The sequence below is a fragment of the Bradyrhizobium sp. SZCCHNR2028 genome (genome assembly GCF_032380995.1).
Classification (GTDB): domain Bacteria; phylum Pseudomonadota; class Alphaproteobacteria; order Rhizobiales; family Xanthobacteraceae; genus Bradyrhizobium.
On record NZ_JAUHJF010000014.1, the window covers coordinates 113868 to 171538 of the forward strand.

Here is a 57671-nt window from a genome sequence, read left to right on the forward strand (position 1 = left end):
CCATGACCGATCCGGTGCCGCCGATGATGATCATGGCCAGGAAGAGGATCGAGCGCTCGATGCCGAAACCCTCCTGCGAGATCACGAGCTGGTAATGCGCGTAGAGCGCGCCCGCGATGCCGGCGAAGAAGGCGGCGAGGCCGAACGAGAGCGTGCGATATTTGGTCAGGTTGATGCCCATGATCTCGGCCGAGAGATAATGGTCGCGGATCGCGATCAGCGCGCGGCCGTCGCGGGTGCGCATCAGGTTGGTGACCAGGAGGTAGCAGACCACGACATAGGCCAGCACGACATAGAAATATTGCCGGTCGCCGCGCAGCGTGTAGCCTAGAATCGAGAACGGACTGGCCGAGGCCGGCACCGAGCCGCCGGAGAACCATTCGGCGCGGGAGAAGAAGTCGAGCAGGATATATTGCGCAGCGAGGGTGGCGATGACGAGATAGAGCCCCTTCAGCCGCGCTGCCGGAAGGCCGAAGATCAGACCAACGAGGGCCGTGATCACGCCCGCGAGCGGGATCGCGAAGAACACCGGGATGGCATAGGTGTTGTTGATGTAGGCCGAGGTGAAGGCGCCGAGCAGGAAGAAGCCGGCCTGGCCGATCGAGATCTGGCCGGTGAAGCCGACCAGGATGTTGAGGCCAAGCGCCGCGATCGCGAAGATGCCGATCTGGATCGAGACCGACAGCCAGTATTCGGAGAACGCCTGCGGCGCGAAGCACAACAGGATCACGCCCGCAATCGCGAAATTGCGGCTGGTTCTGGTCGGGAAGATCGTGGTGTCGGCCGCGTAGGAGGTGCGGAAGTCACCGGCGGGGATGGTGGAACGTGCGACCATGGCGGGCTCTATCTCGCCTGAGGCTTGAATTGCGTCATGGGCTCGCCCTTCCTTTTTGTTTGAGCATGATCGTTCCCGAAAACCGGCCTCCACTTTTCGGCGATCATGCTCATATCCGCTCGATGTCTTTGGTGCCGAACAGGCCATAGGGCTTGATCATCAGGATGATGATCAGGACGTAGAACGGCGCGATCTCGTAGAGATTGCCCCAGTGCAGATACTGGCTGTCGACATATTGCGCGATGTTCTCCAAGAGGCCGATGATGATGCCGCCGAGCACGGCGCCGCCGACGGAGTCGAGGCCGCCGAGTATCGCCGCCGGAAACACCTTGATGCCGTAGGCCGACAGGCCGGAGGAGACGCCGTTGACCACGGCGACGACGACGCCGGCCACGGCGGAGACAGTCGCCGAGATCGCCCAGGCCATCGCGAACACGTTCTTCACGGAGATGCCGAGCGACTGCGCGACCTGCTGGTTGAAGGCGGTGGCCCGCATCGCAAGGCCGTATTTGGAAGCCTTGAAGAACCACGCCATGCCAAGCATCATCAGGACCGACACCACGAGGCTCATGACGTAGACCGTTTGGATTTGCAGTCCGAACAGGTCGACGGACGTGCTGGCGAACACCGGCGGGAACGGCTGCGGGTTGACGCCGAACATCCATTTCAGCGCCGCCTGGAACACGGTCGACAGACCGATCGTGACCATGATGACGGAGATGATGGGCTCGCCGATCATCGGCCGGAGGATCACGACCTGGATCGCGATGCCGAACGCGAACATGAAGACCAGCGTGAGCGGCATGCCCACCCAGAAAGGCACTTGATATTTCGTCAGCAATGCCCAGCACACCCAGGCGCCGATCAGGAGCAGCTCGCCTTGCGCGAAATTGACGACCTGCGTCGCCTTGTAGATCAGCACGAAAGACATCGCGACCACGCCGTAGAGCGTGCCGACCACGAGGCCGTTGACGAGGAGTTGGAGGAGGAAGGCGGTGTTCATGATCGGTCTCACTCGTCATCGCCGGGCTTGACCCGGCGATCCATCGCATCAGAGATTTTCGCAATAGGATGGATGCGCGGGTCGAGCCCGCGCATGACGATCTCATGTGACGGAAGACTCATCACTCCGCGGCCTCCGCCATGGGTCCATGGTCGCCGAGGTCGACGACCTTCAGCGTGGTGCGGATGCGCTGGGTGGTGCCGTCCTGGAAGCGGATGATGGTGTCCACCGGGATGTCCGGCTTGCCGCCATAGATCCCGTCGATGATGCCGGCGTATTTCTCGTTGATGACGCTGCGGCGGACTTTGCGGGTGCGGGTCAGCTCGCCGTCGTCGGCGTCGAGCTCCTTGTAGAGCAGGAGGAAGCGGGCGATGCGCTGCGCCGGGGGCAAGGTCGCGTTGACCGTTTCCACTTCCCGCTGCAGCAGCGCATAGACCTCGTTGCGCGAGGCGAGATCGGAGTAGGTGGTGAACGCGATGCGGTTCTTCTCCGCCCATTTCGAGATGATCGAGTAGCGGATGCAGATCATCGCCGCCAGATGCTCGCGGCCGGCACCGAGCACGACGGCTTCCGCAATGTAGGGCGAGAATTTCAGCTTGTTCTCGATATATTGCGGCGAGAAGCGTTCGCCGCGTGCGGTCTCGGCGAGATCCTTGATGCGGTCGATGACGACGAGTTGCTTCTCTCGGTTGAAATAGCCGGCGTCGCCCGAGTGCATCCAACCGTCCTTGACGTCGGCGGTCGAGGCCTCCGGGTTCTTGTAGTAGCCCAAGAACATGTTCGGGTGGCGCACCAGGATCTCGCCGATGCCCTGGCTGTCGGGCTGGTCGATCTTGATCTCGATGTCCTGGGACATCGGCACGCCGGTCGTGTCGGGATCGACCTTGTCGTCGGGGTGCAGCGTGTAGGCCCCCAGCAGCTCGGTCTGGCCGTAGAGCGTGCGCAGGGGCACGCCCATGGCGCGGAAGAACTTGAACGTGTCGGGCCCGAGCGCGGCGCCGCCGGTGGCGGCCGAACGTAGCCGGGTGAAGCCGAGCCGGTCGCGCAGCGCACGGAACAGCAGCAGATCGGCAAAGCTCGAATGCTGACCCTTCTCCAGCGCGGCGAGGCCGGTCGACATGCCCAGATGATAGAGCCGCTGCTTCAGCGGCGAGGCGTCCATGACGGCGGCACGAACGTCGGCCGCGATCTGCTCCCACACCCTTGGTGCGAACAGCACGAAGGTCGGCGCGATCTCGCGGAAGTCGTTCATCATCGTATCCGGCTCTTCGACGAAGTTGACCTTCATCCGGCAGAGCAGACCTTTGCCGAGCACATAGACCTGTTCCATGATCCAGGGCAGCGGCAGCACCGAGACGTATTCATCGTTGGGGCCTTTGGGATCGAAGCTGAGATAGGTGGCGCAGTGTTTCAGCACGCGCGCCGCCGAGAGCATCGCGAGCTTGGGATGCGATGTCGTGCCCGAGGTGGTGCAGAGGATCGCGACGTCATCGCCGTTTGTCGCATCGACCATGTGGTCGTAGAGGCCGGGCTCGCGCGCCGCTCTGTTGCGGCCGAGCTCGGCGAGCTTGTCGGCCGGCAGCAGCCGGGGATCGTCATATTTGCGCATGCCGCGCGGATCGGAATAGACGATGTGCTTGAGCACCGGCACGCGGTCGGCGAGGTTCAAGAGCTTGTCGACCTGCTCCTCGTCCTCGGCGAAGACCAGCCGCGCCTCGCCATAGTTCAAGAGATAGGCCGCCTCGTCATCGAGCACATCGCGATAGAGGCCCAGGCTCAAGGCCCGGATCGCGTGGGTCGCGATTTCGGCCGCGACCCAGTCCGGCCGGTTGTCGCCGATGATTCCGACCACATCGTCCTTGCCGAGCCCGAGCTCGACCATGCCGAGCGCGAAGTCGCGCACCCGCGCCTGGTAGTCGACCCAGGTGAAGGTCCTCCACAGCCCGAGATTCTTCTCGCGCAGCGCAATCTCCTTGCCGTGCTCGCTTGCATTGAGGCGCAGCAGCTTCGGATAGGTGTCGGCCTGCCGGACGCGCCCTGCATAGTCCATCATGCCGCGTCCTCCGCGATGGACGGCGCCTCGTCGGGATCGACCAGCAGCTCGTCCTCCTCGCCGAGATAGGCGCGCTTGACGTGGGGATCGGCGAGCACGGCGGCTGGGTCGCCTTCGGCGATCTTGCGGCCGAAATCGAGCACCATGACGCGATGGGAGATGTCCATGACCACGCCCATGTCGTGCTCGATCATCACGACCGTCATGCCGAATTCCTCGTTGAGGTCGACGATGTAGCGCGCCATGTCCTCCTTCTCCTCGAAGTTCATGCCGGCCATCGGCTCGTCGAGAAGGATGAGATGCGGCTCGAGCGCCATCGCGCGCGCCAGCTCGACGCGCTTGCGCAAACCGTAGGAGAGGGTGCCGGCCGGCGCCTTGCGCACCGACTGCAGGTCGAGGAAGTCGATGATCTGCTCGACCTTCTCCCGATGCTTCAGCTCCTCCCGCCGTGCGCCGGTGAGCCAATAGAGCGAGCCGGTGAGGAAGTTGTTCTTCAAAAGGTGATGCCGCCCGACCATGATGTTGTCGAGCACGCTCATGTGGTGGAACAGCGCGAGGTTCTGGAAGGTGCGGCCGATGCCGATGTTGGCGCGCGCGCTCGGCGGCAGGCCGGTGATGTCGCGGCCGCGATGGAACAGGCGGCCCTCGGTCGGCTTGTAGCGGCCGGAGATGCAGTTGACGATCGAGGTCTTGCCGGCGCCGTTGGGGCCGATGATCGAGAACAGCTCGCCTTCGCGCACGCCGAAGCTGACGTCGGTCAGGGCTCTCACCCCACCGAAACGCAGCGAGACTCCGCGCGCTTCCAACGTATAGTCCAAGTCGTCCTCCCGAACTGTCTTCGGCGCTTGGCGCGCTCTTCAGGCATTGTGTCGTGCGACGTTGAGTTCGTCGCATCGGTTGCAATCCTATCCCGGGCATCGGTTCCGCGCCATCCGACGAATGACGGGCCACCCGAGCGGGTGCATTTTGCCGCATCTCAGGCGCGCGTCATCCCGTCCCAGGATGCGCGAGTCGAAGGCGGTGGTCCTCGATAGGGGAAAGCGCTATCAGGAACTGTCTTGCGCCTGACATTTCCCAGGCAAATTTCACCGCAGGATTGTTGCGATGCAATATGGTCGCCGCGAGCTTCCACGAGACGAGATGACGGCTTGATCTCTTCCGATACCCTTCTGCGCATCGCGCCATGGTCCCGCCATTTGAAGCCCGAGGAAATCGACACCGCCTCGTCCGGCATCGTCGAGCGTTCCTATGCGGCCAACGAGCACATCTTCGTTCGCGGCGACCCGTTCGAATACTGGACCGGCATCGTCACCGGTCTGGCACGCATGAGCACGGTGTCACGCGGCGGCAAGGCCACCACCTTCGCCGGCATGTCGGCGGGCGCCTGGTTCGGCGAGGGCAGCGTGCTGAAGAACGAGCCGCGCCGCTATGATGTCGTGGCGCTGCGCGATACGCGCGTCGCGCTGATGGAGCGGCCGACCTTCATGTGGCTGTTCGAGAACAGCGTCGGCTTCAACCGCTTCCTCGTCACCCAGCTCAACGAGCGGCTCGGCCAGTTCATCGGCCTGGTCGAGGTCGGCCGCACGCTGGATGCGACGGCGCGGCTCGCCCGCAGCATCGCTTCGCTGTTCAATCCGATCCTCTACCCGAATACGACCCGTCACCTGGAGATCACCCAGGAGGAGATCGGAGCGCTCTCGGGCCTGTCGCGGCAGAATGCCAATCAATGCCTGAAGACGCTGGAGCGCGAAGGCCTGCTGCGCGTGGAATATGGCGGAGTGACGGTCATCGATCTCGACAGCCTGCGCTGTTACGGGGATTAGATTCCGCTTTTCGCAGGCCCCTTCAGGGTCTATCCGGCGCTGGTTCGTCGTTGAGCTTGACCCGCGGCCTCGGCTGTGGACTGCTCACCGGGAACTCCGGCCTTGAAGGGCCGAGACGGTGTTGGAGTGAGTATGGCGGGGCAGGATTGCAGCGGTCGCGTGGCGCTGATTACGGGCGTCACCGGCCAGGATGGCGCTTATTTGGCCGAATATCTGCTCGGCCTCGGCTACACCGTGCACGGCATCAAGCGGCGGTCGTCATCCTTCAATACCGCGCGGGTCGATCATCTTTACCAGGATCCGCACGAAGGCAACGTGCCGTTCCTGCTGCATTACGGCGACATGACCGATTCCACCAACCTGATCCGGCTGGTGCAGCAGATCCGCCCCGACGAGATCTACAATCTCGCCGCCCAGAGCCATGTCGGCGTCAGCTTCGAGAGCCCGGAATACACGGCCAATGCCGATGCGCTCGGGGTTCTGCGCTTGTTGGAAGCCATTCGCATTCTCGGCATGGAGAAGCAGACGCGCTTCTACCAGGCCTCGACCTCGGAGCTGTACGGTCTGGTGCAGGAGATCCCGCAGCGAGAGACCACGCCGTTCTATCCGCGCTCGCCCTACGGCTGCGCCAAGCTCTATGGCTACTGGATCACCGTGAACTATCGCGAGGCCTATGGGATGTTCGCCTGCAACGGCATCCTGTTCAACCATGAGAGCCCGATCCGTGGCGAGACCTTCGTGACCCGCAAGATCACCCGCGGCGTCGCCCGCATCGAGATCGGCCTGGAGGAGACGATCTATCTCGGCAATCTCGAGGCCAAGCGCGACTGGGGCCATGCGCGCGACTATGTCGAGGGCATGCATCGCATCCTGCAGGCCGATACGCCCGACGATTTCGTGCTGGCGACCGGTGAGGCCCATTCGGTGCGCGAGCTGGTCGAGCTCGCCTTCGCCGAGGTCGATCGCCGCATCGAATGGCGCGGCGAGGGGGTCGAGGAGACCGGGATCGACGCCAAGTCCGGCAAGGTGGTGGTGCGGATCGACCCGACCTATTTCCGCCCGACCGAGGTCGACCTCTTGATCGGCGATTGCAGCAAGGCGCGCGACAAGCTCGGCTGGAAACCGAGGACGAGCTTCGCCGAGCTGGTCAAGGAAATGGTCGCCAGCGATCTGTGCGCCGCGCGGCGGGAGGCGAGCATTGGCAACGCCGTTTGATCTCGGCGGCAAGCGTGTCTTCGTCGCGGGCCATCGCGGCATGGTCGGCAGCGCGCTGGTGCGGCGGCTGGCGAGCGAAGGCGTCGAGCTGCTGACGGTGCCGCGCAGCGAGGTCGATCTGCGCGATCAGGCGGCCGTGTTCGCATGGTTCGCGCGCGCCAGGCCGCAGGTCGTGTTCCTCGCTGCGGCGAAGGTCGGCGGCATCGTCGCCAACAACACGCTGCGCGCCGAGTTCATCTACGACAACATCGCGATTGCTGCCAATGTCATCCACGCCGCGCATGTGAACGGCGCCGAGAAGCTGATGTTTCTCGGCTCGTCCTGCATCTATCCCAAGCTCGCCCCCCAGCCGTTGCGCGAGGACGCGATGCTGACCGGGCCGTTGGAGCCGACCAACGAGCCCTATGCGATTGCCAAGATCGCCGGCATCAAGATGGTCGAGGCCTATCGCAGCCAGTACGGCGCCGACTTCATCAACGTGATGCCGACCAATCTCTATGGTCCCGGCGACAACTACCATCCTGAATACAGCCACGTCGTCGCGGCGCTGATCCGCCGCTTCCACGAGGCCAGGCTTGCGGGTGCCGGCGAGGTCGTGGTCTGGGGCACCGGCACGCCGCGCCGCGAATTCCTTTATGTCGACGACATGGCGGATGCCTGCGTGCATCTGATGAAGACCTATTCGGATTCGGAGCTGGTCAACATCGGCACCGGCGAGGACATCACGATCGCCGATTTCGCGCGCGTCGTTGCAGCGGCCGTCGGCTACACAGGAGCCATCGGCTTCGATACCTCAAGGCCCGACGGCACGCCGCGCAAGCTGCTCGACGTGTCACGGCTCGCGAAGCTGGGCTGGCGCGCCACGACTTCGCTTCAGGACGGCCTCGCGCGTGCGTATCAGTCGTTCCTCAAGGAGACGGGGCATGGCGCAGAGTAACGTCCGTCCTTGCGAGCCGCGGCAGCGTCGAAGCCGTCCAGGACCGAACGTGAGACGCTGACTTGCTCCGCGACCCCCTGTCATTCGGCCGCGCGTCCCTCGGCGGCTCCTTGCACAGCCCCTATCTTGCTGCGCACCGCCTTGATCTCGCGCACCGGCGACGAGCCGAACATCCGGCCGTATTCGCGCGTGAACTGCGGCACACTCTCATAGCCGACGGCAAAGGCCGCGCTGCCTGCGGTCATGCCCTCCGCCAGCATAAGCCGTCGCGCCTCGATCAGCCGAAGCTGCTTCTGGAACTGGAGCGGCGACAGTGAGGTGAGGCTGCGGAAGTGCTGGTGGAATGACGACGGGCTCATGCCCGCGACGGCCGCCAATTGCTCGACCCGCAAGGGCCGTGCAAACTCGGTGCGCAGCACGGCCACTGCGCGTGCGATACGCTGCGCGTGGCCATCCGGCCAGCCGAGACGACGGATCGCCGTTCCATGCCGGCCGGTCAACAGCCAGTAGTGCATCTCGCGCAACAACTGTCCCCGCAGCACCGGTATCGATTCCGGACGATCGAGCAAGCGCATCAGACGTAGTGCAGCGTCGGCCACCTCGCGATCGGTCGGGTCGACTCGGACCGGCGTTTGGTCGTCTCCGCCGGCGTCATCCATCTGTGCCGAGAGATCGGTGAGAATCGCCGGATCGAGCTCGAGCACGAGCGAGAGATAGGGCGCCGCGATGCTTGCGCGCGTGATCTGGCTGACGGTCGGCACGTCGGCCGTGATCAACAGCGAATCCCCAGCGGAAAAGCCGAAGCCCTGGCCGCCCATCGTGACATGCTTGCTCCCCTGCACGACGAGGCAGACCAGCGGCCGCGAGATCGCGTAGAGGAGGCCGCTGGGCGCGGTCGCCCGTACGGTCATCAGGCCCGGGATTGGTGTTTGGCCAATACCGGCACCGTCGGCATGGGCTTCGGCGTGGCGGCCCACGGCGTGAAGGAGCGTGCTCATCATGGTCCGAGCCTAACCGGTCGACGCCGGCGATGCACCGCATTTTGGAGGATTAGGCAAGAAGCGGCGAGCTTCCGGCAACAAAGGCGCGCGCGCCTGGTCGATATCGGGGTGGTCAAGACCGCAGGAGTTCAGACCATGACCAAGATTGCTCTCGTGACCGGTTCGAGCCGAGGCCTCGGCCGCAACGCCGCGCTCAACATCGCCCGCCGCGGTGGCGACGTCGTCCTCACCTACCAGTCCAGAGTGGACGACGCTCACGCGGTCATGGCGGAGATCGCTGCGCTGGGCCGCAAGGCTGTCGCCTTGCAACTGGACACCGGTGACGTCGCAGGTTTCATGTCGTTTGCCGAGCGGCTGCGGACCGCGTTGCGCGAGACCTGGGGCCGAGAGACGTTTGACCATCTCGTCAACAATGCCGGCCATGGCGACTATGCCTTGATCGGCCAGACCACTGAGGCGCAATTCGATCGCCTGGTCGACGTCCATTTCAAGGGCGTCTATTTCCTGACGCAGACATTGCTGCCATTGCTCGCCGATGGCGGCCGCATCGTCAACCTGTCCTCCGGCCTGACCCGTACGTCGTTTCCCGGTTACGCCGCCTATGCGGCGGTCAAAGGCGCGGTCGAGGTGCTGACCCGTTACATGGCGAAGGAATTGGGGGGCCGCAGGATCGCGGTCAACACGGTGGCGCCCGGCGCGATCGAGACCGATTTCGGCGGCGGGGTAGTTCGCGACAATCCCGAGATCAACAAGGTGTTTGCGGACATCACCGCGCTCGGCCGCGCCGGCCTGCCCGACGACATCGGGCCGATGATCGCGAGCCTGCTGTCGGAGGACAATCGCTGGGTCAACGCGCAGCGGATCGAAGTCTCGGGTGGACAAGGCATCTGAGACGAGCAAATCCGGGAGATCTCCCATGTCAGTTTCAGCAGGACCCGCCGGCACCATCGATCGGCTCTACGTGCTGGATGCCGGGCTCGCGGTCGCGCCTGATCGATCGGTTTATACGCCGGGACAGTGGGAGGGCGAACAGGTCACGTTGAGCTGCAATGCCTACCTGATCCATCGTGGCGGCGCCTGGATCATGTGGGATACCGGCATCGAGGATACGATCGCAGAGGAGGCCGGCGGCCGGATCATCGCCCACGGCATCAGGGGCGTCGTTGCGCGCCCGATCGTCAGCCAACTCGCCGATATCGGACTTGTGCCCGAGGATGTGGCGACGGTCATTCTGTCTCATGCGCATTTCGACCATGTCGGCAATGCGCGGCTGTTCGCGCATGCCACGTGGCACATCCAGCGGGACGAGCATCGGGCGATGTTCGGTCCCGACTATCGACAGCATGGCTATGTGCCTTTGCTTTATGAATGCCTGAGGCAGGCAAAGGTCGAACTGATGGACGGAGACCATGACATGTTCGGTGATGGTTCGATCCGTGTGATCGCGACCTCAGGACATACGCCAGGGCACAGTTCGCTGCTGGTCCGGCTCGCGAACACCGGGCCGATCCTGCTGTCAGGCGACGTTGCGCATGACCGCTACAACATGGAGCATCGCCGCGTGCCGACCATGAACGCCGATGCGGAGCAGTCGCAACGATCGATGGCGCGCGTCGATGCCGTCGTTCGGGCCGAGGGGGCGCAGCTCTGGATCAACCACGATATCGTGCAGAATGCGACGATCGCACACGCGCCGTCCTACTTCGATTGAGTTCCGGGCCGTTCAGCTCGTCGCCGTCCGCGGCGGCTTTCCACTGAGCGCCACCGCCATGGCCGAGATCAGCGGTTTCATGAAATAGGCCTCGCCCGCGGGCGTGATCGTCGGCGCAACGCCATGGGCATGCAGCTCCTCGGTGACCACAGGCCCCACGGAGGCGATCGGCGTGCGCGCCAGTCCCTGGCGCAGGCGGTCTTCGACGCCATGTGCCTTGGCGACGTCGAACAGCCGCCGCGGCTGACCCGAACTCGTCAGCGCGATCGCATCGACATGGCCGGCGATCATCTCGTCGATCGCGATGAGGATATTCGCATCCGCGGCCTTGGCGTCGTAGACGTAGGGCAGCACCGGATCGACCTCGGCGCCCGCGGCCGCGATGGCGCCGATCAGCGCCGCATGATCCTTGTCGGGATAGAGCTGGAGGCCGAGCCGGTGGCCTTTGAGGTCGAAGCGCGCCAACAATTCGGCGACGCCTTCCGACGTCGGCTTCTCGGTCGTGACCTGCGGCTCGAGCCCGAGCTCGCGCAAGGCGCGGCCCGGCTTGGGGCCGCGGGTGAACTTGCGGGCCTTGCGAAGCGCCGCGATGAATTCGGTCTCGAGCCCGATTCTCCGCACCACCGTCATCAACCGCCGCAGGCCTTCTCCGGTCATCAGCACGAGATCATCCAACGGCCGTTCGATGCAGCGGCGGATCCAGGCCTCGATCGGCGCGGGGTCCGGCGCATCCTGGATCGTGAACATCGGACATTGCAGCACGTCGGCGCCTTGCTCGGCGAGCAGCCGCGAGAACTGCGCCTCCTCGCGGGTTTCCAGGATCAGGATGCGGTTGCCGGTCAGCCTGTCAGCCATGGCGATGCTCGAAGTTTGAGAGTTGATGTTTTGTTCATCCTGCCCCCGCGCCGAGCGTTGGCGCAAGGGCGTGGAGGGTGATAGAGCAGGGCCCGAACGGGCGCCAAGCCTGCCGCATCATTCATCCTCACATCATCCGCCCGGTACGTCATCGCCATGTCCGACCACCAGTATGTCCTGACCCTGTCCTGCCCGGATCGTCCCGGGATCGTCTCGGCCGTCTCGACCTTCCTCGCCCACAATGGCCAGAACATCCTCGATGCCCAGCAGTTCGGCGACTTCGAGACGGGTCACTTCTTCATGCGGGTGGTGTTCACGGCCGCCGATCTCGCCGTCAACCTGCCGGCGCTGCAGACCGGCTTCGCCGCGATCGCCGAGCGCTTTGCGATGGACTGGCAGATGCGCGACCGCGCCGGGCAGCGCCGGGTGATGCTGCTGGTGTCGAAGTTCGACCATTGTCTGGTCGACATCCTCTATCGCTGGCGCACCCGCGACCTCGCGATGATTCCGACCGCCATCGTCTCCAACCATCCGCGGGAGACCTATGCCGGGCTCGATTTCGGCGACATCCCGTTCCACCACATGCCGGTGACCAAGGACACCAAGCGCGACCAGGAGCAGGCGATCCTGAAGCTGGTCGATGAGACGAAGACCGATCTCGTCGTGCTGGCGCGCTACATGCAGATCCTGTCGGACGAGATGTCGGCGAGCCTGTCGGGCCGCTGCATCAACATCCATCATTCGTTCCTGCCGGGCTTCAAGGGCGCAAAACCCTATCACCAGGCCTATGAGCGCGGCGTCAAGCTGATCGGCGCCACAGCTCACTACGTGACCCGGGATCTCGATGAGGGTCCGATCATCGACCAGGATGTCGAGCGCATCAGCCATCGCGACACGCCGGAGGACCTCGTGCGCAAGGGCCGCGACATCGAGCGGCGCGTGCTGGCGCGGGCGATCCGCTATCACCTCGAGGATCGCGTCATCCTCAACGGGCGCAAGACCGTCGTCTTCATGGATTGATGTCGCAACCGCCCGTCAGCGGCCGGGGACGGTCGCCTGCGCGTTGGCGTTCGACTGCGTCTCCTTGTCGCGTTCGGCGGCCGGCATCTGCCGCTGCCGCTCGCGCTCCTGCATGAAACGGTCGTATTCCGGGGTTCCTGGACGGGGCGGCGCACCGGCCGGCAGGCCGCCGGCCCATTGCGGCATCAGATCGCCCATCCCCGCGCCGACCTTCTCATTGATCGACGAGCAGCCGGCGAGGATCGGCCCGGCCACGGCCAGAAGCATCGTTGCGGCCGGAAAGAGCCTGGTCCGAGGGTGGCGTCTGGCCAGCATTGATGGGGGACCTTTCGTGCTGCGGGCGACCCGCGGCCCGGACCCTAACGATTTGCCATCAATTGGTAAAATTTGGCCGTTCGATGATGTCGGTATTAATATACCAATCACGGATTGGTGGTCCGTTGCGGAAACCTACCGTTCACGAAGCCTCCCATGATCGCCATTGACAACGGGGTCCCGAGTCCGCAGCGATGCGCCCGCGATATCGTGAACGAGATCGCACGGTTAAGACAACAATGGCCGGGGGCTGCGGTCCTGATCCGACCAGGGAGGTAGTTTCAATGTTCGTGCGAAGCAAGACACTGACGCTCGCCAGTGCGGCTCTTGCCGCGGCTGCGCTCGCGTCCGGTGCGGCGCGGGCCGAAGACGCATTCAAGATCGGCTTGATCGTGCCGATGACCGGCGGCCAGGCGTCGACCGGCAAGCAGATCGACAATGCCATCAAGCTCTATATGCAGCAGAACGGCGACACCGTCGCCGGCAAGAAGATCCAGGTCATCCTCAAGGACGACGCCGCGCTGCCCGACAACACCAAGCGTCTGGCGCAGGAGCTGATCGTCAACGACAAGGTCAACGTGATCGCCGGCTTCGGCGTGACGCCGGCGGCCTTCGCCGCCGCGCCGCTTGCCACCCAGGGCAAGATTCCGGAAATCGTCATGGCCGCCGGCACCTCCATCATCACCGAGAAGTCGCCGTACATCGTCCGCACCAGCTTCACCCTGCCGCAGTCCTCCACCATCATCGGCGACTGGGCGGTCAAGAACGGCATCAAGAAGGTCGCCACCCTGACCTCGGACTACGCGCCGGGCAACGACGCGCTGGCCTCGTTCAAGGAGCATTTCACCGCCGGCGGCGGCGAGATCGTCGAGGAAATCAAGGTTCCGCTGGCGAACCCCGACTTCGCTCCCTTCCTGCAGCGCATGAAGGACGCCAAGCCGGACGCCATGTTCGTGTTCGTGCCGGCCGGCCAGGGCGGCAACTTCATGAAGCAATATGCCGAGCGCGGCCTCGACAAGAGCGGCATCAAGGTGATCGGACCGGGTGACGTCACCGACGACGACCTGCTCAACGACATGGGCGACGCCGTGCTCGGCGCCGTCACCGCGCACATCTATTCGGCGGCGCATCCGTCGGCGAAGAACAAGGAGTTCGTCGCGGCCTACAAGAAGGCGTTCAACAGCCGTCCAGGCTTCATGGCGGTCGGTGGCTACGACGGCATCCATCTGATCTACGAGGCGCTGAAGAAGACCGGTGGCAAGACCGACGGCGATTCCCTGATTGCTGCGATGAAGGGCATGGCCTGGGAGAGCCCGCGCGGTCCCATCTCGATCGATCCGGAGACGCGCGACATCGTTCAGAACGTCTACATCCGCAAGGTCGAGAAGGTCGACGGCGAGCTCTACAACGTCGAGTTCCAGACCTTCGACGCCGTCAAGGATCCGGGCAAGGCCAAGAAGTGACGCGATAGGCGTCATCTCAAGCGCGCACGGACCGTGCGCTCCCTCCCCCGCCTGCGGGGGAGGGCTGGGGTGGGGGCACCCCACGGCACGCGCGTCGTGTGGAGAGATTTCCCCCACCCGGATCACATCGTTCCGATGCGATCCGACCTCCCCCGCAAGCGGGAGAGGCGCAGACCGAGCAAGCGTTGTATGCATGCCCTTCGGATGAAGGGATGACCGGGGACTGAAACTCGACTCCATGACCGCCATCCTCACCAACCTGTTCGACGGCGTCGCTTATGGCATGCTGCTGTTCGTGCTGGCCTGCGGGCTCGCCGTGACGCTCGGCCTGATGAACTTCGTCAACCTCGCCCACGGCGCCTTCGCCATGGCCGGCGGCTATGTCTGCGCCGTGCTCGTCAACCGAATGGGATGGCCGTTCTTCGCAGCGCTGCCGCTGGCCTTCGTCGCGAGCGCCATGATCGGCGCGCTGCTGGAGCGGACACTCTATCAGCATCTCTATGCGCGCAGCCATCTCGACCAGGTGCTGTTCTCGATCGGACTCGTCTTCATGACGGTGGCCGCTGTCGACTACATCATGGGCTCCTCGCGAATCTTCATCAAGCTGCCGGACGTGCTGCAGGGCCAGTTCGACGTCTTCGGCGTCGGCATCGGCCGCTACCGGCTGATGATCATCGTGATATGCGGCCTGCTCACAGTGGGGCTGCAGCTGGTGCTCTCCAAGACGCGGTTCGGCAGCCGGCTGCGCGCCGCGGTCGATGATCCGCGCGCGGCGAGCGGCCTCGGCATCAACGTGCCGCAGGTGTTCGCCTTCACCTTTGCGTTCGGCTGCGGACTGGCCGGCCTCGGCGGCGCGCTCAGCGCCGAGATCCTCGGCCTCGATCCGTATTTCCCGCTCAAGTTCATGATCTACTTCCTGATTGTGGTCACCGTGGGCGGCTCGTCCTCGATCACCGGGCCGTTCCTGGCCTCGCTGCTGCTCGGCATCGGCGACGTTGCCGGCAAATATTACGTGCCGAAGCTTGGCCCTTTCGTCATCTACACCATCATGATCGTGATCCTGATCTGGCGCCCGAACGGTCTGTTCGGTCGCACGGCGACGCGGTGAGGATCGCATGACGACGAATGCACAAACCGAGGTCGGATTTCACGCCAGGCAGCACGGCCGCTGGCACTGGAGCGAGTTCGCCTTCTGGATCGTCGCGCTGGCGGTTGGCCTCGCGTTTCCATCGCGCTACCTGATCATGACCGAGATCCTGCGGCTGGCGCTGTTCGCTCTGTCGCTCGACCTGATCCTCGGTTACGCCGGCATCGTCTCGCTCGGGCACGCGGCCTTCTTCGGCGTCGGGGCCTATTGCGCGGGCCTGCTCTCGGTGCACGGCATCATCAATGAGCCGGTGCTGGCGCTGATCGTGGCGGGACTTGCCGCCACTGTGCTTGGCTTCGCCACCAGCTTCCTGGTCATCCGCGGTGTCGACCTGACGCGACTGATGGTGACGCTCGGCATCGCGCTCTTGATGGAGGCGCTGGCGGAGCGCTTTTCCAACATCACCGGCGGCACCGACGGTCTCCAGGGCATCGACATCCAGCCGATCTTCGGCGTGTTCGCCTTCGACATGTTCGGCAAGACCGGGTTCTTCTATGCGCTTGCGGTGCTGTTCGTGCTGTTTCTGCTGGCGCGGACGATCGTGCACTCGCCGTTCGGCCTGTCGCTGCGCGCGATCAAGAACAATCCGCTGCGGGCCGCCGCCGTCGGCATTCCCGTCAACAAGCGCCTGATCGCGATCTACACGGTCGCGGCGTTCTATGCTGGCATTGCCGGGGCGCTGTTCACCCAGACCACGGCACTGGCCTCGCTCGACGTGTTCTCGTTCGAGCGCTCCGCAGACCTGGTGCTGATGCTGGTCATCGGCGGCTCCGGCTATCTCTATGGCGGGCTGATCGGCGCCGCCGTGTTCCGGATGCTGCAGGAGCTGTTCCAGTGGATCACGCCGCAATATTGGATGTTCTGGATCGGCCTCGTGCTCGTCGTCATCGTGCTGGTGGGCCGCCACCGCATCCACGCTTATGCGCTGTGGTTGCCCAACCTCATCCTGCGCCAGATCGCTGGCCGCAAGGCCGCGGTGGCCCTCACCGATAACGAGGCGCCATGACCTACGCATTGGAAACCCGCGGCCTCGACAAGCATTTCGGCGGCCTTCACGTCACCCGCGACCTGTCGCTGCAGATCGTGCCGGGCGCGCGCCACGCGCTGATCGGCCCGAACGGCGCCGGCAAGACCACCGTGATCAATCAACTGACCGGCGTGCTGGAGCCGAGCGCGGGGCGCATCCTGCTCGAAGGCCAGGACATCACCGACCTGCCGGTGCACAAGCGCGTGCTGCGCGGCCTGTCGCGCACCTTCCAGATCAATCAGCTCTATCCGGACCTGACGCCGCTGGAGACCATCGGGCTTGCCGTGTCCGAGCGCCTCGGCGGCGGCGGCAATTGGTGGCGGCGCATGGGCACGCGCGACGACATCAATGCCGAGATCGCCGAGACGCTGGAGAGCTTCCGCCTGCTCGACGTGATGAATGATCGTACCTCGACCTTACCCTATGGCAAGCAGCGCCTGCTCGAGATCGCCGTCGCGATCGCCGCCAAGCCCCGCGTGCTGCTGCTCGACGAGCCCGCCGCCGGCGTGCCCGAGGGCGAGCGCAAGGACATTCTCGCCGCCGTCGCCGCGCTGCCGCGCGACGTGACGGTGCTGCTGATCGAGCACGACATGGATCTCGTCTTCTCCTTCGCCGACCGCATCTCGGTCCTGGTCTCCGGCGCTCTGCTGGTCGAAGGCACGCCCGACGAGGTCGCGCGCGATCCGCAGGTCAAGGCGGTCTATCTCGGCGAGGCTGCGTGATGACCGATCTGCTCACGATTGAAAATCTTCGCGCCGGCTACGGCCAGGCGGTCGTGCTGCCGAACATGTCGCTCAAGCTGCCCGAGGGCCAGGTGCTGGCGCTGCTCGGCCGCAACGGCACCGGCAAGACGACGCTGATCAATTCCATCGTCGGCGTCACCCGCCGCTTCTCCGGCAAGCTGGCCTTGGCGGGCACCGACATCACGAGCCTGCGCGCCGATCAGCGCGCCCGTGCCGGCATCGGTTGGGTGCCGCAGGAGCGCAACATCTTCCGCTCGCTCACGGTGGAGGAAAACATGACCGCGGTGGCGCAGCCCGGCCCCTGGACGGTCGAGCGCGTCTACCAGATGTTTCCGCGGCTGAAGGAGCGCCGCAACAATTTCGGCAACCAGCTGTCGGGCGGCGAGCAGCAGATGCTGGCGATCGGCCGCGCGCTGACCCTGAACCCGAAGGTGCTGCTGCTGGATGAGCCGACCGAGGGCCTGGCGCCGATCATCGTCGAGGAGCTGCTGGCCGCGATCGGCACCATCAGCCGGGCCGGCGGGCTGTGCTCCATCATTGTCGAGCAGCACGCGCAGAAGCTGCTCGCGCTGGCCGACCGCGTCGTCATCCTGGAGCGCGGCACTATCGTGCATGATGCCCCGTCGAGCGCGCTGAAGGCCGATCCGGCGCCGCTTGAGCGGCATCTGGGGGTTGCGAGCGCGGCGGCGCATTGACCCGATCAACCGGCTCGACGGCAGCCGGGCAGCGTCATCTTCGGTTGCAGTTGTGATATGGTTCACGCACGCGGTGCGGGGGTCGATTGCGGTGTGCCGCGCCGCCTCTGCCACATTGGTATGCAGGATTCGCCATCGCAGGGAACGATCGTGAAGCGCCGACAAAGGGCAACCCGGCCCTTCCGCCTCGGCCCACCCGGAGACGGTCGCAAAATCACCCCTGGATGATTTCTGGCAGCCCAGGCGAGCGGTGTGGCTGGGGACCGGGCCAAGCTCCCCGTTCCAACGGAATTGTATACCGGTCGGATACGGGGTAGGGGATGGACCCGTCCATGACGCTTTGCCCGGATCGCACGCCAAGGCAGATCGCAACCAGCCCAACAAGTCTATCCAACGAATCGACGCCTTCCAAGGAGTGAGCACATGCAACGCACCAAGCCCCCATTCCGCGCCGACGAAGTCGGCAGCCTCTTGCGGCCCCAGAAGATCAAGGAAGCCCGCGCCAAATTCGAGAAGGGCGAGATCTCGGCCGACGATCTCCGAAAGATCGAGGACATGGAGATCGAGAAGGTCGTGCACCGCCAGGCCTCGACCGGCCTGAAGCTTGCGACCGATGGCGAGTTCCGCCGCTCCTGGTGGCATTTCGACTTCCTCGCCAAGCTGACTGGCTGCGAGCTGTTCCATCCCGACACCGGCATCCAGTTCACGGGCGTGCAGACCCGTCATGACGCGGTGCGCGTGATCAGCAAGCTCGACTTCCCGACCGATCATCCGATGCTCGACCATTTCCGCTTCCTGAAGAAGCACGCCGACACCGCGCATGTGACGGCGAAGATGACGATCCCGTCGCCGGCCGTGCTGCACTTCCGTGGCGGCCGCAAGTCGATCTCCAAGGACGTCTATCCCGATCTCGACGCCTTCTACGAGGATCTCGGCAAGACCTATCGCAAGGCCGTGAAGGCGTTCTACGACGCCGGCTGCCGCTATCTGCAGTTCGACGACACCGTGTGGGCCTATCTGTGCTCGCAGGACGAATTGCAGAAGGCCAGGGAGCGTGGCGACAATCCCGATGGCCTGCAGCAGATCTATTCGCGCATCATCAACTACGCGATCGCCGAGCGGCCCGCCGACATGACGATTACGACCCACGTCTGCCGCGGCAATTTCCGCTCGACCTGGATCTCCTCGGGCGGCTACGAGCCGGTGGCCGAGACCATGCTCGCCAACACCAACTATGACGGCTACTTCCTGGAGTATGACAGCGAGCGCGCCGGCGGCTTCGAGCCGCTGCGCTTCCTGCCCAAGGGCAACAAGGTCGTCGTGGTCGGTCTCGTCACCTCGAAGGTCGGCGAACTCGAGAAGAAGGACGACATCAAGCGCCGCCTGGAGGAGGCCTCGAAGTTCGCCCCGCTCGACCAGCTCGCGCTGTCCCCGCAATGCGGCTTCGCCTCGACCGAGGAAGGCAACATCCTGAGCGAAGAGGAGCAGTGGGCCAAGCTGCGCCTCTGCGTCGAGCTCGCCGAGGAAATCTGGGGGAAGTAAGCCTGCGGACAGGAGCCCATTGAAGTCAGACCCGTACCTTACCCGGGGCAGCTGACTAAGACGGTCGCTTCGGACAGGATCGCCGCGGCAAATGCGCGGCGATCCTTCACGGCGATGGATGCAAGAGCCGCCATGTCCGTGACCTGATTTTGACGATTGCGATTTCAATAGGTCTGGCCGAGGTGGACTCATCAAGCCGCCCAAGCAATCCCGTCGGGTCTTGGCTCTGTTGCAAGAGGCCGATGATCTGCTGAATGGCTGGTAACGACCAGCACATTCAATGCCATCTCGAAGATCTCACTACGCGGCCCGGCGGCCCGCCTTCTTGGTGGTCTTCCGCTTCGGAGCCGTCTTAGGCGGAGCCGAGGTGAGCTTCACGCCGAGAGCGCGGAGCACTTTCAGGATGGTGGCGAACTCCGGGTTCCCGTCTTCACCAAGCGCCCGATAGAGCTGTTCGCGACGGATGCCGGTTGCCTTTGCGACTTCCGACATGCCGCGCGCCCGGGCAATTGTGTTGATCGCGGCGCGGATTTCATCAGCGGTGCCGTCCTCAAGCGCCGCGGCCAGAAACTCGGCTTGGGCCTCCGGCTCTGCAAGATATTCCGCGGCATCGAAGCGCGTTGTTGCCATTCGCTACCCCTCTCTCTCGGCCAGTTCTTGAGCGCGCCGGATATCGGAACGCTGGGTGCTCTTGTCACCACCGCAAAGCAGGATCACCAAGACGTTGCCTTTCTGGCGAAAATAGACCCGATAGCCGGGGCCGTAATCGATCCGCATTTCGGAGACGCCCCCACCAACGGGCTTGCTGTCCCCGAGGTTGCCACCTTCAGCACGGGCAATGCGGGCAGCAATACGTGCCTTTGCTCTCGCATCTCGCAGACCAAGAAGCCATTCCTTGAATTCGCTGGTCTGCCGGATTTCGAGCATGAAAGAGTGTATCTTAAAAGGTACAGAGGCGCAAGGGTGCGAGAGCGAGGCGCGCCGGCAATGCCCTCCTGCCCGAGCGCTGGGCTCGGCGGTCTTGCGATCAAGGTTGGGCGGCCGGAGCAATCCGCCCCGTTTCGTTTTTGCGTAGCAGTGCGCGACGAATCAGCCGCTGCGCTGGCGCCTCGAACCCGCGATAGGTGACGTACGCCGCCGACAGGGTCAGCGCCATGAAGCCAATCCAGAACGACTGGCTGCCGTATGGAATTGCTCGTCCTAAAAAGCCAAAAACCAGTGCGATCGCAAGCTGGATCGGGAAGTGCAGCAGATAGCAGGAATAGGTCATGTTGCCGGCGGCCTGCAGCAGGTTCTCGATGCGCCGCGGCAGGGCGATCGGCCTCGCGCAGGCGAACAACAGGATCGGCGTGGTGACCAGCAGCAGAGCTGCGGCCCGCTCGGCCAGCTCAATGCCGGAGATCCAGAGAGCGACCGGAATTCCGACAGCCGCGCTCAAAGCGAGGGCCTCGAGCTTCGGCCGATACCAGGCATCGGCGACGCTCTGCCGCGCCATGGCGGCCAGTCCGCCGGCATAGAAGAACACGAAACACTTGCCGACCAGTGTCCCGCTCGCGATGCCGGCCAGGATCATCGCCAGGTTCAACAGCGGTGATGTGGTGACGAAACGCAGCGCCAGGAAGAACACCGCATAGACCAGGACCTCGATCGAGACCGACCAGATCGGGCCGTTGAAGCTGACCCCGGTCGGCGACAGCCAGTCGCTCGCCATGAAAAGCTGGGCGACGAAATGAGCGAGATCGTTGCTCTGGTAGACGAAGAAGAAGCCGTGCTGCGCGACATAGAGGGCCTGCAACCCCGCGACCAGCAGCAGCGTTGCGAGATGCAGCGGATAGAGCCGCGACAGCCGGTTGACGAAGAAGGTCCAGCCGTCGACCGTGCCATCCGGGATGATCGCGCCGTACTTCCAGAAGAAGATGAAGCCCGAGATGCACCAGAAGATCACGACGCCGTATTCGCCGAGCTCATAGAACGGAAACAGGACATTGTAGAACGGCAGCTCGCTGCGGACGAGATCGACGGGGGCATCGGCGATGTAGGCGAAGTGCGGGTAGTGCCACAGCAGCACCGAGATGGTGGCGAGGAAACGCAGCAGCTCGAGCCCGAGCAGCTTGTGAGTCCCAGGCGATGTCGATGTGTAGGGCAGGGCCATGCGGTGATCGTTAACCGTCTCGACGGGATGTGCGGCCCAATCCTAGCCGGCGCGAAGTGAAGGATTGTTTTCGCTGCCTGCGGGGATCAGCGGCAGGCGAGCTCGGTTCCCTGCAGGATCGCCTGGTCCCAGGATCGATAGCCTGTGGCATTCAGATGAATGCCTTCGAGCGTGAACGGCGACTCCATCGGCGGCAGGGGCAGGAAGGTCGCGCCGGTGCGCCTCGCGAGGTCCGGCAGCTCGGCGCGGTAGCCGGCGATGCTCGCCATGGCGGCCTTCTCCATGGCTGGCGTGAATGGCCCGCGCGCCTCGACGAGGGGAAACTCAGCGATGAAGATGCGCGTGGTGAGCTTTGACAGCTCGCGCAGCAGGGCCTCGTAGCGTCCAGCGAAGACCTCACTGGAGTCGGGCTTGGCGGTCAGTGCATCGTTCACGCCGAGGGAGACGATGATCGCGAACGGCCGTTTCGGCCCGAGTGCGGGCTTGAGCCAGCCGGCGAGGTCGCTGCGCGTCCCGGCGCCGGCGAGACCGGCGTTGACGACCGGATGCCCGCAGGCGCTGGCCGGCAGCGTCGCCGCCTCGACGATGCTGTCGCCAAGCACGATGATCGGATCATCGGGGCGCGCCAGCAGGTTGTAGTGGACGATGAGCTGGCGAACCGTCCGGTGGTCGCTGCCGGACGGCGCCGCAGAGCGGCGCACCAGCACGAACGTCGCGGCTGCCGCGGCAATCACCGCAAACAGCACAAAACCCAGTCGCGCCTGTGCCTTCGCTGCCATGTGGACGATTGGTGCCCTCGATCGGTGAGACCGTAGTGCAAATTCGCAAACGGAGCTCTAATTCGCCCGCGTCCAGGTCGAGGACCGGCAGACGATGCCGCCGAGCGCGCAGCCCGCGGTCGTCAAGGTGCCGCCCGACAGCGTCATCTTGGCATCGTAGGTCTTGCCGTCATCGGGATTGCTGTAGCTGCCGGCCCAGGCATTGGGTCCGGTCGGCTTCATCCCGGAGAACAGCCGCTGGCCGACCTTGGCCGGGGTGTCGGTGCCCTCCTTGATCCAGACCAGTGTGCCGCAGATGGCGCCGCCGCAGGGGGTGAACTTGACCTTGGAGGCGCCGCTCTCGCGCAGCCAGACGCCGGTGACGTCGTCGGCGAGCGCCGGGCCTGCGGCCAGCGCGAGCGAGAACCCAAGTCCAAGGACAAAACGACCGATCATGCGTGCCTCCCTAATCCTTCGAGACGAGCTTGTTGCTGGCGGATCGTGTCGGCGATGCGGCGGGCCGACGGCGATACGCTTCGTCTCCATTGTTCAACAAAGATAGCAGGTTCGGACATGCTGCACCTCGCGACCGGGCGTGCCGATGTGGCGCGACAGCGGCGTATCCGGTGTTTCTGCGTCCGGAAGGTTCCGGGTTCGGGCTCTTTCCAATGGTGGGCAGATGGTGCTAGGAGGTTGGGCCAGGGGCGCGCTGCCCACTCATGTTTCCCACCCCGCCGGGCCGAATGAAGAACGACCAGCTGCTCGCCCAGATCACGGAGTTCTGCCGCCAGTCGGATATGGCGGAGTCGACGTTCGGCCGGCGCGCCGTCAACGACGGCAAGCTGGTGCAGCGGCTGCGCGAGGGCAAGCGCATCACCATCGACACGCTCGACCGCATCCAGGCCTATATCGCGGCATCCACCGGCACCCTGCCGCCGCGGCTCGATGTCGTGCCCGAGAAGCGCGATCCCAAGAGCAATTTCCGCTTCTTCGAGAATCGCCAGAAATATCTCTTGTTCGTGCACACCTGCAGCGAGAAGCGGGTGGTGGCGGAACGGGTGGGGCTCGAGCTCGCCAGCATCCATCCGCGGCCGCCGGCGCTGCGGCTGTTCGACGCCGGTGTCGGCGACGGCACCGTGCTGTCGAAGGTGCTGCGGACCATGCATGGCCGCTTTCCCCACATCCCGTTCTATGTCGCGGGCAAGGAGCTGAGCCTCGAGGACGTCCGGCTGACCTTGGAAAAGGTGCCGGACCGGCTGTTCGAGCACCCCGCCAGCGTGTTCGTGTTCACCAACATGAACTATGCCGAGGCGCCCTGGCTGACCCCGGCCTCGCCGTCGGTGGCGGCATCGATGATCTGGCACGAGGTCGTGCTGCAGGGCGATTCGTCGGGGGATTTCGAGACCCAGATCGCGGCGCTGAAGCCGTTCCTGGAGCAGAACTGGCGCGCCAACGTCTCCCAGCGCACGGGCATGCCGGTCTATGAGCGGCCGATCGCGCTGGTGCTCTACCGCGAGGATCACCGCTTCCTGCTCGACGGCATCATCCCGCGGGCCGGGCGGGTCGAGGCCAATTTCGACCTGATCATCGCCTCGCAGCCCTACCGGGCCCGTTCCTCGGTCAATTTCCGCGCCAAGCGCATCATCGCACCGCTGGCGAGGGCGCTGAAGCCGGGCGGGCGGCTGATCGGAATCCACTCCCATGGCGAGGATCCGGGCCTGGAGATCATCCAGGCGGTCTGGCCCGGAGAAAATCCTTTCTCGGTCAGCCGCCATGAGCTATTGCGCGCCGTCAAGTACGAGTTGGGGTCCAGTGGGCGGGACTTAAATTTTAACGCCTATGCGGACAATCGCTCGATTTTCAGGTATGAGATGGAGGCTCTGCCCAACGAGGTCACCGGTACCATCGGAACCTCGACGGCCTTTGCAGCCTGGAACGCGGCGGTGTATGTCGCGCAGATCGAGGAAGACCGCCTGACGGAGGTCGCCCACTCGTCTCGTGCGCTCGACGCCGCCAGAGAGGTTCTGCGAAAGCACAACGGGCTGTGGTTCTACGACGAGTCCTACGTCATCTCGCGGCGTCGCGACTGACATTCCTTAGGGATCAATACAAACGACCGCCGTGGGCGGCGAAGAAGGGGTTGCTTGATGCGCGCGTCATATCTGTTCACCTCGGAGTCGGTGTCCGAAGGCCATCCGGACAAGGTTTGCGACCGTATTTCCGATGAGATCGTCGACCTGTTCTACCGCGAAGGGCCGAAGGCCGGCATCGACCCCTGGCAGATCCGCGCCGCGTGCGAGACGCTCGCCACCACCAACAAGGTCGTGATCGCCGGTGAGACCCGCGGCCCGGCTTCGGTTACCAACGAGCACATCGAGCACGTCGTCCGCGAGGCCATCAAGGACATCGGCTACGAGCAGGAAGGCTTCCACTGGAAGACCTGCGACATCGAGATCCTGCTGCATCCGCAGTCGGCCGACATTGCGCAGGGCGTCGACGCGCTGCAGCCGGGCGAAGTCAAGGAAGAGGGCGCCGGCGACCAGGGCATCATGTTCGGTTACGCTTGCAACGAGACGCCCGATTTGATGCCGGCGCCGATTTTCTACGCCCATAAGATCCTGCGCCTGATTTCGGAAGCCCGTCATTCGGGAGTCGAGAAGGTGCTCGGCCCGGACTCCAAGAGCCAGGTCACCGTGCGCTATGAGAATGGCAAGCCGGTGGGCGTGCGCGAGATCGTCGTCTCGCATCAGCATCTGGTCGAGGACATGACCTCGGCGCAGGTGCGCGAGCGGGTCGAGCCCTATGTGCGCGAGGCGCTGCCGAAGGACTGGATCACCAAGGACACGATCTGGCACATCAACCCGACCGGCAAGTTCTACATCGGCGGCCCCGATGGCGACACCGGCCTCACCGGCCGCAAGATCATCGTCGACACCTATGGCGGCGCGGCTCCGCATGGCGGCGGCGCCTTCTCCGGCAAGGATCCGACCAAGGTCGACCGCTCCGCGGCCTACGCCGCCCGCTACCTCGCCAAGAACATCGTCGCTTCCGGTCTCGCCGACCGCTGCACCCTGCAGCTCGCTTATGCCATCGGCGTGGCGCGGCCGCTGTCGATCTACATCGACACCCACGGCACCGGGAAGGTATCCGAGGACAAGCTCGAGAAGGCGGCGGCCGAGGTCATGAACCTTACCCCGCGCGGCATCCGCTCGCATCTCGACCTCAACCGCCCGATCTACGCGCGCACCGCGGCCTACGGCCATTTCGGCCGCACGCCGGACAACGAGGGCGGCTTCTCCTGGGAGAAGACCGACCTCGCCGAAGCGTTCAAGCGCGCGGTGTAGTTGTTAGGGCCGTCATTCCGGGGCAGCGCAATAGCGCTGAACCCGGAATCTCGAAGTGATGGATTCCGGGTTCGCGCTGACGTGCCCCGGAATGATGTTTTTTGACAAACAGGAACCCCACATGACCGCCAAGCCAGGTTTCACCGACTACATCGTCAAGGACATTTCGCTCGCCGAGTTCGGCCGCAAGGAGATCTCGCTCGCCGAGACCGAGATGCCCGGCCTGATGGCGACGCGTGAGGAGTATGGCCCGAAGCAGCCGCTGAAGGGCGCGCGCATTGCGGGCTCGCTGCACATGACCATCCAGACCGCGGTGCTGATCGAGACGCTGAAGGCGCTCGGCGCCGACATCCGCTGGGTCTCGTGCAACATCTACTCGACCCAGGACCACGCCGCCGCGGCGATCGCTGCCGCCGGCATTCCGGTGTTCGCCGTCAAGGGCGAGACGCTGGTCGACTACTGGGACTACACCGCCAAGCTGTTCGACTGGCATGGCGGCGGCCATCCGAACATGATCCTCGATGACGGCGGCGACGCCACCATGTACGTCCATCTCGGCCTGCGCGCCGAGAACGGCGACGCGGCGTTCCTCGACAAGCCTGCCTCCGAGGAGGAGGAGGTGTTCTTCGCGCTGCTCAAGAAGCAGCTCAAGGAGAAGCCGAAGGGCTACTTCGCCGAGATCGCCAAGTCGATCAAGGGCGTCTCGGAGGAGACCACCACGGGCGTGCACCGTCTCTACGACATGCAGAAGGCCGGCACGCTGCTGTGGCCCGCGATCAACGTCAACGACAGCGTCACCAAGTCGAAGTTCGACAACCTCTACGGCTGCCGCGAGTCGCTGGTCGACGGCATCCGACGCGGCACCGACGTGATGATGTCCGGCAAGGTCGCGATGGTTGCGGGCTTCGGCGACGTCGGCAAGGGCTCGGCCGCCTCGCTGCGCCAGGCCGGCTGCCGCGTCATGGTGTCCGAGATCGATCCGATCTGCGCGCTGCAGGCGGCAATGGAGGGCTATGAGGTTGTGACGATGGAGGACGCCGCGCCGCGCGCCGACATCTTCGTCACCGCCACCGGCAACAAGGACATCATCACCATCGAGCACATGCGCGCGATGAAGGATCGCGCCATCGTCTGCAACATCGGCCACTTCGACAACGAGATCCAGGTCGCCTCGCTGAAGAATCTGAAGTGGACCAACATCAAGCCGCAGGTCGACGAGATCACCTTCCCCGACGGCAAGCGCATGATCCTGCTGTCCGAAGGCCGCCTGGTGAACCTCGGCAATGCGATGGGCCACCCGTCCTTCGTGATGTCGGCGTCCTTCACCAACCAGACCCTGGCGCAGATCGAGCTCTACGCCAACAACAAGGACGGCAAGTACAAGAAGGAAGTCTACGTGCTGCCGAAGTCGCTGGACGAGAAGGTGGCGATGCTGCATCTCGCCAAGATCGGCGTGAATCTCACCAAGCTGCGCCCCGACCAGGCCTCCTACATCGGCGTCAAGCCGGAAGGCCCGTTCAAGTCGGACCACTACCGCTACTGATAATCCGGCGCGACGCGCGGCGGAGATGGTGAAGGCCGGGGCATTGCCCCGGCCTTTTGTTTTGTCGTCATCGATGCTCCGAAGATAGGACGTCGTCATTGCGAGCGAAGCGAAGCAATCCAGGGTGTCGCGTGCGACTCTGGATTGCTTCGTCGCTTCGCTCCTCGCAATGACGGAGAGAGTGTGCGCTCTACGAAATCAACGAGATACTGCCACCTGCAGTGTACGTGACAATCACCCTGTCCGCCGCGAGGCCAGCGCCGACGCGCGCACCGCCTTCGTGCGCTTTGCCGCATGATGCTCCGGTCGCGCGGCGATCCGCTTGCCCTTCTTCGTCTCCGCCGCCGCCACCCTCACCGCAGGCGCGCGATGCTTGGCATATTCCTCGCCGTCGACCGGGCCGACATGCGGCGGGTCGCGATCGAGATAGGGCCGGCCGATGCCAAAGCTCTTGCCGTTGGCGTCGACCCATTTCCACAACTGCTCGGTCGCCACCCAGCGCTGCGCGCGCGTCGCGCCGTTGACGCTGACGATGTCGGCCGCGAGTCCATGGCCGTAGCCGCCGCGCAGGCTGCCGCCGTGATAGGAGCGGTTGGTCGCGGCCTTCAGCCCGCTCGCGATCTCCTGGCGATAATCGTCGCGGAAGCCGCTGGTGATGCCCGGCGCGAGACCCGCGGCCTCGGCGGCGTGCAAGGTGTGAAACAGCTTCAGCTTGAAGCCGCGGTCCATGCCGCCGATCACGTACTCCATCATGCTGCGGCCGACGCGCTCGGCCGCCTTCGGATCCTTCCAGGTGAAGTCATTGTCGACCAGCTTGGTGAAGCTGCGCGTCACCTTCACCATGCGCCCCTTGCGCTTGACCGTGACAACGCGGCGCTCGGTCTCGCGGATCTTGTCGAGCTTCGGCGCGCGCTCGTACAGCGCCCACAGATAGCGATCGATGCAGGCATCGATGGCGGGGCACTCGTCGAGGATCTCGATGCGGTCGGCGCTGGCGACGGTGGGCCGAGGCGGTTCGGTCGCTGCGCTGGGCGCGGCCTGTTCGTCCGCTGGCAGGACGGCCGATGGCGTGATCGACGCGGTCGTCAGCGCGGGCTCGGCTGCGGTCGGCTGCGGCGACGTCGCGATCGGCTCCGCGACGACGGGCGGCGTCGCCGCCTCGATCTCGGCGGCGGCCGCGGGCCATGCCGCCGCACAAGCTATCAGGACAACGGACCGACACAACGCACGCGTCGAAAGCTGCTGCGAGCTCATCATCCGGCCTCCCCAAAATCCGAGCCCCTGCTGGTGAGGGGCGGTCAGGCATCCGATACCTGCGATTGTTCGGCGCAAGACGGCCCGGCGCAATAACGCATCTCCGCGCCCGCGCAGCTTTTGCGAGAACTGTGGCCTGCGTGCAACGCTCGTGAGTTCCGGGTGTGGCGCGATTCGCCGCGAACGATCGTTCGGCGACGACAGATGATGGAGATCGCAGGGCCTCCGGCTGACGCCCTACGCCGCACGCGGCTGAGCCGGCCAGTCAGCTCGTGCGCGAGCTGCGCCGCAGCAGCTTCCGCCCTGTCAGCATGGCGCGGGCGAGATTCTCGCGCTGCAGGCGGCTCACCAGCACCACGCCGGCGACATGCAGCACCACCAGCGGGATCAGCAGATATGACGTCACCTCGTGGGTGTCCTCGACCCACCAGATGCCGAAGAAGCGCACGGTCACCTGCATCGCGCCGGTCACCACGGAGACGATGAGCAGAAGCAGCAGTGCGAGCTGCATCGCCGTGCCCGCAGGGTTCAGCCCGAGATAGCGTCCGGTCCTGCCGCGCCGCAGATTCCACAGATAAGCGGGCGTCGCGCGCAGCCGGGCGCCGATGCTGCGGAAGCGCGAATGGCGGGTGCCGATGATGCCCCAGATCAGGCGGAACGCAAGCAGTCCGAGGATCGCGTAGCCCGCGATCCGGTGCAGGCCGTCATGGACGTTCGGCGTCACCCAGGCGACGAGCACCAGCACGGCCAGCATCCAGTGCCACAGCCGCAGCGGAAGGTCCCAGACCCGTACGGTCTCGGCGGCGTCCCGGTGTTTCAGGCTGGCGCGGGGGGCTGTGCCGTGCATGGCTCTCACGTCAGGTCATCCAGCACGCTGGACGACGCTTGCGCCAACTACTTGGCGATCGTGTGCTTCAGGCTGAGATCCTCCGGGCTGTAGAACAGCTCATACAGCTTGCCGCCCTTGACGCCGTAGACCTCGTAGCAGGTGCCCTCGACCTTCGAGCGGCGCACCTCGTAGCCCGCATCCTTCGCCTTGGCTTCCGCCTCGGCCGCCGGCTTCCACGACGCCTTGTCGAGCTTGGTGCAGTCCTTGTAGCCGTCGGCCAAGGCCGGCGAGATGGCGGTAAACGCGACAGCGAGCGCGGCCGCAATGGTCAGTCTCATCAATCCCCCCAATGAGCAAATTCAAATACGATGCACCGTGGGATCAGTGGAGACGGCAACCGCCCCGATGTGTCAACGGAGCGGCGGCTGGAATTGCTCTTAGAGCTTTTCCAAATTCGCCAGGGCCGCGATTTTTCAGCCGAAAATCGCAGACGGCGTGATGCGCGACGTTACGTCTCGCTCGCGCCGCTCATTGCGACACTGTGGTCGTCTGGCGTCCGCTCTCGCCCTGTCCCGCCGGCGGGACAGGGCGCCGATGCGAATGCCGGCGTCAGAATTCCAGGTTCGCACCCAGATAGAACGACCGCCCGGGACCGGGAACGGCGGTGCCCCACATCGTCGCGGTGCCCGATACGCCGCCGCCGGTGGCAGCGACGGTGCCGGCCTCCTTGTTGAACGACATCGATGCGCCCTCGCCGATATAGGCGCCGCCGAGCGGCAGGTAGTAGAGCTTGTTGAACAGGTTCTCGACGCCGAAGCTGATGCGCAGCTTCTGCCAGCTGTAGTTGCTGCGCAGGTTGACCAGGCCGTAGGCCGGGGTCTTGAGCTCGTTGCGCGCGACGGAGACGTCGGACTTGCGGCCCACCATCACCAGCTCGAGGCCGCTGTCCCAGCCGTCGAGCCGGTGCGTGAGCGTCAGCTTGCCGTTGATCGGCATGATGTTGTAGAGGCCGCCTCCGGTGTCGAGGTTCCTGCCGTTGGTATAGCTCAGGACTCCTTTCAGGCCGAAATCGCCGATCGGCGTCCTGCCCAGCGGCACCTTGCCGGACAGATCGAAGCCGTACAGCCGTGCCTGCTGGTTCATGTACTTCATGATCACAAACTGGTTGGCGACGGCAGGCACGGCAGCGGTGTTGGTGGCGGCCTTCCACTGCACCGCATCGATGTAGTCGCGCACATGGGTGTAATAGGGTGTGAGCCGTATCTCGGCCTCATGGTCGGCGCTGTGCCAGGCGCCGGTGAAGCTCACGGTATGGGCGACCTCGGGTCTCAGATTGGGGTTTCCGAGATAACCGTTGCCGTCGCCGACGAAATTGTTCATCTCCAGCGCCATGGTGTTGCGCGACCACGAATAACGCTCGTAGAGATTCGGCGACCGGGTCTTCTGCATCGCGCCGAACTCGAAGGTGAGATGGGCGCTCGGCGTATTCCGGAACAGCGCCGTCAGATCGACATTGTTGTCTTTTCGCGAGCGATCCATGGCGTTGAACGCCGCGCGGGAGCCGACCGAGCTCGTCTCGTACATGCCGGACATGAACCCCGATGTCAGCGGCGTGGTGCTGGTGTTGTAGCCGACGACCGGTCCGGTGTCGGTCTCGACGCGCTCGAACCGCACGCCCAGCAGCGACAGCCAGGACGGGCTCCACTTCGCCTCCCACTCGCTGAACACGCCGGCCCGGTCGCGCTTGCCGCCGTTGATGTTCCAGAATGTCAGCGGCGCCATGCCGCCGATGCAGTTGCCGACGCCGCAATCGGGGGCCGGCGGCCACCAGTCGTCGAGACGATAGGTCTGCAGGTCCACGCCGACGCGGACCACGTCGCGGGGCGACAGCGTGATGTCGGCCTTGGAGGTCAGGCCGTTGGTCTTGGTGCGCGTATACATCGGCATGCCGTTGACCGGATAGCTCGCACCCGTCGTGTTCGGCGGGCGCAGCGTGCCATACGAGAGCAGCCGATCGCCGCCGAAGTTCATGTAGTGATCGACGGACTGATGATAGAGGCGGGTGTCCAGATCGCCCCAGTCGAACCGGCCGAGATGGTGCAGGTTGAGGCTGTAGGCATCGTTGCCCAGCATGTCCATGCGCTGGTTCGGGTAGAGCTGATAGGGGACCTCCTGCACTCCCGCCTTCAGCTCGATGAGCTGGCCGTCCTTGCTCCAGGCGATGCCCATCAGATGATTCCTGGTCTCGTAGGCGGATGAGCCGACCTGATCGAGGGGAAGCACCGGCGTGATCGAGCTCCTCAGGGTGAAGTTCTTGAAGTTGCCGCCGGCCGTATAGTTGTCTGCCTTGACCGAAGCGCCGCTGTAGCTGACGCTGTAGTTCTCGGTGGCCATGGTGGCCGACAGGTTGACGCCGCGCACGTTGCCGTTGCTGCGGTAGAACGTGCCGATGCTGCCTTTTGTCAGCAGGCTCTGCCCCGGCGCCGCGAACAGGGCCGCCGGCGAGCTGACGGCGACGGTGCCGCCGATCGAGTCGCCGCCGACGCTCACGGGAGTGATGCCCGCCCAGACCTTGGCTGCGGCGACCTGGGCTGGATCGATGTAGGACAGCGCCGGATTCATGTGATTGGGACATGAGGCGATGGTGTCCATGCCGTCGACCTTGATGCGCAGGCGGTCGTCGGCGAGGCCATGGATCGCCGGCAGGCTCGAGACCCCGCCGGCCGAATAGAGGCTGACGCCGGGTACATCGGCAAACAGCGCAGCGGTGTCGTTCGTGATGGCGCGCTTCGCCAGGATGTCACCCGGCGCAACCGAAGTGGCGCCGGGAGGCGCGGCGACGCCGTCGGATGAGGTCGCCTGCGGCGGTGGCGCGCTTGCCGGATTGGTCGTCGCCGCATGTGCGCCCCTGCGGCGGACGGCCGTTCGGGCGGCCGGACGGGGCTGCGGGACAGTGACCGTCACCTGCGGCAGCGTGGCGGCAGAGCGAGCCCGCGATGGGTCCTGCGCAAGCACGGGGCTCGAAAGGGCGAATGCCAGCAGCGCAGGCGATGTCAGCACGGTGGTTGAGCGGAGCAACCGCCGCCGGACGGGTGTCGAACATTGGTCCATGATGGGATCTCGGAATAGGAATGGGAGAGGCGTCTGGCGGCGAGCGCGCCGTGGCCCCGTGAACATGTCGCGACGAGGCGGCTGCGGGCACGGCTGCGGCGACCGCCGGACGGCAGCCCACAGCGCGCGCGGACGAGACCGGCCGCATCGTGACGGGATGAGATGTCTGGAGTGATCGGCCTAGACGGCCGCCGGTGGTCCGCGAGCGACCGGCAGTTCGAGTGCGGGCCGGAGCGCCGCAACGACGTCGATCCGCTCGATCAGGATCGCCACGACCACCGGCATCGGCCGCGCCATGGCGGGTACGTGCGGGACGGTGACGCCGCGTCCGAGCGCACAGAACGGACAGCTCGCGCATTGCTTGGCCGCAGTGCCGATATCGTCCGACGGCGGACCGTCGGTGGAGCTCTGACAGATGATGGCGGTGTCGGGAGCCGCAACCGCAGCGCTCATCGCGGAGAACGCCAGCACGGACTGGAAGATCAGGGCCCATGCCGCGAACCAGACGAGAGCGCCGCCGAGCCGCGACAGCGCTGCGCGGCGCCGCGCTGAGCGCATGCGCGCCTCACGTCGTCCTGATGCGATGCCTTGTAGTTGACGCCCCTGACGAGCCACCGACTGACGCCCCCGTCCCTCGCAACTACCTACAGGAGCGGACATCCGGTTGGCAATGGACGACACGCGGCCGGCTCGACTCCCGTCGCAGTGGATCAATTCGGCCACAGTGAAGTGACTTCAACTCATTCGCGAGCGGCCGGCGCGACTGAAACGCGCGCGGGCCATTCTTGCGAGTCGAACTCAATCGCGGCGGGGTCTCGCGACGGATGACGGCCGAGCCTGGACGCCGTCAGCGACATCTGTCAAATATAGCCTCATGACCTTCCGCATTCGCATCGCAGGCGCTGCCGTCAGCAGCCGAATTACCGACCCGGCCTGATCCGTCGGGCCGGGCGCTTCCGCCTGCGAGAATTGCCTGTGAATGCTCTTGGCGCCCGAAGATGCGCTGTATGCGAGGTCTGTATCCGTGTCTCCCAACCAACCGACGCTGCACCTCGTGTGCGGCAAGATCGCTGCCGGCAAATCGACGCTCACCGCGGAGCTCGGCCATCGCTCGGCCACCGTCGTGGTCGCCGAGGACGACTGGCTGTCGCGGCTCTATCCCGGCGAGCAGAGCAGCTTGGCGGACTACGTGCGCAATTCGTCACGGCTGCGCAGCGTGATGGGGCCGCATGTCGTCGCGCTGTTGCGGGCCGGCGTTTCGGTCGTGCTCGACTTCCCCGCCAACACGCCGGCGAGCCGCGCCTGGATGCGCAGTCTGTTCGAAGCCGCCGGCGTGCCGCACCAATTGCATCACCTCGACGTTCCCGACGAGGTCTGCAAGGCGCGGCTGCGCGCGCGCAACGCAGAAGGCCGCCACGCCTTCACCGTGACCGACGAGGAGTTCGACCTGTTCACGTCCTACTTCGTGGCGCCGACGCCGGATGAAGGATTCGACGTGATCGTGCATCGGCCGTGGTGCCGCTCGCAATAAACAGAGCGATCGTCAACGTGCTCGTAGCCCGGATGAGCGAAGCGACATCCGGGTTCACCGGCATACTGCGTGAGACCCCGGATGTCGCTTCGCTCATCCGGGCTACGCGTCGTGAGCCGCTGCAAGTCGCTCCTAAGCGCTGTGCATTCCGATCCTGAAGCGCCGATTCTGCCGGCCCTTGTTGTCCACTTTCACGATGCGGATGGGCCGGGCCTGCGCCGTCGAGACCAGATGCGTGCCGCCGCAGGCTTGGCGGTCGAGGCCGTCGATGTCGACGATGCGGATCAGGCCGTCGGCCTGGCGTGGCGGGGCGACGGATTTGGCGCGGAACAGGCCAGCGGTCGCCTGCGCCTCGTCGTAGCCCATGTCGAAGGCGCGGACCGGGCGATCGTCCGAGATCGCCGCGTTGACCGCGTCCTCCACCGCGCGCAGCTGCTCCGGCGCCACCTTGGGCAGATCGAAATCGACACTGAACTCGTCGGTCTCGGTCATGCGGACGCCGGTCAGCAGCGCGCCGTCGAACAGCGTGTAGACGGCACTGTTGACGAGATGCGCCACCGTGTGCTGCTCGCTCATGCGCTGCCGGAACGCCGGATCGACGCGCAGCTCGATCGCCCCGTCCGGGATGGCGTCATCACCGATCAGGTGCCAGATGCCGTCGGCGGTCGGCTCGAACCCGGTGACGACGCGGACGATCCCGTTCCACGCGATCGTGCCGCGGTCCGGCAACTGGCCGCCGCCGCCGGGATAGAACGGCGAGCGCGCCACCAGCACCGCGCCGGGGCGCGCGTCGAGCGCGGTGATGTCGAGATCCAGCACGTCGGGACGATCGACAGCGAAAGGGCGGGGCAGGAAGTCGGTCATGCAGAACGGCTCGCAATCGCATAGCCCGGATGAGCGGAGCGACATCCGGGTTCATCGAGACGGCGCGTGAGGCCCCGCATATGGCTGCGCTCATGCGGGCCACGAAGCTACGACGATACGCAGCATCGCGGCGCTGTGCAAATGGCCGTTCCTGTCTCGGCCGCAGCGCCGGGTCTCAGCGGCATGCCGCCACCGTGAACCACGCCATGCGAAACGCGCCATCGCCCAGGCGCAGGCACACGGTGTCGCCCGGCTGCAACCTTTCGTACAGCGCCTGCGCAACATGTGCATCGGTGGTTCTCGCGAACGGGCCCCACGGCTCGAGCGTCACCTGATGCGTGGCGAGCCGGCTATGGCCGAGATGCTTGGCGAGCACACGGCTGCGCAGCAGCGCCGGCGCCGAGCGGTCGAGTGCGGTGTTGAACTGACCAAGCGCCCCGAACGCATAGGCGGCGACGAAGAGAGCGGCGAGCAGCAGCCGCCAGCCGCGGCGGCGGAGCTGGGTTTCGAACCGCGCGGCGACGATGAGGAAAATGATCGCGACCGCGGTCGCGAAGGCCGTCAGCGGCAGCCAGTCGACGAGGTTGATGTCCGACAGCGTGCGCGCGGCGAGCGTGCCGGCCGCCACGATGCAACCGGTGCCGAGATTGGCGCCGTAGCCGGAGCCGAGGCCGATGCGGAACCGCCCGGGAAAGCGCAAGGTGAGGATGAGCGCCAGCAGCGGGATGACGGTGACGACCGCGATCAGCTGACCAGCCGGAAAGCTCGGGAAGAGCGACCAGGCTGCGAGCCCGATTGCGAACAGCGAAAAGCCCAGGGCGATGCGCTGCGACGGCGCGCCACTGCCGTCCCGGCTGTCGCTGTCGCCGGGTCTGTCGTCGCGCGGGTGGGGAGCGTTCATCACCAGATCCGTATCGAGGGTGTTTCCCGCTGATAGCGGAGGAGGGTTGACCGACGACGAATGCGCCGGCGATTTGACAGCGACGAGCCGGGTTGCGACTGTCCGCAGCCAGAGCAAGAAAGCCGCACCAGGAAACGCCAGGAACACCTCATGTCAACAGAGCATGTCGACGTGCTGATCGTCGGCGCCGGGCTGTCCGGCATCGCCGCCGCCTATCATCTGCAGCACAAGTGCCCGGGCAAGCGCTTCGCGATCCTGGAGGGGCGGGGCGCGATCGGCGGCACATGGGACCTGTTCCGCTATCCCGGCATCCGCTCCGACAGCGACATGTACACGCTCGGCTATTCGTTCAAGCCGTGGACCGATCCGAAGGCGATCGCCGACGGGCCGCAGATCCTGAAATACGTCCAGGACACCGCGACCGATAACGGCATCGATCGCCACATCCGGTTCAACCATCGGGTCCGGCGCGCGTCGTGGTCGAGCGCGGACGCACGCTGGACCGTCGAGGCCGAGCGCCGGACGGAGCAGGGCACGGTCGAGACCGTGCGGATGACCTGCGGCTTTCTGTTCATGTGCTCCGGCTACTACCGCTACGAGTCGGGCTATCTGCCGGACTTCAAGGGCATGGCCGATTTCAAGGGCCGCATCGTGCATCCGCAGGCCTGGCCTGAGGATCTCGACTATGCCGGCAAGCGCGTCGTCGTGATCGGCTCCGGCGCGACCGCGGTCACATTGGTGCCGGCGATGGCGAAGTCCGCCGCGCATGTGACGATGCTGCAGCGCTCACCGACCTATGTGGTGTCGCGCCCGGCGCAGGACGCGCTCGCCAACAAGCTGCGCCGGCATCTGCCCCCTGGCCTCGCCTATCACCTGATCCGCTGGCGCAACGTGCTGTTCGGGATGTATTTCTTCCAGCTCAGCCGGCGCAAGCCGCAGCGGGTCAAGCAGCTGATCCTGGGCGGGGTGCGCGCCGCGCTGGGTCCCGATTACGACGTCGCCACCCATTTCACGCCGCGCTACAACCCGTGGGACCAGCGGTTGTGCCTGGTGCCGGACGGCGACCTGTTCAAGACCATTCGCGAGCAGCGCGCCTCGGTGGTGACGGCCGGGATCGAGACCTTCACCGAGCGCGGCCTGCGCCTCGCCGACGGCCGCGAAATTGAGGCCGATATCGTGGTCACCGCGACCGGGCTGGTGCTGCAGGTACTCGGCGGCATCGAGGTCGTCGTGGATGGCCGCACCGTCGATTTCGCAAAGACGCTCAACTACAAGGGCATGATGTATTCCGACGTGCCGAATCTGGCGGCGACGCTCGGCTACACCAATGCGTCCTGGACGCTGAAATGCGACCTCACTTGCGAATATGTCTGCCGGCTCCTGAACTATATGGACCGGCACGGCTATCGCCAATGCGTGCCGCACAATGACGATTCCACCGTCACGCCGCTGCCGTCGCTGAGCTTCAGCTCCGGCTATGTGCAGCGCGCGGTTGCCGATCTGCCGAAGCAGGGCTCGAAGCGGCCGTGGCGGCTGTACCAGAACTACGCGCTGGATATCGTCTCGCTGCGCTTCGGCAAGGTCGACGACGGCGTGATGCGGTATTCGTGAGGGAAGGGGGGGCGTGCGGCGCTCACCTCTATGACGTCAGCTTGGGGCGGCTCTCTCCACATCGTCATGGCCGGGCTGATCCGGCCATCGATGTCGTTGGGCTTGGAAGAACGCGGATGCCCGGAACCGGTCCGGGGCATGACGGGTAAGCAACCAGCAGTTTGCTTGGCGCTTACCGCTCCGCCGCCCCCTCCCGCAGCGGCGCGCGGCTGAGTTCGTTGGCGGCCGCAATCGCCTTGCGCATGAGGCGCACCAGCTCCTTCGCCTCGGCCCCGCTGAGGCCGCGCACCATCAGCCGCTGCGCCGCCTCGACCGCCGGCGTGATCGCCTCCAGCGTCCTTCTCCCCTCATCGGTGATCAACAGCTCGCGTGACCGGCGGTCGCGCGCGCTCGCACGGCGGACGACGAGGCCCTTCTGTGCGAGCCGGTCGATCACGCCGGTGATCGTGGTGCGGTCATAGGCGATCAGGCCAGCGAGCGTGATCTGGTCGATGGCCGGGTTGGCCGCGATCGCGGCCAGCGCCGCGTATTGCACCGGCGTGAGGTCGAAGCCGGCCGCTTCCACCTCCGCCAGGAACACCGCCACGGCGATCTGCTGAAACCGGCGTGCCAGGTGCCCCGGCATGTCCCGCATCTCGGTCAATTCGAATCTCCTGTCACCAGCTTGACAAGTATACTGATGATCAGCATACTGATCAATAAGGAACAGCGAGGGAGGGTGGTCACGTGCAGTTTCATCTCAACGGCTTCCAGCCGGGCGATCCCGAGATCTTCGACGCGGCCGAACGTGTGGCAAGCCAGGGTGCGCAAGGCGCGCTACCGGGCGAAACCGATGTCCTCATCGTCGGCTGCGGCCCGGCCGGGTTGAACCTCGCTGCCCAGCTTTCCGCTTTTCCGGACATCAGGACCTGCATCGTCGAGCAGAAGCCGGGCCGGCTGCTGCTCGGCCAGGCCGACGGCATCGCCTGCCGCACCATGGAGATGTTCCAGGCCTATGGTTTTGCCGAGAAAGTGCTGAGGGAAGCGTGCTGGATCAACGAGACCACGTTCTGGAAGCCGAGCGACCAAGACAGCAAGCATATCGCGCGCAGCGGTCGCGTGCAGGACGTCGAGGACGGCCTGTCGGAGATGCCGCATGTCGTGCTCAACCAGGCTCGGGTCCACGATTTCTTCCTGGACGTGATGCGCCGGTCGGCCGCGAAGCTCGAGCCGCATTACGCGCGGCGACTGCGTGATCTGCGGATCGATCCGGCCGCAGGCGTCGACGCACACGGCGTGACCGTCAGCTTCGATCGCATTGATCCGGAGCATGAAGGCCAGGTGGAGACGGTGCGCGCGCGCTACGTCGTCGGCTGTGATGGCGCGCGCAGCGTGGTGCGCAAGGCGATCGGCCGCGAGCTGCGCGGGGATTCCGCCAATCATGCCTGGGGCGTCATGGACGTGCTCGCCGTGACCGATTTTCCCGACATCCGCTTCAAGTCGCTGATCCAGTCCGCCAAGGACGGCAGCCTGCTGGTGATCCCGCGCGAGGGCGGCTATCTCGTTCGGCTCTATGTCGAGCTTGCCAAGCTCGAGGTCGGCGAGCGCGTGGCGGGGCGCAACATCACCGTCGACGAAGTGATCGCCAAGGCACGGCGCATTCTCGCGCCATATACGCTCGAAGTGAAGGAGGTCGCGTGGTGGTCGGTCTATGAGATCGGCCAGCGCATCACCGACAAGTTCGACGACGTGCCAGAGGCCGAGGTCGCAACGCGGCTGCCGCGCGTGTTCATCGCCGGCGACGCCTGCCACACCCACAGCCCGAAGGCGGGGCAGGGCATGAACGTGTCGATGCAGGACACGTTCAATCTCGGCTGGAAGCTCGCCGCCGTCCTGGGCAAGCGTTGCGCGCCGCAGCTCTTGCACAGCTATTCGGCGGAGCGGCGGGCCATCGCCCAGGAGCTGATCGATTTCGATCGCGAATGGGCAGGAATTCTTGCCTCCGCCGCCAAGCAGGGCGGCGCCGACGCGGCCAAGACCCAGGACTATTTCGTCCGTCACGGCCGCTACACGGCGGGCACCGCCACGCACTATCGACCCTCCGTTCTCACCGGCGACGACACCTTCCAGCCGCTCGCCACGGGCTTCGTCATCGGCAAGCGCTTTCACTCGGCGCCGGTCATCCGGCTCGGCGATGCCAAGCCGGTGCAGCTCGGCCATGTCGTCCAGGCCGAAGGCCGCTTCCGCATCTTTGCGTTCGCGGCGGCGGAGGATCCAGCCGCGCCGGAGTCCGCCATCCGCCGCCTGTGCAAATTCCTCAGCGAGGATTCGGCATCACCCGTGCGCCGCCACACCCAAGCGGGCGCCGACATCGATTCCGTGATCGATCTGCGCGCGGTGTTCCAGCAGGGGCATCGCGAGCTCGCGATCGAACACATGCCGGAGCTGCTGCTGCCGCGGAAGGGGCGTTACGGCCTCATCGACTACGAGAAGATGTTCTGTGCCGATCTGAAGAGCGGCCAGGACATCTTTGCGATGCGCGGCATCGATCGCGCGGCGGGCTGCATCGTGATCGTGCGGCCCGATCAGTATGTCGCCGACGTCCTGCCGCTCGACGGCGTCGGGAGACTGTCGGCGTATTTCGACGGCGTGCTGCTGCCGGTCCGCTGAGGCACGCCGATGGTAAACGAAACCCAAATCCGCCCCTCGGATTTCCAGGCTTTGCGCTAGTCAGATCCCAAGGTTTCCTTGCTACAAACGAGGTCTCCGGAATGGACGATTGAGTGGGTGAGACGTCGAAATGTTGATGTTGGCGAACCGTCGCAAGAGTGAACGTCGGCTGTGCAGGAGGATCGCGAAGATTCACTATGGCAACGGCAGCCTGCCGCGGGACTGCACGGTCACGGATATTTCCGACGGCGGCGTCAAGGTGATCGCCGAATTCGTCGAGATTCCCCCGCAGTTCACCATCGTCTTCGCGCCCGACCACCAGCGCAAGTGCCGGCTGGCCTGGCGCATCGGCTGCGAGTTCGGCGCCGAATTCATCGATTGAGGCGGGCCGGCCGCGCCCGCTTAACGGGACCTTAGGGTTAATCTGCCAGCGTGCAGATCATCTGGTCCCGAAGTAGTTCAGTTGCATGCGTACGCGGCCCCTTCGCTCTCTCCCTCTGCTCCGGCCGGCCGCGTTCGCGCTGTCGTTCACGGCCGTGCTGCTCGGTCTCGGCGCCTGCCAGACCACCGATCTCAGCGAGGTCACGGGGGCACTGGGTGGCAATCCCGAAAAGAGCCGCGCGGCCGCCGCCGACCCGCGCGCCGAGATCGATCAGCTCCGCGAGCGCTTCCGCGCCAATCCCAACGATCCCGAGGTGGCGCTGCGCTATGGCAGCGCCCTGCGCGGCACCGGCCAGCGCTCGCAGGCCGTCGCCGTGCTGGAGCAGGCGAGCATCGCCAGCCCCGGCAACAAGGCGCTGCTGGCGGCCTACGGCCGTGCGCTCGCCGACAACGGCAATTTCCAGCAGGCGTTCGACGTGCTCAGCCGCGCGCATTCGCCCGAGGATCCCGACTGGCGCATCCTGTCGGCGCAGGGCGCCACGCTCGACCAGATGGGGCGCAACGAGGAGGCCCGGCAATACTACATGACGGCGCTGAAGATCGCCCCTGACGATCCCTCGGTGCTGTCCAATCTCGGCCTGTCCTACGCGCTCTCCAACGAACTGCCCAAGGCCGAGGAGCAGTTGCGCAAGGCCAGCGCACACCCCGATGCCAGCCCGCGGGTCCGGACCAATCTCGCCGTCATCGTCGGCCTGCAGGGCCGGATGAGCGAGGCCGAGAGCATCGTGCGTTCAGGGCTGCCGCCGGAGCAGGCCAATGCCAGCGTCGCCTATGTGAAGCGCATCCTGGAGCGCCGCAAGATCGCGCAGCGCGAGCTGTCGCCGCGCCGCGACCGTCCGGTGGCCGGCGAGCCCGACAAGGCGCTGGCGCGGGCGCTCAGCCGCTCCGACGACTAGAGCATGATCCGGAAAAGTGGAAACCGGTTTTCCCTCGCGACAAACGCCAAAGGCGTTTGCGCGGAGATCATGATCTAAGGCGCTATTTCGCGCCGAGCAGTTTCGCGATTGGCGCCAGCAGCGATCCGCGCTGCGGCTTGTGGTCGATCCGTCCCGTGAGCCGGTTCGCGATGTCCTGGAACAGTTTTGGCGTGCGGCTCAGCCCCGATATCTCCGCGATCATCTGGCCGTTGTTGGCGGCGGTGCCGAACAGCTTGCAGTCGAACGGGATGATCGCGACCGGCTCGGCCTCGACGGTCTTGGCGAAGCGCTTCAGGTCGATCTCCGGCCGCTTGGGCATGCCGACCTGGTTCAGGCAATACAGCGGCGGCCGGTCGTTCGGGCGCGAGGCCTTGAGCACGCTCAGGAGATTCTTGGCGTTGCGCAGATTCGCCAGATCGGGCTCGGCGACCACCAGGATGTCGTCGGCATTGATCAGCGCATGCCGCGTCCAGGCCGACCATTGGTGCGGCACGTCGAGCACGATGCATTGCTGGGTCATGCGCAGGGTGTCGAAGATGGCGTCGAACGCGTCGGCGCCGAAATCATAGACGCGGTCGAGCGTCGCGGGTGCGGCGAGCAGGTTGAGATTTTCGGTGCATTTGGCGAGCAGGCGCTCCATCAGCGCCGTATCCGGCCGGTCCGGCTGGAACACGGCGTTGGCGATACCCTGCAGCGGATCCTGGTTGTAGTCCAGTCCCGCGGTGCCGAACGCCATGTCGAGATCGATGACGACGGAATCCAGCGTCAGGTCGCGCGCCATGCTCCAGGCGACGTTGTGGGCGACGGTGGAGGCGCCGACGCCGCCCTTGGCGCCGACCACGGCGATGATGCGGCCGGTGATGACGGCCTCCGAGGCCGAGAACAGGCTGCAGACCGACCGGATCACGTCGATGGTCTCGACCGGGCCGATCACATAGTCGTTGACGCCGCGCCGGACCAGCTCGCGATAGGCGACGCCGTCGGACGGGCTGCCGATCAGCACCACGCGGGTGCCGGGATCGCAGACGCTGGCGAGGTCGTCGAGGCCGCCGAGAATGTCGCCGCCGGGCCTGGTCTCGATCAAGATGACGTTCGGCGTCGGCTGCGAGTGATAGGTCTCGATGGCGCGCGGCATGCCGCCCGCCTTGATCGTGATGTGCGCCTTGCCGAGTCTTCGGTCCTGGCTCGCCGCGAGGATCGCGGCCGAGGTCTGGTCGGTTTCGCAGAATGCCTGCACCGAGACGCGCGGCACCGGCGCGATGTGATCGTCGAGGGCCGGGCCGGTGGGGCCGGGCTGCTCATCCTGGCTCTGACGGGACGCGTTGATCATTTGCCTGTATCGCTGAGCTTGGCCTTGTCTGACTCCGGATACGCCACCGCCGTCGACTCGCCCTTGCGGTACTTCTCGAACAGTGCGGAGCGGCGCGGCGTGTAGGCGGCCATCTCCGAGCGCGGCTGCTCGAGATCGGCCGGGTTGTCGATCATCGCAGCGAGATTGCGCTGCGTGGCGCAGCCGAAATTCTGATAGTGCTGGTTGCTGCTGTAGCCGGGATTGTTGATATTCGGCCCGAGATCGTCCGGCCACAGCCCGCAGGGACCGGCGACGGCGGCGATCTTCGGATAGCTCAGCCGGATGACGGCGAGCTGCCGCGGATCGTCGGGCATGGTGTTGCGCATCGAGATCGCGTGCGAGGGCACGCCGCCGGCAGTCAGCACGGCTCGGATCTCGCGATAGGCGTCGGCCGCGGCGCGCGCATTCGACGTGCCTGCCGGCACCTCCGCCATGATCCCGCCGGTGCCTTCGCGCAGCCATGAGCGCGCGAGCCCCGCGACGTCCACGCGCTGCTGGTAGGTCAGGCCGCCGCGTCCGCTGCCGATGAAGACGACGGTCGACTGCCGGCCTTCCTCGATCGCGATCGGATGGCGGATCTTGTAGTCGTCCGGGATCGTCGCGACGACCTCGCCGGTGGTGGTGTTGCAGGCGCCGAGCGTGAGCGCCAGCCCCGCGATGGCGCCGATCCGGCGCAGCGTGCGTCCGCCGCCTGGTGTGGATGTTGCCGACATGATCGTTCCCCCGTACCCCGTCGTCCCGCAATCTCAGTCGATGATGAAGCCGAAGCCGGCCGGCTGCCCCGTGGCCGCGTCGACCCTGGCCGCGATGCCGTACAGCCGGTTCATGCGGCCGAGCAGCGCCGACTCCGAGTCGGTGGCCGGCGCGAAGCCGTCGTCCGGACGCGACAGCTCCTTCTGCGCCACGGCGCGCACGACATAGGGCGTCACCAGCACCATCAGCTCGGTCTCGTTGTTGACGTAGTCCTGGCTGCGGAACAGCTGGCCGAGCACCGGCAGCTGATTGAGCCCGGGCAGGCCGTTGATCGCCTGCTTGGTCTGGTTCTGGATCAGGCCGGCCATCGCCATCGAGCCGCCGGAGGGGATCTCGACCGTGGTCTCGGCGCGGCGGGTGCGGATCGCGGGGATCGTCACCGACGACGTCGAGGCCGAGGTCAGCGCATACGACACCGTGATCGCATTGTCGTTCGACAGCTCCGACACCTCGGTCATCACCCGCAGGCTGATGCGTCCTTCGCTGAGCACGACGGGCGTGAAGTTGAGCGAGATGCCGAACTTCTTGTAGGTGATCGAGGTGCTGCAGACCCGCGTGGTCGGATCGCAGGAATAGCCGCCGGGAATCGGGAATTCGCCGCCCGCGATGAAGGTCGCGGATTCGCCGGAGATCGCGGTCAGATTGGGCTCGGCCAGCGTCTTGGTCACGCCCGCCGTCTCCATCGCGCGCATCGTCGCCGAGACCGACGACAAGCCGCCGCCGGTGGCGGAGAGGCCGTTGGTGCCGACCAGCGACCTGCCATAGGCGGTGAACGGGTTCGTGTTGTTGAAGTTCACGACCGCGGTGCCGTAGGTCATGCTGGCGCTGAGATCGATGCCGAGCTGCTTGACGATCTCGCGCCGGACCTCCGACACGTTGACCTTCAGCATCACCTGGTCGCGGCCGCGCACGACGATCGAGTTGACCACCTTGTCGGCACCGCCGACGAGGCGAGCGGCGATCTCGCTGGCCTGCTGCGCCTCGACCGGGCTCGACACCGAGCCGGTCAGGATCACGCCCTCGCCGACGCCGTCGATCTTGACGCCGGGAATGCTCTGGCTCAGCGCCTGGCGCACGCCGTTGAGATCGCGCTTGATCGCGATGTCATAGGCCGCGACCTGCTGTCCCTCGCCGTCGAAGAACACGACGTTGGTCTGGCCGACCGCCGCGCCGATGATGTAGGCGCGCCGGGCCGAACGGACGACGGCGTTGGCGACCTTGGGATCGGCGACCAGCACGTCCTTGACGTCCTGCGGGAAGTCGACGACCACGGACTTGCCGATGCCGAGCGAGAGGAAGCGAACCTTCGACGACCCGACCGACACCACAGGCGTCTCCAGCCTGTCGTCAGCCGCCTTCACCGGCGTCAGCGCCGGATTGAGCGCGAGGCCGATCACGGCCGATGTCGATAGCGCGCGGACGACCCACGTCCCGAATTTTGCGCGTTGATGCCCACCCATCATCTTCCTCGTCCTTTCGGTCACTTCTGCGCCGTGAGCGAGCTCGTGATCCCATAGCGAATGATCTCGATGGCGCTGCCCCGTCGCGCCATCTGCTGCTGTTGCTGCGTCTCGGTCTTGTTGCCGTCGGCGGCGTTCACGTCGGCGATGCTGCGCAGCGCCAGCGCCAGCGAGCCGGCCTGTCGCGCGCGTGCCAAAGTCTCAGCCTGCTCGGGCTTGAGCTCGAGCGTCACCGTCTTGCCGACGACGGTGTTCTGGCCTTCCTTCTCCTTCGGCGCCTGGTCGATCGCGAGCACGCGGACGTTGGAGAGAATGATCTCGGAGCTGACGAAGTCGGCGGCGCCGGGCTTGTCCGGGTTCTTGTCGCGTTTCGACAGGATGACGTCGACGCGGTCGTTCGGCAGGATGAAGCCGCCGGCGCCGGTCTCGGGCGAGATCTCGGTGGAGATCGCGCGCATGCCTGCAGGCAGGATCGCCGCCATGAAGCCGGAGCCGTCCGCCTTCACCAGCTTCTGCTCGCGGATCGGCTCGCCGATCACGAACGGCGAGCGGGCGATGGTGCCGACCAGCTGATTGGCCGCCTCGGGACGGTCGCCGCGCCGGATGAAGATGTTGCTCGCGGCCTCGGGCCAGGTCTGCCAGATCAGGTCGCCGGGCTTGATCGCCTGACCGAGCCCGATGTCGTTCTTGGCGACCAGCACCTCGACCGTCGGCAATTGCACGACCGGCGCCGCCGGCGTCTGCCGCTGGCCGTCGGAATTGCTGACCAGATAGGCCGCAACGCCGCCCGCGCCGAGAGCGATGGTTAACACCACGATGCGTGCGGTCATCATACGCGTGACTACTTTGCTTACTCATACGCCTGGGGCGACGCGCGAGCCGACTGACAGCCGTCCCCCTCACTTACGACTAAGCGGCAATAGTATATGCGAAATTGAACAGCATAGGCGGCAGCCGCTGCCGTGCGGACCGATTGCGCAAGTGGTGAACAGGTTGTTAGCGAGCAAATAGCGAAACGACGCGAACGTGTTAGCTGTTTGCTGGCAGCGCGGTTGCGCGCGCTGATAGTTGCTCACCCGATTGAATGAAATTGTGAGTTGCAGACGCGCCTCGGTGGTCGCGCGTTAGGATGAATCATTGACTAATCACGTTGAACGCGAACGCACGCTCATCGTGAGACGGTGTGCGTCGTGACGCGATCGCGCCGCGGCTGATGCGATCAGCCGTTCGTGCCTGGGACGAATACGGGCCGCGCCCCACCGTAATCTGACGGGCCGGCATTTTCAGAAAGCGGAAACGGGTTGGACATACGATTCCGTTGAGCGGGATTTCCGTTTCGGATTCAGATTTCCTCAAGAATTTGCGCGCACGGTCCGGGGCATGGCGGCTTTGCCCACTTCGAGTTAGTTCGACCGAAAATGCACGCAGAAATTGTAACAGGCAGATCGTGCCTCGGCGGGGGCCGGGCCATCGGGGACATCATGGGTTCGAGGGGAGACGTGCAATGTCGGTTGCTCGATTCCTGAAGCAGCGCGCGGTCAGGATTCAGACGGTCGGGTCCTACACGCTCTCGAACTGGTATTCCCCGGAAGGACGGCTGCGATCCTTCGCCTGCCGCACCACGCGGGTGTCGCCGTTTCGCGCGCTGCTCGAGGTGCCCGTGGTCGGCAAGGTCGGCGATCGTCTGACCTCGTATTTCCGCGACTTCGGCAAGTTCGAAGGCGAGATCAGCGACACCGTGCATGGCGGCTTTCTGCTCGAGCTGGAGATGACGCGCGCCGAGCGCGCCAAGCTCGCCGAGAAGCTGGTCTGGCTGGAGAAGAAGCAGAAGGATCCGTCGATCCGCGACTCCCGCCGCGATGCGCGCTTCGTGCCGAACTCGCCGCATTCGGCGCTGACGCTCGCCGACGGCCGTTGCATCCCGTGCTTCGTGATCGATGCCTCGATGTCGGGCGCGGCGGTGTCGGCGGAGATCCAGCCGGAGATCGGCACGCCGCTGGCGGTGGGCAGTTGCATCGGCCGCGTCATCAGGCATTTCCCCAGCGGCTTCGCCGTCCGCTTCGTCGACCAGTTGCCAGGCGCCAACGAGCTCGAACGGCGGGTGATCACGCCGCCGGCGCGCCCGATGCGGCGGAAGCTCGTGGCCCACGGCGATGACCGCCTGATCGGGGCGCCCGAGGACTTCTTCCTGGTGTGACGGCGGCGCTCCTGCGGCGTTCGACGGCGGCCGCTCCGGCCTGCGCGGTTTCGCGTATGGAGCGATGGCGGGAATCGCGGCATGGGAACTGGCGGCCGTCCGCACGGTTAACGCGATGTTAATCGGCATCGTGAAAGCTTGCGTTGCCGGGTGCATTGCCAGGAGGACCAGTCCCATGGAGGCCCAGAAGACCGCGGTGGATGCCATCGTCGTCCTCACCGGCTGCGACCGCGACGCGGTGGCCGTCTTCATCCGCCGCATGTATCTCGCCGGCGTCCGGGACCCCAAGCGGCTGACCTTCAAGGGCTTGCAGGAGCTGACGCGGGCTTAGCATGATTGCAGCCGGGGCCGGCGGCTGTTGCAGCCGGGTCACGCCGCAGAACTTTCAACCCCGATTCCCGTTCACAACCCATGTGCGAAGGGATGCGGCCGGCCGCGCTTGCGGCTAAATTGAGGCGCTTGGCCGGCATCAGAGCACCATCTGAATCCTCGCCCAGAAGGCGACACGGTTCTGCGCAACACGCTCTGAGCGGCCGGATCATGGGTACCGGACATGCTCAGACAGCTCTTCGCGCCACAGCTCATCGGCCTCTACATCCTGATCGGGGCCACCCTCTACGTCCACTTCCGCGGCAAGCAGCGGCTGCGCTTCGCCCGCCAGCTCGGCGACCACTCGACCTATCTCGCCCCCTACAACGTGCTGATGTATGCCGGCTCGGCCGTGCCCAACACGCCGGTGATCCCGGTCGAGCGGTTTCCCGAGCTGAAGACGCTCACCGACAATTGGCAGGAGATCCGCGAGGAGGCGGTGCGGCTGTTCGACGAGGGCTTCATCCGCGCCGCCGCCGCCAACAACGACTGGGGCTTCTACTCGTTCTTCAAGAGTGGCTGGAAGCGCTTCTATCTGAAATGGTACGACGACTTCCTGCCGTCGGCGCGCACGCTGTGCCCGAAGACGGTCGAGCTGCTGAACTCCATCCCGAACGTCCACGGCGCGATGTTCGCGATGCTGCCGCCCGGCGGCAAGCTCGGCGCCCACCGCGATCCCTTCGCCGGCTCGCTGCGCTATCACCTTGGCCTGGTGACGCCGAACTCCGACAAGTGCCGCATCGTTGTCGACGGCGTGCCCTGCGTCTGGCGCGACGGCGAGGCCTTCATGTTCGACGAGACCTTCATCCACAGCGCCGAGAACGCCACCGAAATCAACCGCATCATCCTGTTCTGCGACGTCGAGCGCCCGATGAAGCTCGGCGTCATCGCCGCCATCAACCGCTGGGTCAGCCACCACATCGTCAAGGCCTCCGCCACCCAGAACGTCGAGGGCGAGCACGTCGGCGTGCTCAACAAGGTGTTCGGCAAGCTGTATGAGTTTCACCTCGCCACGCGCAAGGTGAAGGCGTGGAACCGGACGGTGTACTACACGGCGAAGTACACGCTGACGGTGGCGATCGTCGGGGCGATCGTGGTGTCGGCGTTTCGGTGAGGAATAAAATAGGGCGGATTAGAGGGGCGTGATCGGCCGTCCCCCTTTTGCGGACCTTCAATCCTGATTGCTAATCTCTGGCCTTGCACCTAAGTCGTCTTAGCGGCCCAATATGAAACGTCCTTGCAAGCCGTGGGAAGCTAGTCTGTATCTACAAATCCAGTAGCTCCACGCACCGAAAATCCCACAGAGAAAGAGATACGAGAGTCGACGCTGATCGAATCAAAATCCAGGGATTTAGCGTGCCGCCGATGGAGAAAGACGTCCGCATATCCGCCGTCTGGTGCAATAAAACAATAGTCAGCCTCTTTGCGACGCACTCGACCCGTAAATATCGCGGGCCTTCCATCCAATTTTATAACCAGATTGGGCTCGAGTTTAAGTTGGCGAGGAGCTTCCATTTGCCGAAGATCCTTCTGCAAATGCCAGAATTTCTCGTTCTGGCATCTACTCCAATACTCGCGGAGTAGAAACAATCTAGGCAGGACCTGATGATCGTCAGGATCGAACGATCTCTCCAGCAGTCTTTCAATCTCCTCCGATCGGTTTCCGTCTGGAAGATCCGATAGCAGGCGCGCGAATTCAAATCGCAGCTCCTTGGAAGGGGCTCGAGCTAGTGTGTCAGTGAGTACGCTGATGGCTTCGCTCGCTTCTCCTCGATCATACAAGGCTCGCGCGAGGCGGAGAGCAATATGCGTCAGCGACCGATTCAGATTATAGGCACGCTTTAGAGCTGAAAACGCGCGCGCATCTTGTTTGATAAGCTCTCGGTACCGGGATTCTGCCTGAAGGACGTACGGATCAGCCTCGAATTTGGACTTTACGGTCGCAAACGACTTCTCTATGTGCTGAATATTCTCTGCTATTGCGCGTTGACTCAAGTCGCCACGCGACGGCGCTCTCAAAAGATCATTAAGTTCGTCAATGTGTATATTCAGTGCGAGAACAAAGTCGCGTTGCCCCTTATTGTCTATTAGATTTAGTACGCGTATGGCTTCAGACCTTAAATGAGTTTGTCTAATTTCATTGCTTGTCTCAAGAGCCTGCCGGCGCAGGATGTTTGCTTTTGTGTTCAGTCTAGCCTTGTCCGTTGGCGCTAGCGTGAGTGCCTTCTCAATCGCTTCTAGGGCGATTTTGAGATCGCCGTCGCTGTGCTGAACCTCGAATGCGGCGCGCTGATGCAAAATGAAGCCAATGTCGCCTCCTAGCGCCACTCCTTCATCAAAAAGCTCTCGTGCAAGGTCTGCATTGGAAAAAATGGCCTTTAGCGTGGACCCGTGCATGAGGGTCTCGAATGCGTCACTATCGGAGGCGTAATCACGATTCATACCCTTCATTAGTCTTAGAAGGGCATCGAACTTCTGCTTCTGTGTCCGAAGCACATTCTCGAAGACGATCTCAGCTATAAGTTGATGCCGAGCTCTGTACAGGTGATCCTTGCTGTATTGGTCCTTTGATACGAATACGACTTTTTCAAGCGGGTGGAGCAGCCTCTCTCTGAATTCCTCAAATGAAACTCCCCCGATTCGGGAAAGCAACCCTGCTCGCAGGTCGGCGCCCAGCCGTTGGATTGTGCATACGTCCAAATAGAGCAGCTGTGCTTCGATCGGAATTATCCTGTTATATTCATCGATCACAATCTCTTCGAAAGATTTACCTTTTGTCGCTTCATGAAGAGCTACCAGAATTTGACGATCCAGCTTCTGCTCAATGATTTCTTTGCATTCTGAATTGGTCTTGTCAGACAGTTGTCCGAGTGCGCCGGCCGTCCGAAGCTTCGATATTAGCTCTTCGACTTCGTTAGAGGAAAGTCGCGACAGCTCCTCTTCGTATTGCACGTGCCGGTCCAAGCGGTCGCACCTGGCGTTCCATTCGTTGTGGCGTTCCGCGACGATCAACGTAAGTGGGACCTTGCGACTTTTGGCGTTCAACAATAACGTTTCCAACTCGTCGACGTGATATGCGGCTCTATCTACAAAAAGGAAGATGCGATTTCCGGTTAGGCCGTATAGCTCATCGATCGGCGAGAAGCGTAGAGAGCCAGTTCGACGATGAAAGAGGCATAAGCAGTCAAACGTCGTTGTGGCTTCCCACGCTAATCGACGCAAAAAAACAGACTTTCCGGCGCCTGCCGCGCCTTTAACAACGCAAAGTTCAACGGAGTTACTCGCAGCCTCGGCGCCGTCTTTTAGGAATACGTCGGCGAGGATGGTATCGATCTTGGCGGATCGCCGGACGTCGAGATCTTTGGCTATCGCATAGAAACCTTGTGGTATCCCTTCATAGAAGTCTGCGTCGTTTCCGTCGGGGATGGGCATTGTGGAAAAGATATAGTCGACGTCATCGGTTAGAAACGATGCGAGGTCTCCAGAGGGCTTTGGATCCTTCACTCGAAGGTGTTTCCGCATCGGAGCGATGGTTCTATCTAGATCAATCTTAAGAGAGCGAAGCTTGGACGGGATGCGCTCCTCTAGCGCTTCCAAGAATGACTCAAACGTTGCGTCAACACACGTAGTACGTCGCGAATCTAGATAGCTGCGTTGGTACTGTCCGATGTTTGGACCGACGTAGAAGTATCGTGGCCGCCGCTGACCAAATTGGTCCAATTCAGAGAATATCTTTTTGATGTGGAGGTCGGAGGCGCGATATCCAACGAAAATGATGGGGAGTTGACTGCCAAGGGTTAAAAGACGATCGAACAGCATGTTGCGGTTCTTTGCAAACGACACGTATTGGTCGCTCGACAAGATTAATGGTATCTCGAAGTCCATATAGTGGTCGATCGAGCCATGCAATTTTGTGAACAGGATAGAGTCAGATTTCTTTCTTAGTTCGAGGTCGATTTTTTGTCCGTTCTTAATGTACGTTACTAAGCTGTGTGTTTGATTTTCATATGATCGCTCAGTTATGAGGTCGAAATTTGTAGTAAATATCGCTGCCCAGTTGAAGCTTGGCAAAAGCTTGTGAAATGGGGCTGGATGGTAATCTATAAAAGTATCTCGAATGAATTGTTGGAACGTTCCTAAGTCGTGGCTGTCGATGGCGAAATCGGAGCACTCCAGTAAAGACGCTGACTTCATTTCGTTGTTGAGAAATCGGTCGCAGATCATGTCTCTCAACTTGTTGCCATCAGGTACATCGAGTCCTCGCGCGTGTACGGCGCCACGTGATGCTCCCGCACCTAAGAAAAGAATGGCGCGTCCTTCGGCAACCGCGTCAACAAGAGGTTTCGGAAGTGCTTCGGCTAGCCTGTTTGTCACACGAGTCGCTCCGTTAATTCGTTCGATGGGTAGAGAATATGATCGCGATCAAACTAGCTCCTGGACGCAACAATGACGAGCATAAAGGACTTTATTCGCGTCTTGCAAATCAGGCGTTGTTTATCCACGAGCGTCTGGTTGTGCTGAGAAGCAAGCAAATGGGTTGACAATTTCGCCAAATCAGCATTATTGTCCGCCCCATCCCGGTGCACGGTAGGGGACGGTTCGCGGTCGTCACGGACGTTGGCAGCGGGGAGCGGTGGACGCGGGCGGGCGGCGTGTGATGAGCACGGACGAACGTTTGCCTCGCGGACGGTGAAGGCGTGTGGTTCTGACACTCCGAAGCTAGTGTCCAGCGTAATGCGCGTCAGCGCATTGCGCGACATGGTGGCCAGAAAGCCCGGTGCACCAGGAAGAGCGCGCTATAGCTTGTTAAAACCATCGCGCGGGGAAGGCCGGGTCTGTCCGGCTGTACCTGTGGTGACTGCCGCCTGCTTTTTTTTTTTCTGCAGGCGGGCCACGGGCCTCAGCCGAGGTCCGGCCTTCCTCGCGCCCTCCATTCGGTGAGGGCGGGACTTTCGGGCATAGCTCGGGCGCGGAATGCGTCGCGAGAGCGTGGATGCTCGTCTCAGCCTGAACGCTGTTTGAGATTGTGGATCAGATGATGTCGCAAAGCAGGTCTCACCCTCCCCTGAAGGGGGAGGGTCGCTCGCGCGCGAAGCGGGCGAGCGGGGTGGGGTGATCTCTCAGCGGGCGCCGGTGGTCGTGGAGAGATCACCCCACCCCGCCTCACGTGTCGCTTCGCTCCTCGTGAGGCGACCCTCCCCCTCCAGGGGAGGGTGACCCCGGGGCTTGGCTGCGATCGGGCGCGGTGATCAAGCGCGGGCGGAGCAGGGGGTGTGCGGGCCTTGTCCGTCGGGGACGCGACGTCTCGCCGCAGAAACGGTGAACTCCCCTCCCCCTTGCGGGGAGGGGTTGGGGGTGGGGGTCTCCGGGCGCTGAACGATATGAGGAGCGCGTCCGATCTTTCCTCTTGGACGGCGCTTCGGGGCGCGAGGAGGCAGATGGGCCGAGCTACGCGTTGGAGCGCCGATGTGAGAGTTGATGACGTTGCGCGAGTTTGTCTCGGTCGATCGAGAGAGCGGGATTCGTGGACCCCCACCCCCGACCCCTCCCCGCAAGGGGGAGGGGAGTGGACCGTCCGTGGCGCCGGCAGCGTGTCCGCCTTCGGGCAGGATGACCAATGAAAAAAGCCGCGCACGGCGCGGCCTTTTTGAAAGCGATGTCTGCAAGCAAGGGGCAGGCCGCTGCCTTCAGGCAGCCGCCGCTTACGCCGCCGCCGGCCCGATGCTCACCTTCAGCGTGCCGACGCCGTCGACGCCGCATTCGATCTTGTCGCCGGGGACGATCGCGGCGACGCCCGCGGGCGTGCCGGTCATGATGATGTCGCCGGCGCCGAGCTCGACCTGCTGGGAGAGCTTCCAGATGATCTCCGGCACGTTCCAGATCAGCTCGGAGAGGTCGCCCTTCTGGCGCTCGGTGCCGTTGACCGACAGCCAAATCTTGCCGGTCGACGGGTGGCCGATCTTGGCCGCGGGCACCACCGCCGAGCAGGGCGCGGAGTGGTCGAACGACTTGCCGACCTCCCAGGGGCGCTGCATCTTGCGGGAGGCGAGCTGCAGGTCGCGGCGGGTGAGGTCGATGCCGACGGCGTAGCCGTAGACGTGGTCGAGCGCCTTGTCGGTGGGGATGTTGAGGCCGCCGCTCTTCAGCGCGACCACCAGCTCGACCTCGTGATGCATGTCCTTGGTCAGCGGCGGGTAGGGGATCACGGCGCCGTCCGGCTCCAGCATGTCGGCATGCTTGGCGAAGAAGAACGGCGGATCGCGCTCGTCATTGCCCATCTCGCGGATGTGCTCGAGATAGTTGCGGCCGACGCACCAGATGCGGCGAACGGGAAAAACGCCGGCTTCGCCCACGACGGGAAGAGAGGGCTGCGGCAGGGCCGGAATGACGGTGGAGGCGCTCATGAAACGATCTCGGGTGCGGTGAAATGGGCGGGTCAGGAGGTGGCGGTCATGGGGATCACATTCGGCCCCATGTCGCGCTGTTGCAGGCGGAAGAACGAAGCATAGCGGCCGCCACGGCGCAACAGATCGTCATGCCGGCCGCGCTCGACGATCTCGCCGGCCTCGACCACCAGGATGGCGTCGGCGTTCATGATGGTGTGCAGGCGATGCGCGATGACGATGGTGGTGCGGTTCTGGCAGAGATGCTCGATGGCCTCCTGCACCTGCCGCTCCGACTCGGAGTCCAGTGCCGCGGTGGCCTCGTCGAGCAGGATGATCGGCGCGTTGCGGATCAGCGCACGCGCCACCGCGATGCGCTGGCGCTGGCCGCCGGAGAGCTGGGTGCCGTGCTCGCCGACCGGCGTGTCGTAGCCGAGCGGGAAGCTCATGATGAAGTCGTGGGCGCAGGCGGCCTTCGCCGCCTCGATGATCTCGGCCTCGGTCGCGCCCGGCTTGCCGAAGGCGATGTTGGCGCGGATCGAGTCGCGGAACAGGTAGACGTCCTGGCCGACATAGGCGGTCTGCTCGCGCAGGGAGCGGCGCGACACGTTCGAGATCGACTGACCGTCGATCAGGATGTCGCCTTCGGTCGCCTCGTAGAAGCGAAGGAGCAGCGCCAGCACCGTCGACTTGCCGCCGCCGGACGGGCCGACCAGCGCGGTGACCTTGCCGGGCTCGGCGACGAAACTCATGCGGTTGAGCACCGGCTCGTTGTCGCGATAGGCGAAGGAGACGTCGCGCAGCTCGATCCTGGCCTGCGTCAGCCTCAGCGCCGGCTTGTCGTCGTCAGGCTGCTCGCTGGCGGGGCTGTCGACCACTTCGAGCAGCATGCGCGCGCCGACGAGCTGGCTGTTGAGATCGATGTTGAGCCGCGCCAGCCGCTTGGCCGGCTCGGTCGCCATCAGGAAGGCGGTCATGAAGGAGAAGAACTGGCCGGGCGTGGCGTTGAGCGCGACCACGGCATAGCCGCCATACATCAAGCAGCCGGCGACCGCGAAGCCGCCGAGCATCTCCATCAGCGGGTTGGAACGGTTGGAGACGCGGGCCATCTTGTTGGCGTTGCGCTCGACCACCGCGATGTTCTCGTCGATGCGGGCGCGCATCGCGTCCTCGAGCGTGAACGCTTTCACGGTGCGGATGCCCTGCAGCGATTCCTGCATCGTCTCGAGGATGTCGGCATTGCCGGTGAACTGGCTGTGCGCGAGGCCCTTGATGCGCTTCACCAGCTTGCGCAACACCAGCATGGCCGGCGGCACGACGACCAGGCCGAGCAGCGACATCCAGGGATCCTGCGCGACCATCACGGCGATCATGCTGATGAGCAGCAGCAGGTCGCGGCCGATCGCGTTGATCAGCATGGTCAGGACGTCGGTGATCGACTTGGCACCGGCGGTGAGGCGGGCCAGGAACTCCGACGAATGGCGCTCGGAGAAGAAGCTGATGCTCTCGCTCATCAGCTTGGCGAACAGCTGGCGCTGGTTGTTGGCGAGGATCGCGTTCGAGATCTTCGACAGGATCACCGCGTAGCCGTAGGTCGAGACGCCCTTGACGAACAGCAGGAGCACGGTGACGCCGGAGAGCACCGCGATGCCGGGGATGCTCTTGTCGACATAGGCCTTGTTGATGACCTGGCCGAGGATGTAGGCGGCGCCGGCGCTGGCGCCGGCCGAGACGGCCATCAGCGCGAAAGCGGTGAGATAGCGACGCCAGTAGAGGATGCCCTGTTCCATCACGAGGCGGCGGATCAGGATCGCGGCGCCATAGGGATCGTCGGTGATCTTCTTCGGAAATTCGGCCATTCTGGTCCCTGGCCGCCGGGACAAATCGCCGGGCGGACAGCAGTGCTTGCCCGCTCGGGGCGGCTTTTTCAAGCCCCCCGGCGTCCGGCTAAGTCGTTGATTCTAGGCCGAGGCCCGCTGCAGCGTGCCGCTGTGGCGTTCCAGGAACAGTTTCTCCTCCCAGGTCAGGGCGTGGGCGGCGATTGTTTCCAGATCGTCATAGGTCGGGGTCCAGTCGAGCAGCGCCTTCAAACGGCTGGTGTCGGCGACCATGCTCATGATGTCGCCGGGGCGGCGCGGCGCGTATTGGACGGGAATGGCGCGACCGGAGACGCGCCGGACGGCCTCGATGGTCTCGAGCACGGAATAGCCGCGGCCGTACCCACAATTCAGCGTGACCGAGCCGCCGCCGGTGCGCAGATAGGCCAGCGCGGCGCGGTGCACCTGGACGAGATCGCAGACATGGATGAAATCGCGGATGCAGGTGCCGTCGGGGGTCGGATAGTCGGTGCCGAAGACGTCGATCTTGGCGCGCTGGCCGGTCGCGACCTCCATCGCGATCTTCATCAGATGCGTCGCGCCGACGGTGGCAAGCCCGCTGCGCCCGAACGGATCGGCGCCGGCGACGTTGAAGTAGCGCAGCACCACGTAGTTGAGGTCATGCGCCGAGGCGACGTCATGCAGGATGATCTCGGCCATCAGCTTCGAAGTGCCGTAGGGCGAGGTCGGACGGGTCGGCGCGCTCTCGGGCACCGGCACCTCGTCCGGATTGCCGTAGACGGCCGCGGTCGAGGAGAACACGAAGCGGCTGACGCCGCGCTTGACCGCCGCATTCAACAGGCTGCGCGTGGTCATCGTGTTGTTGCGGTAGTACAGCAGCGGATCGCGCACCGATTCCGGCACCACGACCGAGCCCGCCAAATGGATGATGCTGTCGACGCCGTGCTGGCTGATGACGCCATCCACGAGATTTTCATCGCCGGCATCGCCGATGAACAGCGGCACGCCGTCCGGGACGAATGCCGAAAAGCCGGTCGAGAGGTTGTCGATCACCACGACGCTTTCGCCGGCTTCCGCCAGCGCCAGCACCATGTGGCTGCCGATATAGCCGGCGCCGCCGGTCACGAGCACGGTCATTGTTTGACGCGATCCCTGTTTGTTTCCGGCAAACTAACGCCGGCGAAGTGAAGGACCTCTTGCGTGCATAGCGAACTGGCGGCGATGCTTAATGTTGCGTATAGGGAACCGCTGCAATTGGAGTGAGTGGTGCAAGCCGAGCGTGTTTCTGCCGCCGATCTCGACGTGATCGTGCCCAACCTGCACCGGCGCTATTCCGGCGTGACGGCGACCAACCGGATGGTGGCGCCGAAGCTGGCGCAGCGCGTGCGCGCCGCCTGGCTCGGCTCCTACGCGCCGGATGGGATTGCGCGGATCGGTGCGAGCGATATCTTCAAGCTGTGGGGTCGGCGGCGGCCGCTGATCTGGCACGCGCGCCGCAACAACGAGATGATCGTCGGCGTGATCATGCGCGCGCTCGGCTGGCCGTTCAAGCTGGTGTTCACTTCGGCCGCGCAGCGCCATCACAGCTGGATCACGCGCTGGCTGATCCGCCGCATGGACGCGATCATCGCGACCAGCGACATCTCGGCGTCGTATCTGAAGCGCGACGCGACGGTGGTGACGCATGGCGTCGACACCGAGATCTATACGCCGCCAGCGGATCGCGCCGCGGCCTTCGCCGAGAGCGGACTGCCGGGAAAACATGCCATCGGCTGCTTCGGCCGCGTCCGTGCGCAGAAGGGCAGCGATGTGTTCGTCGCCGCGATGTGCCGGCTGCTGCCGCGTTTTCCGGATTTTTCCGCCGTGCTGGTTGGCGCCGTGACGCCCGAGCAGATGCCGTTCGCGAGCGAGCTGAAGAAGCAGATCGCCGCCGCGGGCCTGGAGCAGCGCATCGTCATCACCGGCGAGCTCGACATCGCCGAGGTGCAGCGCTGGTACCAGCGTCTCACGATCTACGCCTTCACCTCGCG

General features: G+C 64.5%; 52 protein-coding genes (2 of these 52 cut by a window edge). 24 read left to right on the forward strand and 28 right to left on the reverse strand.

The window, feature by feature from the left end:
• The 4 genes from QX121_RS21615 to QX121_RS21630 form a co-directional block, all read right to left on the reverse strand.
• On the reverse strand, nt 1-835 hold the 5' portion of the coding sequence (locus QX121_RS21615; protein ID WP_315777067.1) for a branched-chain amino acid ABC transporter permease. 239 nt of this gene lie to the left of the window's left edge; the window shows 835 of its 1074 coding nt (coding positions 1-835); the start codon lies at nt 833-835; the stop codon falls past the left edge of the window.
• Nucleotides 836-944: 109 nt separating this feature from the next.
• Nucleotides 945-1838, reverse strand: coding sequence for a branched-chain amino acid ABC transporter permease (locus QX121_RS21620; protein WP_315777068.1), 894 nt, complete (start codon nt 1836-1838; stop codon nt 945-947).
• Between the two features lie 121 nt (nt 1839-1959).
• Nucleotides 1960-3891 (reverse strand): long-chain fatty acid--CoA ligase, encoded by a 1932-nt coding sequence (locus QX121_RS21625; protein WP_315777069.1) that lies wholly within the window; start codon nt 3889-3891, stop codon nt 1960-1962.
• A complete protein-coding gene (locus QX121_RS21630; protein ID WP_315712912.1) occupies nt 3888-4709 on the reverse strand; it encodes an ABC transporter ATP-binding protein in 822 nt (273 codons plus the stop codon). Before QX121_RS21630 ends, QX121_RS21625 begins: the two co-directional genes overlap by 4 nt.
• Nucleotides 4710-5039: 330 nt before the next feature.
• On the opposite strand from QX121_RS21630, the gene QX121_RS21635 reads away from it, so the two are divergent.
• The 3 genes from QX121_RS21635 (at nt 5040) to QX121_RS21645 (ending at nt 7866) form a co-directional block, all read left to right on the forward strand.
• Nucleotides 5040-5714 (forward strand): Crp/Fnr family transcriptional regulator, encoded by a 675-nt coding sequence (locus QX121_RS21635; protein ID WP_315777070.1) that lies wholly within the window; start codon nt 5040-5042, stop codon nt 5712-5714.
• Nucleotides 5715-5873: 159 nt separating this feature from the next.
• Nucleotides 5874-6929, forward strand: a complete 1056-nt coding sequence (gene gmd, locus QX121_RS21640) for a GDP-mannose 4,6-dehydratase (protein WP_409997659.1) — start codon at nt 5874-5876, stop codon at nt 6927-6929.
• Nucleotides 6913-7866 carry a GDP-L-fucose synthase gene (locus tag QX121_RS21645; protein ID WP_315777072.1) on the forward strand — a complete coding sequence of 318 codons (954 nt, stop codon included), beginning with the start codon at nt 6913-6915 and terminating at the stop codon, nt 7864-7866. Before gmd ends, QX121_RS21645 begins: the two co-directional genes overlap by 17 nt.
• An 80-nt stretch (nt 7867-7946) precedes the next feature.
• On the opposite strand, the gene QX121_RS21650 is transcribed toward QX121_RS21645, so the two are convergent.
• A complete protein-coding gene (locus QX121_RS21650; RefSeq protein ID WP_315777189.1) occupies nt 7947-8864 on the reverse strand; it encodes an AraC family transcriptional regulator in 918 nt (305 codons plus the stop codon).
• Nucleotides 8865-9002: 138 nt separating this feature from the next.
• Between QX121_RS21650 and QX121_RS21655 the strand changes: the two genes are divergently transcribed.
• Nucleotides 9003-9758, forward strand: coding sequence for an SDR family NAD(P)-dependent oxidoreductase (locus QX121_RS21655; RefSeq protein ID WP_315777073.1), 756 nt, complete (start codon nt 9003-9005; stop codon nt 9756-9758).
• Nucleotides 9759-9783: 25 nt separating this feature from the next.
• Nucleotides 9784-10578 (forward strand): N-acyl homoserine lactonase family protein, encoded by a 795-nt coding sequence (locus tag QX121_RS21660; RefSeq protein ID WP_315738992.1) that lies wholly within the window; start codon nt 9784-9786, stop codon nt 10576-10578.
• 12 nt (nt 10579-10590) lie between these two features.
• On the opposite strand, the gene QX121_RS21665 is transcribed toward QX121_RS21660, so the two are convergent.
• Nucleotides 10591-11433 (reverse strand): uroporphyrinogen-III synthase, encoded by an 843-nt coding sequence (locus QX121_RS21665; RefSeq protein ID WP_315771477.1) that lies wholly within the window; start codon nt 11431-11433, stop codon nt 10591-10593.
• A 156-nt stretch (nt 11434-11589) separates the two neighbouring features.
• Here QX121_RS21665 and purU point away from each other — a divergent pair, with 156 nt between their 5' ends.
• Nucleotides 11590-12453, forward strand: a complete 864-nt coding sequence (gene purU, locus QX121_RS21670; RefSeq protein WP_315738990.1) for a formyltetrahydrofolate deformylase — start codon at nt 11590-11592, stop codon at nt 12451-12453.
• 15 nt (nt 12454-12468) lie between these two features.
• Here the strand turns inward: purU and QX121_RS21675 are convergent, their stop codons facing one another.
• Nucleotides 12469-12720 carry a hypothetical protein gene (locus QX121_RS21675; RefSeq protein ID WP_315738989.1) on the reverse strand — a complete coding sequence of 84 codons (252 nt, stop codon included), beginning with the start codon at nt 12718-12720 and terminating at the stop codon, nt 12469-12471.
• A gap of 332 nt (nt 12721-13052) precedes the next feature.
• Between QX121_RS21675 and QX121_RS21680 the strand changes: the two genes are divergently transcribed.
• From QX121_RS21680 to QX121_RS21705, 6 genes are all read left to right on the forward strand, one after another.
• Nucleotides 13053-14231 (forward strand): ABC transporter substrate-binding protein, encoded by a 1179-nt coding sequence (locus QX121_RS21680; protein WP_315771475.1) that lies wholly within the window; start codon nt 13053-13055, stop codon nt 14229-14231.
• A 238-nt stretch (nt 14232-14469) separates the two neighbouring features.
• Nucleotides 14470-15339: a branched-chain amino acid ABC transporter permease gene (locus tag QX121_RS21685; RefSeq protein WP_315738988.1), complete on the forward strand. Its 870-nt coding sequence runs from the start codon at nt 14470-14472 to the stop codon at nt 15337-15339.
• A gap of 7 nt (nt 15340-15346) precedes the next feature.
• Nucleotides 15347-16384 carry a branched-chain amino acid ABC transporter permease gene (locus tag QX121_RS21690; protein ID WP_315812982.1) on the forward strand — a complete coding sequence of 346 codons (1038 nt, stop codon included), beginning with the start codon at nt 15347-15349 and terminating at the stop codon, nt 16382-16384.
• The gene (locus QX121_RS21695) at nt 16381-17127 is read left to right on the forward strand and encodes an ABC transporter ATP-binding protein (protein ID WP_315738986.1); all 747 of its coding nucleotides are present in this window, start codon (nt 16381-16383) and stop codon (nt 17125-17127) included. Before QX121_RS21690 ends, QX121_RS21695 begins: the two co-directional genes overlap by 4 nt.
• Entirely contained in the window at nt 17127-17843 is a 717-nt protein-coding gene (locus QX121_RS21700) for an ABC transporter ATP-binding protein (RefSeq protein ID WP_315738984.1), read from the forward strand. The genes QX121_RS21695 and QX121_RS21700 overlap by 1 nt, the downstream gene beginning before the upstream one ends.
• Nucleotides 17844-18266: 423 nt before the next feature.
• Nucleotides 18267-19385: a cobalamin-independent methionine synthase II family protein gene (locus QX121_RS21705; RefSeq protein WP_315812983.1), complete on the forward strand. Its 1119-nt coding sequence runs from the start codon at nt 18267-18269 to the stop codon at nt 19383-19385.
• Between the two features lie 300 nt (nt 19386-19685).
• Here the strand turns inward: QX121_RS21705 and QX121_RS21710 are convergent, their stop codons facing one another.
• The 5 genes from QX121_RS21710 to QX121_RS21730 form a co-directional block, all read right to left on the reverse strand.
• A complete protein-coding gene (locus tag QX121_RS21710; protein WP_315777077.1) occupies nt 19686-20015 on the reverse strand; it encodes an addiction module antidote protein in 330 nt (109 codons plus the stop codon).
• Nucleotides 20016-20018: 3 nt separating this feature from the next.
• A complete protein-coding gene (locus QX121_RS21715) occupies nt 20019-20312 on the reverse strand; it encodes a type II toxin-antitoxin system RelE/ParE family toxin (RefSeq protein WP_315738980.1) in 294 nt (97 codons plus the stop codon).
• 100 nt (nt 20313-20412) lie between these two features.
• A complete protein-coding gene (locus tag QX121_RS21720; RefSeq protein WP_315812984.1) occupies nt 20413-21537 on the reverse strand; it encodes an acyltransferase in 1125 nt (374 codons plus the stop codon).
• An 86-nt stretch (nt 21538-21623) separates the two neighbouring features.
• Complete coding sequence (locus QX121_RS21725; RefSeq protein ID WP_315796585.1) at nt 21624-22316, reverse strand: SGNH/GDSL hydrolase family protein; 693 nt, start codon at nt 22314-22316, stop codon at nt 21624-21626.
• A 57-nt stretch (nt 22317-22373) separates the two neighbouring features.
• Nucleotides 22374-22751, reverse strand: coding sequence for a DUF2147 domain-containing protein (locus tag QX121_RS21730; RefSeq protein WP_315738976.1), 378 nt, complete (start codon nt 22749-22751; stop codon nt 22374-22376).
• A 287-nt stretch (nt 22752-23038) separates the two neighbouring features.
• Here QX121_RS21730 and QX121_RS21735 point away from each other — a divergent pair, with 287 nt between their 5' ends.
• From QX121_RS21735 to ahcY, 3 genes are all read left to right on the forward strand, one after another.
• On the forward strand, nt 23039-24385 hold the full coding sequence (locus QX121_RS21735) for a hypothetical protein (RefSeq protein ID WP_315812985.1): 1347 nt from the start codon (nt 23039-23041) through the stop codon (nt 24383-24385).
• A 57-nt stretch (nt 24386-24442) separates the two neighbouring features.
• Nucleotides 24443-25639, forward strand: coding sequence for a methionine adenosyltransferase (gene metK / locus QX121_RS21740; protein WP_315738974.1), 1197 nt, complete (start codon nt 24443-24445; stop codon nt 25637-25639).
• A 121-nt stretch (nt 25640-25760) separates the two neighbouring features.
• Nucleotides 25761-27182 (forward strand): adenosylhomocysteinase, encoded by a 1422-nt coding sequence (gene ahcY / locus QX121_RS21745; protein WP_315759149.1) that lies wholly within the window; start codon nt 25761-25763, stop codon nt 27180-27182.
• 234 nt (nt 27183-27416) lie between these two features.
• On the opposite strand, the gene QX121_RS21750 is transcribed toward ahcY, so the two are convergent.
• The 5 genes from QX121_RS21750 to QX121_RS21770 all read right to left on the reverse strand — a co-directional run bounded on the left by QX121_RS21750 (nt 27417) and on the right by QX121_RS21770 (nt 32934).
• Nucleotides 27417-28439: a hypothetical protein gene (locus QX121_RS21750; RefSeq protein ID WP_315782781.1), complete on the reverse strand. Its 1023-nt coding sequence runs from the start codon at nt 28437-28439 to the stop codon at nt 27417-27419.
• 262 nt (nt 28440-28701) lie between these two features.
• Nucleotides 28702-29283, reverse strand: a complete 582-nt coding sequence (locus QX121_RS21755) for a cytochrome b/b6 domain-containing protein (protein ID WP_315782779.1) — start codon at nt 29281-29283, stop codon at nt 28702-28704.
• Between the two features lie 47 nt (nt 29284-29330).
• Nucleotides 29331-29603 carry a PepSY domain-containing protein gene (locus tag QX121_RS21760; protein ID WP_315759145.1) on the reverse strand — a complete coding sequence of 91 codons (273 nt, stop codon included), beginning with the start codon at nt 29601-29603 and terminating at the stop codon, nt 29331-29333.
• 271 nt (nt 29604-29874) lie between these two features.
• Nucleotides 29875-32229, reverse strand: coding sequence for a TonB-dependent receptor (locus QX121_RS21765; protein ID WP_315812986.1), 2355 nt, complete (start codon nt 32227-32229; stop codon nt 29875-29877).
• A gap of 327 nt (nt 32230-32556) precedes the next feature.
• Nucleotides 32557-32934 carry a hypothetical protein gene (locus QX121_RS21770; protein WP_315812987.1) on the reverse strand — a complete coding sequence of 126 codons (378 nt, stop codon included), beginning with the start codon at nt 32932-32934 and terminating at the stop codon, nt 32557-32559.
• Nucleotides 32935-33400: 466 nt separating this feature from the next.
• Here QX121_RS21770 and QX121_RS21775 point away from each other — a divergent pair, with 466 nt between their 5' ends.
• The gene (locus tag QX121_RS21775; RefSeq protein ID WP_315812988.1) at nt 33401-33907 is read left to right on the forward strand and encodes an ATP-binding protein; all 507 of its coding nucleotides are present in this window, start codon (nt 33401-33403) and stop codon (nt 33905-33907) included.
• A 132-nt stretch (nt 33908-34039) separates the two neighbouring features.
• On the opposite strand, the gene QX121_RS21780 is transcribed toward QX121_RS21775, so the two are convergent.
• Nucleotides 34040-34771 (reverse strand): alanyl-tRNA editing protein, encoded by a 732-nt coding sequence (locus tag QX121_RS21780; RefSeq protein WP_315812989.1) that lies wholly within the window; start codon nt 34769-34771, stop codon nt 34040-34042.
• A gap of 175 nt (nt 34772-34946) precedes the next feature.
• Nucleotides 34947-35672 (reverse strand): hypothetical protein, encoded by a 726-nt coding sequence (locus tag QX121_RS21785; RefSeq protein WP_315812990.1) that lies wholly within the window; start codon nt 35670-35672, stop codon nt 34947-34949.
• 60 nt (nt 35673-35732) lie between these two features.
• On the opposite strand from QX121_RS21785, the gene QX121_RS21790 reads away from it, so the two are divergent.
• The gene (locus QX121_RS21790; protein ID WP_409999359.1) at nt 35733-37283 is read left to right on the forward strand and encodes a flavin-containing monooxygenase; all 1551 of its coding nucleotides are present in this window, start codon (nt 35733-35735) and stop codon (nt 37281-37283) included.
• A 172-nt stretch (nt 37284-37455) separates the two neighbouring features.
• Here the strand turns inward: QX121_RS21790 and QX121_RS21795 are convergent, their stop codons facing one another.
• Nucleotides 37456-37908 (reverse strand): MarR family winged helix-turn-helix transcriptional regulator, encoded by a 453-nt coding sequence (locus QX121_RS21795; RefSeq protein WP_315813014.1) that lies wholly within the window; start codon nt 37906-37908, stop codon nt 37456-37458.
• Between the two features lie 101 nt (nt 37909-38009).
• Between QX121_RS21795 and QX121_RS21800 the strand changes: the two genes are divergently transcribed.
• From QX121_RS21800 to QX121_RS21810, 3 genes are all read left to right on the forward strand, one after another.
• Nucleotides 38010-39932, forward strand: a complete 1923-nt coding sequence (locus QX121_RS21800; RefSeq protein ID WP_315812991.1) for an FAD-binding monooxygenase — start codon at nt 38010-38012, stop codon at nt 39930-39932.
• A gap of 136 nt (nt 39933-40068) precedes the next feature.
• On the forward strand, nt 40069-40314 hold the full coding sequence (locus QX121_RS21805; RefSeq protein ID WP_315712872.1) for a PilZ domain-containing protein: 246 nt from the start codon (nt 40069-40071) through the stop codon (nt 40312-40314).
• 85 nt (nt 40315-40399) lie between these two features.
• On the forward strand, nt 40400-41269 hold the full coding sequence (locus tag QX121_RS21810) for a tetratricopeptide repeat protein (RefSeq protein WP_315812992.1): 870 nt from the start codon (nt 40400-40402) through the stop codon (nt 41267-41269).
• A gap of 82 nt (nt 41270-41351) precedes the next feature.
• Here QX121_RS21810 and QX121_RS21815 read toward each other — a convergent pair whose 3' ends face one another.
• The 4 genes from QX121_RS21815 to cpaB are packed head-to-tail and all read right to left on the reverse strand — an operon-like array spanning nt 41352 to nt 45687.
• Nucleotides 41352-42620: a CpaE family protein gene (locus QX121_RS21815; protein ID WP_315738961.1), complete on the reverse strand. Its 1269-nt coding sequence runs from the start codon at nt 42618-42620 to the stop codon at nt 41352-41354.
• A complete protein-coding gene (locus QX121_RS21820) occupies nt 42617-43354 on the reverse strand; it encodes a CpaD family pilus assembly protein (protein WP_315782768.1) in 738 nt (245 codons plus the stop codon). Before QX121_RS21820 ends, QX121_RS21815 begins: the two co-directional genes overlap by 4 nt.
• Before the next feature lie 33 nt (nt 43355-43387).
• Entirely contained in the window at nt 43388-44857 is a 1470-nt protein-coding gene (locus QX121_RS21825) for a type II and III secretion system protein family protein (protein ID WP_315738957.1), read from the reverse strand.
• A gap of 17 nt (nt 44858-44874) precedes the next feature.
• Entirely contained in the window at nt 44875-45687 is an 813-nt protein-coding gene (gene cpaB, locus QX121_RS21830; RefSeq protein ID WP_315738955.1) for a Flp pilus assembly protein CpaB, read from the reverse strand.
• Nucleotides 45688-46358: 671 nt separating this feature from the next.
• On the opposite strand from cpaB, the gene QX121_RS21835 reads away from it, so the two are divergent.
• The 3 genes from QX121_RS21835 to QX121_RS21845 all read left to right on the forward strand — a co-directional run bounded on the left by QX121_RS21835 (nt 46359) and on the right by QX121_RS21845 (nt 48534).
• Nucleotides 46359-47051 (forward strand): PilZ domain-containing protein, encoded by a 693-nt coding sequence (locus QX121_RS21835; protein ID WP_315812993.1) that lies wholly within the window; start codon nt 46359-46361, stop codon nt 47049-47051.
• A gap of 175 nt (nt 47052-47226) precedes the next feature.
• Nucleotides 47227-47382 (forward strand): hypothetical protein, encoded by a 156-nt coding sequence (locus QX121_RS21840; RefSeq protein ID WP_315738952.1) that lies wholly within the window; start codon nt 47227-47229, stop codon nt 47380-47382.
• A gap of 222 nt (nt 47383-47604) precedes the next feature.
• Nucleotides 47605-48534 carry an aspartyl/asparaginyl beta-hydroxylase domain-containing protein gene (locus QX121_RS21845; protein WP_315812994.1) on the forward strand — a complete coding sequence of 310 codons (930 nt, stop codon included), beginning with the start codon at nt 47605-47607 and terminating at the stop codon, nt 48532-48534.
• A 140-nt stretch (nt 48535-48674) separates the two neighbouring features.
• Here the strand turns inward: QX121_RS21845 and QX121_RS21850 are convergent, their stop codons facing one another.
• The 4 genes from QX121_RS21850 to galE form a co-directional block, all read right to left on the reverse strand.
• Nucleotides 48675-51794: an SIR2 family protein gene (locus QX121_RS21850; protein WP_315812995.1), complete on the reverse strand. Its 3120-nt coding sequence runs from the start codon at nt 51792-51794 to the stop codon at nt 48675-48677.
• 1328 nt (nt 51795-53122) lie between these two features.
• Nucleotides 53123-53824, reverse strand: coding sequence for a fumarylacetoacetate hydrolase family protein (locus QX121_RS21855; protein ID WP_315812996.1), 702 nt, complete (start codon nt 53822-53824; stop codon nt 53123-53125).
• Between the two features lie 32 nt (nt 53825-53856).
• A complete protein-coding gene (locus QX121_RS21860) occupies nt 53857-55662 on the reverse strand; it encodes an ABC transporter ATP-binding protein (protein WP_315812997.1) in 1806 nt (601 codons plus the stop codon).
• Between the two features lie 102 nt (nt 55663-55764).
• Complete coding sequence (galE, locus tag QX121_RS21865; protein WP_315812998.1) at nt 55765-56778, reverse strand: UDP-glucose 4-epimerase GalE; 1014 nt, start codon at nt 56776-56778, stop codon at nt 55765-55767.
• Nucleotides 56779-56907: 129 nt separating this feature from the next.
• On the opposite strand from galE, the gene QX121_RS21870 reads away from it, so the two are divergent.
• Nucleotides 56908-57671, forward strand: the 5' portion of a protein-coding gene (locus tag QX121_RS21870; RefSeq protein WP_315812999.1) for a glycosyltransferase family 4 protein. 283 nt of this gene lie beyond the right edge of the window; the window shows 764 of its 1047 coding nt (coding positions 1-764); its start codon is at nt 56908-56910; its stop codon lies beyond the right edge, outside the window.

Coding starts and splice junctions, on each gene's coding strand:
- QX121_RS21780 (WP_315812989.1), bottom strand. CDS start 34,771: ATGACCGACTTCCTGCCCCGCCCTTTCGCTGTCGATCGTCCCGACGTG.
- QX121_RS21815 (WP_315738961.1), bottom strand. CDS start 42,620: ATGATCAACGCGTCCCGTCAGAGCCAGGATGAGCAGCCCGGCCCCACC.
- QX121_RS21665 (WP_315771477.1), bottom strand. CDS start 11,433: ATGGCTGACAGGCTGACCGGCAACCGCATCCTGATCCTGGAAACCCGC.
- ahcY (WP_315759149.1), top strand. CDS start 25,761: ATGACCGCCAAGCCAGGTTTCACCGACTACATCGTCAAGGACATTTCG.
- QX121_RS21760 (WP_315759145.1), bottom strand. CDS start 29,603: ATGAGACTGACCATTGCGGCCGCGCTCGCTGTCGCGTTTACCGCCATC.
- QX121_RS21755 (WP_315782779.1), bottom strand. CDS start 29,283: ATGCACGGCACAGCCCCCCGCGCCAGCCTGAAACACCGGGACGCCGCC.
- QX121_RS21625 (WP_315777069.1), bottom strand. CDS start 3,891: ATGATGGACTATGCAGGGCGCGTCCGGCAGGCCGACACCTATCCGAAG.
- QX121_RS21805 (WP_315712872.1), top strand. CDS start 40,069: ATGTTGGCGAACCGTCGCAAGAGTGAACGTCGGCTGTGCAGGAGGATC.
- galE (WP_315812998.1), bottom strand. CDS start 56,778: ATGACCGTGCTCGTGACCGGCGGCGCCGGCTATATCGGCAGCCACATG.
- QX121_RS21725 (WP_315796585.1), bottom strand. CDS start 22,316: ATGGCAGCGAAGGCACAGGCGCGACTGGGTTTTGTGCTGTTTGCGGTG.
- QX121_RS21860 (WP_315812997.1), bottom strand. CDS start 55,662: ATGGCCGAATTTCCGAAGAAGATCACCGACGATCCCTATGGCGCCGCG.
- QX121_RS21680 (WP_315771475.1), top strand. CDS start 13,053: ATGTTCGTGCGAAGCAAGACACTGACGCTCGCCAGTGCGGCTCTTGCC.
- QX121_RS21750 (WP_315782781.1), bottom strand. CDS start 28,439: ATGATGAGCTCGCAGCAGCTTTCGACGCGTGCGTTGTGTCGGTCCGTT.
- QX121_RS21825 (WP_315738957.1), bottom strand. CDS start 44,857: ATGATGGGTGGGCATCAACGCGCAAAATTCGGGACGTGGGTCGTCCGC.
- metK (WP_315738974.1), top strand. CDS start 24,443: ATGCGCGCGTCATATCTGTTCACCTCGGAGTCGGTGTCCGAAGGCCAT.
- QX121_RS21700 (WP_315738984.1), top strand. CDS start 17,127: ATGACCGATCTGCTCACGATTGAAAATCTTCGCGCCGGCTACGGCCAG.
- QX121_RS21820 (WP_315782768.1), bottom strand. CDS start 43,354: ATGTCGGCAACATCCACACCAGGCGGCGGACGCACGCTGCGCCGGATC.
- QX121_RS21770 (WP_315812987.1), bottom strand. CDS start 32,934: ATGCGCTCAGCGCGGCGCCGCGCAGCGCTGTCGCGGCTCGGCGGCGCT.
- QX121_RS21705 (WP_315812983.1), top strand. CDS start 18,267: ATGCAACGCACCAAGCCCCCATTCCGCGCCGACGAAGTCGGCAGCCTC.
- QX121_RS21655 (WP_315777073.1), top strand. CDS start 9,003: ATGACCAAGATTGCTCTCGTGACCGGTTCGAGCCGAGGCCTCGGCCGC.
- QX121_RS21855 (WP_315812996.1), bottom strand. CDS start 53,824: ATGAGCGCCTCCACCGTCATTCCGGCCCTGCCGCAGCCCTCTCTTCCC.
- QX121_RS21730 (WP_315738976.1), bottom strand. CDS start 22,751: ATGATCGGTCGTTTTGTCCTTGGACTTGGGTTCTCGCTCGCGCTGGCC.
- QX121_RS21695 (WP_315738986.1), top strand. CDS start 16,381: ATGACCTACGCATTGGAAACCCGCGGCCTCGACAAGCATTTCGGCGGC.
- QX121_RS21715 (WP_315738980.1), bottom strand. CDS start 20,312: ATGCTCGAAATCCGGCAGACCAGCGAATTCAAGGAATGGCTTCTTGGT.
- QX121_RS21690 (WP_315812982.1), top strand. CDS start 15,347: ATGACGACGAATGCACAAACCGAGGTCGGATTTCACGCCAGGCAGCAC.
- QX121_RS21795 (WP_315813014.1), bottom strand. CDS start 37,908: ATGCCGGGGCACCTGGCACGCCGGTTTCAGCAGATCGCCGTGGCGGTG.
- QX121_RS21720 (WP_315812984.1), bottom strand. CDS start 21,537: ATGGCCCTGCCCTACACATCGACATCGCCTGGGACTCACAAGCTGCTC.
- QX121_RS21835 (WP_315812993.1), top strand. CDS start 46,359: ATGTCGGTTGCTCGATTCCTGAAGCAGCGCGCGGTCAGGATTCAGACG.
- QX121_RS21675 (WP_315738989.1), bottom strand. CDS start 12,720: ATGCTTCTGGCCGTGGCCGGGCCGATCCTCGCCGGCTGCTCGTCGATC.
- QX121_RS21840 (WP_315738952.1), top strand. CDS start 47,227: ATGGAGGCCCAGAAGACCGCGGTGGATGCCATCGTCGTCCTCACCGGC.
- purU (WP_315738990.1), top strand. CDS start 11,590: ATGTCCGACCACCAGTATGTCCTGACCCTGTCCTGCCCGGATCGTCCC.
- QX121_RS21710 (WP_315777077.1), bottom strand. CDS start 20,015: ATGGCAACAACGCGCTTCGATGCCGCGGAATATCTTGCAGAGCCGGAG.
- cpaB (WP_315738955.1), bottom strand. CDS start 45,687: ATGATGACCGCACGCATCGTGGTGTTAACCATCGCTCTCGGCGCGGGC.
- QX121_RS21660 (WP_315738992.1), top strand. CDS start 9,784: ATGTCAGTTTCAGCAGGACCCGCCGGCACCATCGATCGGCTCTACGTG.
- QX121_RS21685 (WP_315738988.1), top strand. CDS start 14,470: ATGACCGCCATCCTCACCAACCTGTTCGACGGCGTCGCTTATGGCATG.
- QX121_RS21790 (WP_409999359.1), top strand. CDS start 35,733: ATGCGCCGGCGATTTGACAGCGACGAGCCGGGTTGCGACTGTCCGCAG.
- QX121_RS21650 (WP_315777189.1), bottom strand. CDS start 8,864: ATGAGCACGCTCCTTCACGCCGTGGGCCGCCACGCCGAAGCCCATGCC.
- QX121_RS21620 (WP_315777068.1), bottom strand. CDS start 1,838: ATGAACACCGCCTTCCTCCTCCAACTCCTCGTCAACGGCCTCGTGGTC.
- QX121_RS21845 (WP_315812994.1), top strand. CDS start 47,605: ATGCTCAGACAGCTCTTCGCGCCACAGCTCATCGGCCTCTACATCCTG.
- QX121_RS21785 (WP_315812990.1), bottom strand. CDS start 35,672: ATGAACGCTCCCCACCCGCGCGACGACAGACCCGGCGACAGCGACAGC.
- QX121_RS21810 (WP_315812992.1), top strand. CDS start 40,400: ATGCGTACGCGGCCCCTTCGCTCTCTCCCTCTGCTCCGGCCGGCCGCG.
- QX121_RS21735 (WP_315812985.1), top strand. CDS start 23,039: ATGAAGAACGACCAGCTGCTCGCCCAGATCACGGAGTTCTGCCGCCAG.